Annotated in this window: 40 protein-coding genes and 1 pseudogene; 16 read left to right on the forward strand and 25 right to left on the reverse strand. The window is 70.4% G+C overall.

Annotated elements, in window-relative coordinates; translation table 11 throughout:
• Positions 1-196 precede the first annotated feature (196 nt).
• The 6 genes from VF542_RS06260 to VF542_RS06285 all read right to left on the reverse strand — a co-directional run bounded on the left by VF542_RS06260 (position 197) and on the right by VF542_RS06285 (position 9,864).
• Positions 197-1,093, reverse strand: a complete 897-nt coding sequence (locus tag VF542_RS06260; RefSeq protein WP_408650839.1) for an alpha/beta fold hydrolase — start codon at positions 1,091-1,093, stop codon at positions 197-199.
• 2 nt (positions 1,094-1,095) lie between these two features.
• Positions 1,096-1,878: a thioesterase II family protein gene (locus VF542_RS06265; RefSeq protein WP_408650840.1), complete on the reverse strand. Its 783-nt coding sequence runs from the start codon at positions 1,876-1,878 to the stop codon at positions 1,096-1,098.
• A gap of 47 nt (positions 1,879-1,925) precedes the next feature.
• The gene (locus tag VF542_RS06270; RefSeq protein ID WP_408650841.1) at positions 1,926-6,614 is read right to left on the reverse strand and encodes an aminotransferase class I/II-fold pyridoxal phosphate-dependent enzyme; all 4,689 of its coding nucleotides are present in this window, start codon (positions 6,612-6,614) and stop codon (positions 1,926-1,928) included.
• Positions 6,611-6,850, reverse strand: a complete 240-nt coding sequence (locus VF542_RS06275; protein ID WP_408650842.1) for an acyl carrier protein — start codon at positions 6,848-6,850, stop codon at positions 6,611-6,613. The genes VF542_RS06270 and VF542_RS06275 overlap by 4 nt, the downstream gene beginning before the upstream one ends.
• A gap of 171 nt (positions 6,851-7,021) precedes the next feature.
• Positions 7,022-8,173 (reverse strand): SMP-30/gluconolactonase/LRE family protein, encoded by a 1,152-nt coding sequence (locus tag VF542_RS06280; protein WP_408650843.1) that lies wholly within the window; start codon positions 8,171-8,173, stop codon positions 7,022-7,024.
• Complete coding sequence (locus tag VF542_RS06285; protein ID WP_408650844.1) at positions 8,173-9,864, reverse strand: fatty acyl-AMP ligase; 1,692 nt, start codon at positions 9,862-9,864, stop codon at positions 8,173-8,175. Before VF542_RS06285 ends, VF542_RS06280 begins: the two co-directional genes overlap by 1 nt.
• Before the next feature lie 502 nt (positions 9,865-10,366).
• Between VF542_RS06285 and VF542_RS06290 the strand changes: the two genes are divergently transcribed.
• From VF542_RS06290 to VF542_RS06305, 4 genes are all read left to right on the forward strand, one after another.
• Positions 10,367-11,398: a nitronate monooxygenase gene (locus tag VF542_RS06290; RefSeq protein ID WP_408650845.1), complete on the forward strand. Its 1,032-nt coding sequence runs from the start codon at positions 10,367-10,369 to the stop codon at positions 11,396-11,398.
• A 172-nt stretch (positions 11,399-11,570) separates the two neighbouring features.
• Positions 11,571-12,377: a transporter substrate-binding domain-containing protein gene (locus tag VF542_RS06295; protein ID WP_408650846.1), complete on the forward strand. Its 807-nt coding sequence runs from the start codon at positions 11,571-11,573 to the stop codon at positions 12,375-12,377.
• A 72-nt stretch (positions 12,378-12,449) separates the two neighbouring features.
• Positions 12,450-13,298, forward strand: coding sequence for an amino acid ABC transporter permease (locus tag VF542_RS06300; protein WP_408650847.1), 849 nt, complete (start codon positions 12,450-12,452; stop codon positions 13,296-13,298).
• Positions 13,295-14,131, forward strand: a complete 837-nt coding sequence (locus tag VF542_RS06305; protein WP_408650848.1) for an amino acid ABC transporter ATP-binding protein — start codon at positions 13,295-13,297, stop codon at positions 14,129-14,131. The genes VF542_RS06300 and VF542_RS06305 overlap by 4 nt, the downstream gene beginning before the upstream one ends.
• A gap of 82 nt (positions 14,132-14,213) precedes the next feature.
• On the opposite strand, the gene cysN is transcribed toward VF542_RS06305, so the two are convergent.
• Entirely contained in the window at positions 14,214-16,121 is a 1,908-nt protein-coding gene (gene cysN, locus VF542_RS06310; RefSeq protein ID WP_408650849.1) for a sulfate adenylyltransferase subunit CysN, read from the reverse strand.
• Positions 16,121-17,017: a sulfate adenylyltransferase subunit CysD gene (gene cysD / locus VF542_RS06315; RefSeq protein WP_408650850.1), complete on the reverse strand. Its 897-nt coding sequence runs from the start codon at positions 17,015-17,017 to the stop codon at positions 16,121-16,123. Before cysD ends, cysN begins: the two co-directional genes overlap by 1 nt.
• Positions 17,018-17,352: 335 nt before the next feature.
• Here cysD and VF542_RS06320 point away from each other — a divergent pair, with 335 nt between their 5' ends.
• Together VF542_RS06320 and VF542_RS06325 are read left to right on the forward strand one after the other, a co-directional pair.
• Positions 17,353-18,948 (forward strand): hypothetical protein, encoded by a 1,596-nt coding sequence (locus VF542_RS06320; protein ID WP_408650851.1) that lies wholly within the window; start codon positions 17,353-17,355, stop codon positions 18,946-18,948.
• A complete protein-coding gene (locus VF542_RS06325) occupies positions 18,905-19,858 on the forward strand; it encodes a hypothetical protein (RefSeq protein WP_408650852.1) in 954 nt (317 codons plus the stop codon). Before VF542_RS06320 ends, VF542_RS06325 begins: the two co-directional genes overlap by 44 nt.
• A gap of 96 nt (positions 19,859-19,954) precedes the next feature.
• On the opposite strand, the gene VF542_RS06330 is transcribed toward VF542_RS06325, so the two are convergent.
• Entirely contained in the window at positions 19,955-20,488 is a 534-nt protein-coding gene (locus tag VF542_RS06330; protein WP_408650853.1) for a PH domain-containing protein, read from the reverse strand.
• A gap of 56 nt (positions 20,489-20,544) precedes the next feature.
• Entirely contained in the window at positions 20,545-21,348 is an 804-nt protein-coding gene (locus tag VF542_RS06335; protein WP_408650854.1) for a biotin--[acetyl-CoA-carboxylase] ligase, read from the reverse strand.
• 113 nt (positions 21,349-21,461) lie between these two features.
• On the opposite strand from VF542_RS06335, the gene VF542_RS06340 reads away from it, so the two are divergent.
• Both VF542_RS06340 and VF542_RS06345 read left to right on the forward strand, forming a co-directional pair.
• A complete protein-coding gene (locus VF542_RS06340) occupies positions 21,462-23,192 on the forward strand; it encodes an acyl-CoA carboxylase subunit beta (RefSeq protein ID WP_408650855.1) in 1,731 nt (576 codons plus the stop codon).
• Complete coding sequence (locus VF542_RS06345; RefSeq protein ID WP_408650856.1) at positions 23,189-23,464, forward strand: acyl-CoA carboxylase subunit epsilon; 276 nt, start codon at positions 23,189-23,191, stop codon at positions 23,462-23,464. Before VF542_RS06340 ends, VF542_RS06345 begins: the two co-directional genes overlap by 4 nt.
• A gap of 15 nt (positions 23,465-23,479) precedes the next feature.
• Here the strand turns inward: VF542_RS06345 and VF542_RS06350 are convergent, their stop codons facing one another.
• Positions 23,480-24,295, reverse strand: a complete 816-nt coding sequence (locus VF542_RS06350; protein WP_408650857.1) for an S-methyl-5'-thioadenosine phosphorylase — start codon at positions 24,293-24,295, stop codon at positions 23,480-23,482.
• 124 nt (positions 24,296-24,419) lie between these two features.
• Between VF542_RS06350 and VF542_RS06355 the strand changes: the two genes are divergently transcribed.
• Entirely contained in the window at positions 24,420-25,568 is a 1,149-nt protein-coding gene (locus VF542_RS06355) for an acyl-CoA dehydrogenase family protein (RefSeq protein WP_408650876.1), read from the forward strand.
• Positions 25,569-25,625: 57 nt separating this feature from the next.
• Here the strand turns inward: VF542_RS06355 and VF542_RS06360 are convergent, their stop codons facing one another.
• A complete protein-coding gene (locus VF542_RS06360; protein ID WP_408650858.1) occupies positions 25,626-26,081 on the reverse strand; it encodes a hypothetical protein in 456 nt (151 codons plus the stop codon).
• 234 nt (positions 26,082-26,315) lie between these two features.
• Between VF542_RS06360 and VF542_RS06365 the strand changes: the two genes are divergently transcribed.
• The gene (locus VF542_RS06365; RefSeq protein WP_408650859.1) at positions 26,316-26,930 is read left to right on the forward strand and encodes a Maf family protein; all 615 of its coding nucleotides are present in this window, start codon (positions 26,316-26,318) and stop codon (positions 26,928-26,930) included.
• A gap of 120 nt (positions 26,931-27,050) precedes the next feature.
• On the opposite strand, the gene VF542_RS06370 is transcribed toward VF542_RS06365, so the two are convergent.
• Entirely contained in the window at positions 27,051-28,574 is a 1,524-nt protein-coding gene (locus VF542_RS06370; RefSeq protein WP_408650860.1) for an acyl-CoA carboxylase subunit beta, read from the reverse strand.
• 76 nt (positions 28,575-28,650) lie between these two features.
• On the reverse strand, positions 28,651-29,814 hold the full coding sequence (locus VF542_RS06375) for an acyl-CoA dehydrogenase family protein (RefSeq protein WP_408650861.1): 1,164 nt from the start codon (positions 29,812-29,814) through the stop codon (positions 28,651-28,653).
• A gap of 117 nt (positions 29,815-29,931) precedes the next feature.
• On the opposite strand from VF542_RS06375, the gene VF542_RS06380 reads away from it, so the two are divergent.
• Entirely contained in the window at positions 29,932-30,375 is a 444-nt protein-coding gene (locus VF542_RS06380) for a MerR family transcriptional regulator (protein WP_408650862.1), read from the forward strand.
• 12 nt (positions 30,376-30,387) lie between these two features.
• On the opposite strand, the gene VF542_RS06385 is transcribed toward VF542_RS06380, so the two are convergent.
• The gene (locus VF542_RS06385) at positions 30,388-31,935 is read right to left on the reverse strand and encodes an HNH endonuclease signature motif containing protein (RefSeq protein WP_408650863.1); all 1,548 of its coding nucleotides are present in this window, start codon (positions 31,933-31,935) and stop codon (positions 30,388-30,390) included.
• Between the two features lie 241 nt (positions 31,936-32,176).
• Between VF542_RS06385 and VF542_RS06390 the strand changes: the two genes are divergently transcribed.
• Complete coding sequence (locus VF542_RS06390) at positions 32,177-33,949, forward strand: acetyl/propionyl/methylcrotonyl-CoA carboxylase subunit alpha (protein WP_408650864.1); 1,773 nt, start codon at positions 32,177-32,179, stop codon at positions 33,947-33,949.
• Between the two features lie 58 nt (positions 33,950-34,007).
• Here the strand turns inward: VF542_RS06390 and VF542_RS06395 are convergent, their stop codons facing one another.
• Together VF542_RS06395 and VF542_RS06400 are read right to left on the reverse strand one after the other, a co-directional pair.
• Positions 34,008-34,568 carry a YceI family protein gene (locus VF542_RS06395; protein WP_408650865.1) on the reverse strand — a complete coding sequence of 187 codons (561 nt, stop codon included), beginning with the start codon at positions 34,566-34,568 and terminating at the stop codon, positions 34,008-34,010.
• A 299-nt stretch (positions 34,569-34,867) separates the two neighbouring features.
• On the reverse strand, positions 34,868-35,716 hold the full coding sequence (locus VF542_RS06400) for a thioesterase family protein (RefSeq protein ID WP_408650866.1): 849 nt from the start codon (positions 35,714-35,716) through the stop codon (positions 34,868-34,870).
• Between the two features lie 32 nt (positions 35,717-35,748).
• Here VF542_RS06400 and VF542_RS06405 point away from each other — a divergent pair, with 32 nt between their 5' ends.
• Positions 35,749-36,087, forward strand: coding sequence for a DUF5313 family protein (locus VF542_RS06405; RefSeq protein WP_408650877.1), 339 nt, complete (start codon positions 35,749-35,751; stop codon positions 36,085-36,087).
• A 59-nt stretch (positions 36,088-36,146) separates the two neighbouring features.
• Here VF542_RS06405 and VF542_RS06410 read toward each other — a convergent pair whose 3' ends face one another.
• Both VF542_RS06410 and VF542_RS06415 read right to left on the reverse strand, forming a co-directional pair.
• Positions 36,147-36,494 (reverse strand): hypothetical protein, encoded by a 348-nt coding sequence (locus VF542_RS06410; RefSeq protein ID WP_408650867.1) that lies wholly within the window; start codon positions 36,492-36,494, stop codon positions 36,147-36,149.
• A gap of 97 nt (positions 36,495-36,591) precedes the next feature.
• A complete protein-coding gene (locus VF542_RS06415) occupies positions 36,592-38,037 on the reverse strand; it encodes an NAD(P)H-quinone dehydrogenase (RefSeq protein ID WP_408650868.1) in 1,446 nt (481 codons plus the stop codon).
• A gap of 83 nt (positions 38,038-38,120) precedes the next feature.
• On the opposite strand from VF542_RS06415, the gene VF542_RS06420 reads away from it, so the two are divergent.
• Both VF542_RS06420 and VF542_RS06425 read left to right on the forward strand, forming a co-directional pair.
• A complete protein-coding gene (locus VF542_RS06420; protein WP_408650869.1) occupies positions 38,121-38,573 on the forward strand; it encodes a gamma-glutamylcyclotransferase in 453 nt (150 codons plus the stop codon).
• A gap of 150 nt (positions 38,574-38,723) precedes the next feature.
• Positions 38,724-39,065, forward strand: coding sequence for a DUF488 family protein (locus VF542_RS06425; RefSeq protein WP_408650878.1), 342 nt, complete (start codon positions 38,724-38,726; stop codon positions 39,063-39,065).
• Here VF542_RS06425 and VF542_RS06430 read toward each other — a convergent pair.
• From VF542_RS06430 to VF542_RS06455, 6 genes are all read right to left on the reverse strand, one after another.
• Complete coding sequence (locus VF542_RS06430) at positions 39,062-39,541, reverse strand: hypothetical protein (RefSeq protein WP_408650870.1); 480 nt, start codon at positions 39,539-39,541, stop codon at positions 39,062-39,064. The two genes, VF542_RS06425 and VF542_RS06430, sit on opposite strands and share 4 nt — an antisense overlap.
• Positions 39,542-39,962: 421 nt before the next feature.
• Positions 39,963-41,153 (reverse strand): amidohydrolase, encoded by a 1,191-nt coding sequence (locus VF542_RS06435; RefSeq protein ID WP_408650871.1) that lies wholly within the window; start codon positions 41,151-41,153, stop codon positions 39,963-39,965.
• A 9-nt stretch (positions 41,154-41,162) separates the two neighbouring features.
• Positions 41,163-41,966, reverse strand: a complete 804-nt coding sequence (locus VF542_RS06440) for a VOC family protein (protein WP_408650872.1) — start codon at positions 41,964-41,966, stop codon at positions 41,163-41,165.
• A 15-nt stretch (positions 41,967-41,981) separates the two neighbouring features.
• Positions 41,982-43,007 (reverse strand): methylmalonyl Co-A mutase-associated GTPase MeaB, encoded by a 1,026-nt coding sequence (gene meaB, locus VF542_RS06445; RefSeq protein WP_408650873.1) that lies wholly within the window; start codon positions 43,005-43,007, stop codon positions 41,982-41,984.
• 9 nt (positions 43,008-43,016) lie between these two features.
• A complete protein-coding gene (gene scpA / locus VF542_RS06450) occupies positions 43,017-45,212 on the reverse strand; it encodes a methylmalonyl-CoA mutase (protein ID WP_408650874.1) in 2,196 nt (731 codons plus the stop codon).
• Positions 45,209-47,086 carry a methylmalonyl-CoA mutase family protein gene (locus VF542_RS06455; RefSeq protein WP_408650875.1) on the reverse strand — a complete coding sequence of 626 codons (1,878 nt, stop codon included), beginning with the start codon at positions 47,084-47,086 and terminating at the stop codon, positions 45,209-45,211. The genes scpA and VF542_RS06455 overlap by 4 nt, the downstream gene beginning before the upstream one ends.
• Before the next feature lie 184 nt (positions 47,087-47,270).
• On the opposite strand from VF542_RS06455, the pseudogene VF542_RS06460 reads away from it, so the two are divergent.
• Positions 47,271-47,782: pseudogene (locus tag VF542_RS06460) on the forward strand (hypothetical protein); the annotation flags it as partial.

Here is a 47,782-nt window from a genome sequence, read left to right on the forward strand (position 1 = left end):
AGCTCCGGCGCCCGTTCGTGCTGGATTCGATGCCTGCGCAGCAGACGTTCGGGCTGCCGCCCACGCCCCTGGAAGCGTCCCTGCGCGCCGAGCTGGGCCTCGGGCCGGCATCGCCACCGCCACCCCTCTGACCCGGCAACCTCCAACGCGACCACAGGTTTGACGAGGACGTCACCCTGACGGCTCACGGTCGTGCTCAGGCCGTCGCGTGCAGCGGTCGCGCCGGCCGCCGGCGCGGCTGTGCCAGGAAGTCCTGGATGAGGGCGGTGACCTCCTCCGCGCGTTCCTCGTGCGGAAAGTGCCCGACCCGCGGCAGCACGTGCAGTTGCGCGGTGGCCACCGCCTCGAGCGTGCGGATGTGTGCCACCGGCAGGATCCGGTCGGCGTCGCCCCAGATCGCGAGCACCGGGGTGTCCCGGACGTGCGGTAACCGGCCGGTGGCGTCGATGCGCTGCCCGCGGAAGTCGATGACGCCGCGGACGGTGTTGAAGAATGCCGCGCAGCCGCCGGGCTCGGCCATGGCCGGGAGGAAGTCCTCGATCCGCCGCGGCCACACCGCGTCGCGGAGCCGGCGCGGTACGCGGCCACCAGCGGGCAGCGCCATGGCGGCGCGCAGCACGTAGCGCGTCAGCGGCTCGGCCACCTGCACGGCGGCCAGCCGCAGCAGCGGCGTCACCTCCGGCCCGAGACCGCCGCTGCTGATGAGCACCAGCCGGTTGACGCGTTCGGGGTACTGGTACAGCAGCTGCATCACGACCCCGCCGCCGTAGGAGTGACCGACGGCGCTGACATCGGCGATGCCGAGCGCGTCGAGGAAGTCGCGTACCACGCTGGCGTGCCCGGCCAGTGAGTAGTCACCGCGCGGCTTGGCCGAAAGGCCGTGGCCGAGCAGGTCCAGCGCGATCACCCGGTGGCCCTGTGCCAGCGGCTGCAGCAGCCGCTTCCAGGTGGCGCCGGACCCGGCGATGCCGTGCACGAGCAGTACCACGGGGCCGCTGCCGGCGCTGCGGTAATGCAGGCGGTGGCCGTTGACCAGCACGGTCGCCGACCGGACCTGTGGCGCGGCGGCGGTGAGTGGAGGCGTCGAGATCATCGTCAGGCTCCGAGGAAGACGTGAGCGTCGGGGAGGGCGTCGGTGGTGCTCAGCCACCCGTCGACCGTCTGTGCCAGGACCGCAGGAGCGGTTTGCGGCACGTAGTGGCCGGCTTGGATCACCACCGCGTCCGGGTTGGTCACCACCTCACGCCAGGCACCTGCCAGGCGTGGGTCGCACAGCGGATCGGCCGCACCGGTGATGACCAGGGTCCGATTGTCCAGCGGCGGTCTGTGCTGCCGCCGGGCGTCGGCGACATAGCTGCGTGCGGCGGTGAGGTCGGCCCGGATGCGGGGCAGGAACTGCGCCATCAGGGGGCTGCCGACCAGCTCCTGAGGGATGCCGCCCAGGCCGACGAGTTCGGCGGCCAGGGCGTCGTCGGCCAGCGCGGGCGAGGGCAGCGTGGTGGCCACCGCGGGCGCCCGCGCGCTGCAGAGGATGACCCGTACGTCGCGCCAGCGGCTGTCCAGCGCGCCGAGGCGGCGCACCGACTCGACGGCCAGGTAAGCCCCGAAGCTGTGGCCGAGCACCGCGACCGGCACCGGCCGGCGCACCAGCGCCGCGGTCGACAACTGCACCAGGCGATCCAGTGACGTCACCGGGAAACCGGGTGCGCCGCCGTGCCCGGGCAGGTCGAGCGCCGTTACCTGGTACCAGTCCGGCAGCGCCGCGGCGAAGGACCGGAATGACAGGGAATCCCCGCCCGCGCACGGGAAGCAGACGATGTTGCCGCCGTCCCCGTGCCAGGTCCGCAGGCCGAGCCGGCCGTCGCGGCCGTACGTCATCGGTCGCATGACGGGTCTTCCCGCGGGGCGGCTGCCGGCCGGCACCGTCAGGCCGCCTTGTCAGCGAGCCGGACGATCCGGTCGAACTCCTCGGCCACCACCGCGACCGTGTGCCTGATCTGCTCCTCGCTGTGCGCCGCCGTCAGGAAGAACCGCAGCCGCGCACCGCCTTCCTCGACCGCCGGGTACAGGATCGGATTGACGTGGATGCCCCGGTCCAGCAGCACATTGGCCAGCTTCAGGCACGGCAGCGACTCCCCCGCGATGATCGGGATGACAGCCGTGCCGTCGGCCAGGCCGGTGGGCAGGCCCGCCGCATCCGCCAGCCGCTTGAACAGCCGTGCGTTCGCGTGCAGCCGCCGCAGCCGCTCCGGCTCCGCCCGCATCACGCGGATCGCCGCCAGCGCCGCCGCGGTGCTCGCCGGTGGCAGGCCGCAGCTGTAGATGAATCCGGGCAGCGTGTACTTCAGGTACTGGATCAGCGCGGCCGAGCCGCCGATGTACCCGCCGCAGCTGGACAGCGACTTGGACAGCGTGCCCATCCAGATGTCGACGTCGGAGGCGGGGATGCCGAAGTGCTCGCGGATGCCGCCACCGCTCGCGCCGAGCACGCCGATGCTGTGCGCCTCGTCGACCATGAGCAGCGCCCCGTGCCGGTGTGCCACCTCGATGAAGCGCGGCAGTTCGGCGATGTCGCCGTCCATGCTGTAGACGCCTTCCAGGACGACGATCGCGCGCCGGTAGTTGCCGCGCGCCCTCGCGAGCATCCGGTCGAGCTCGGCCCAGTCGTTGTGCGCGAACGGGCGTCGAGCGGCCCCGGAGAGCTTGCAGCCCTGCAGGATGCTGTCGTGGGCGAGCGCGTCATGCAGGATCACGTCGCCGGGGCCGACCAGGTGGCCGAGAACGGTGACGTTGGTGGCGTGCCCGCTGACCAGCACGAGCGCGTCCTCGGTCTGCAGCAGGCCGCTGATCGCATCCTCGAGCTCCCGGTGCAACGGCTTGTCGCCGGCCAGCAGCCGGCTGGCTGACACCGACGTGCCGTACCGGTCGAGCGCCTCCTTGGCCGCCGCGGTGACTGCCGGGTCGCCGGACAGGCCGAGATAGTTGTAGTTGCTGTAGCTGATCACCTCCCGGCCCTCGATGCGGGTGGTGGCGCCGATGATGCCCTCGTGCACGGTGAAGTACGGGTTGCGCACCTGGAGGGCGTCGGCCATGCCGAGCCGGTCGCGCAGGTCCTGGTACTCGGGGAAGTCCTCGATGCGGTACTCGGCCTGCACGGCGGCCGGCGCGAGCGGGATCGCCGGCGCGGGTTGCGCAGCGGGGATCGGCTCCTGCGCCACGGTCACCGCAGCGCCGATCGCGACGGCCACCACGTCGGCGAGGTCGGCGACGGAGCTTTCGGCGGTCAGGCCGGCGGCCAGGGTCGTCTTGTCGACGGCCGGCCAGCGCTGGTTCAGTCTCGCCACCACGTCGGTGAACATCAGCGAGTCGAATCCGAGATCGGTGACGAGCCCCTGTTCCGGGCGCAGCGTGTCGCGCGGGAAGGCGCTGACGTCGGCGAGGACGCCGGTGACCACGGCCAGCACCTCGGCCGGTGCGACGGCAACCGATGGGGCGACCGGTGCGGTGACCGGTGCGGTGACCGGTGCGGTTGCAACCGGCGCGACTGTGATCGGTGCCGTGATCGGCGCGGCGGCGACGGCGTCACCAGCGGAGCTCGGCTGTGACGGCAGCGCAGGCACGGGCGAGCCGGCGGCGATGGCCTGTAGCACGGCCGCCTGCTCGCGGAAGAGCGCGACGATGTTCTCCATGGCGGTCTCCTGCGGATCCGGGGGAAAGGGGGCTGGGCGGGTAGCTGCCTGGCGATCGGCGGAACGTTCGAGGCCGAGGTCGGCGTCGAGGGCGGCGTCGATATCGAGGTCGAGGGCGGCGTCGATATCGAGGTCGAGGTCGGTGGCGATATCGGCGTCGGCGTGGCGGCTGCCGATGAGTGCGTAACGCTCGACCGGCACCGGGCTGGCAGGCAGCGGGAGGCCGGCGCGGGTGCCGGTGACGAGGGCGCGTGGTTGCACGTCGACGCCGAGCGCGAGCAGCTCGGCGGCGAGCAGCAGCAGGCCGCGGCCGTCATCGGGGTCCTCGGCGGCGCCGGTGAGCAACCGCTGGCCGCCGTCCGGTCCGAGTGTCGCCTTCGCCAGCTGCAGCAGCGCCCGGCCGGGACCGAGCTGCACGAAGATGTCGGCGCGCTGAGCAGCGGTCCGCACGGCGGCCTCGAAGCGCACCGGAGAGGTGGTGTGCTGCTGCCAGCTGCGGCGCAGCTCGCCGGCGTCCTCGTAGGGCATGCCGGTGACGCAGGAGATGAGCCGCTCGGTCGGGCCGGCCGGTTCGAGCGCGGCGAACACGGGTTCCAGCCGGGCGGCTGCCGGGGCCATCAGCGGTGAGTGGAACGCGTGGGACACCGGCAGTAACCGGCACCGCACGCCCGCGGCTGCCAGCCGCTGCCGCAGTTGCTCGATGCCGTCCGCGGCCCCGGTGGCGACGACCTGCCGCGGCTCGTTCTCGTTGGCGATCCACACATCGGCGAGCCCGGCCAGGTGGCGACGCAGTTCGGCGGCGGTGGTGCGCACCGCCAGCATCGCTCCCGCGCCGGCGGCACCGGCCTCTCCCATCACCGCACCGCGGCGCGTCACCAGCGCCGTCACCTCGGCTGCGGGCAGCAGGCCCACCGCGCCGGCGGCGGCGAACTCGCCGAGGCTGTGCCCGAGTGCGAGGTCCGGCACGACGCCGGCCTGCGCGAGCAGCGCCGCGTGCGCCAGGCTCAGCGCGGCCAGCGCCGGCTGGCATACCTCGGTGGCCGTCAGACGCTGCGCGGCCGAGGCGGGATCGGTGCCCGCCGCCGGGTACAGCACGTCGAGGAACCCGCCGCCGGCCGCACGCGCGGTGTCGTCGAGGTCCCGCAGCGTGGCACCAAAGACCGGGAACCGCTGGTAGAGGTCGCGCAGGGCGTCGACCCGCTGCGCCCCCTGACCGGGGCAGAGGAAGGCGATCCGCGGTCGCGCGCCTTTCGGCCGGGCGCCGGCGAAGCCGCTGTCCCCCACCCGAAGGAAGGCATCGCCGGTGCCGGTCAGCTGACCGGCAGCAGTCCTCAGCTGCAGGAGCAAATCGTCACGGGTGGTTGCGACGAGTGCGAGCACCTGCGCACCGGACGCGCGGGTGGCGAGTTCGGCGGCGACCGCCGCCACGCTTCGCGCCGGTTCGGCCGCGAGGGCGTCCGCCACCGTGCCGGCGTACTGCGCCAGCAGCTCACGGGTGGGCGCGCTGAGAACCACCAACTCCGGACGCTCCCGCGCCGGCTCCTGGATGCCCGGCAGGGGTGCGGCTTCCAGGACGGCGTGCACGTTCGTGCCGCCGAATCCGAAGGAGCTCACCGCGGCCAGCACCGGCACTTGCGAGCCGAGTGGGTGCGCTCGTACCGGCACGGCCAGTCCGCCCTGGTCCAGGCCGAGCTTCGGGTTCGCCTCGACGAAGCCCGCCTGCGGCGGCACGACACCGTTGCTCACCACCAGGGCGGTCTTGATCAAGCCGGCGATGCTGGCAGCGGACATCCCGTGTCCGATGTTGGCCTTGATGGAGGACACGTAGCAGACGCTGTCGCGGGCCTCGGTGTCGAGAACACTGCGCAGCGCGGCCATCTCGACGACATCGCCCACGGCGGTGCCGGTGCCGTGCGCCTCGACCGCGCGCACGGTGCCCGGGTCGACGCCGGCGTCGGCGTAGGCACGGCGCAGCGCGAGTTCCTGACCCTCCTGGCGGGGCGCCATCGGGCCGGCGCCCTTGCCGTCGTTGCTGGCGCCGACCCCACGGATCACCGCATACACCCGCTGGCCCGGCCGCACGTCGGCCAACGGCCGCAGGATCACCACGCCGACCCCCTCGCCCAGCACGAAGCCGTCGGCATCCCGGTCGAAGGGGCGGCAGCGGCCCGCACGGCTCACCGCGCCGATCCGGGAGAAGCCGACCAGGGACTCGGGCGAGAGGTTGAGGTGCACGCCGCCGACAACCGCGGCATCGCACTGCCCGGCGCGGATCGCCGTCACAGCCTGGTGCAACGCGGCCAGCGAGGACGCGCACGCCGAGTCGATCGCGATGCTGGGCCCGTTGAAGTCGAAGGTCTGGCTGATCGTCGCGGCCGTCATGTTGAGCAGCAGGCCCGGCATGGTGAACGGCCGCACGGCCGGCACGTCGCAGGCCAGCGCGCTCAGGTCGGCCGACGTGGCGCGCCCGTACGCGCCGGAGGCGAGCGCGCGGCTGCGCAGCTTGGCACCGACCCGGTCCTTGTAGTCCGAGGTCGACACCCCGACGTAGACGCCGACGTTCGGGCCGACCGGCGCGGCGTCGACGGCAGCGTCCTCCAGCGCCACCCGCACGGCCTCCAGCAGCAGCCGCTGCTGCGGGTCCATCACCTGCACGCGCCGGGGTGGCATGCCGAAATGCACGCCGGGAAAGTGCTCGATGTCCTGCAGGAAGGCTCCGATGTCGCTGTAGGCGCGGTCGGGATCCGTCGCCTCCGGGTCGTAGAAGTCGGCTACCCGCCACCGCTCTGGCGGCACCGGGGCGAAGGCGTCACGACCGTCGAGCAGCAGCTGCCACAGCTGCCCGAGGTCATCGGCACCCGGGAACCGGCATGCCATGCCGATGATGGCCACAGCGTGCCGGGAGTCGGTGGCGGCGCCGTTCATGTCGTGACCCGGGAGCTCGCCCGCCGCTCCGCCACGGCGAGCAGGCCGCCCACGGTGACCACGCCGGCGAGCTCCTCCAGCGGCAGCCGGGTGCCCAGCCGCTCCTCCAGGCACGCCACCAGCTCCAGCGTCTGGACGCTGTCCAGGCCGATCTCGGCGATCTCGGTGGTGAGGTGGATCGCCGGCACCTCGTGCACGCAGACCTCACTCACAGCATCGACGAGTACCGAAAGCATTTCCGCATCGTGCTCGAACGACATCTCTGGTCTCCCTCGAATGACGAATCGCCATGACGGGACGAATCGCGCGTCTTGAATCAGAATTCGAGGCGCATCGTCCATTGAATTGAAATGCACGTTGGCCGCTGGCGTCGGCGAGCAACAATGCACGGTTAGGAGAAGGGCGAGCTATCCGGGAAGGATCGGACGGTAGGCCGGCGCGGCGGTGTCCTGCACCGGAATTCGCACTACTGTTTGATGATCGGGATTGTTGCTGAAGAACGTCAGGTTGGTGACGAGCAGGTCGGTACCGCGGAAGGCCGCCATTGCCGGCCCGTCCAGCACCGCGTCCGCCGGCCCGCTGCGTATTCGCGTCAGCTCTTGCCCGTCCGGGCCGATGACGATCACTTCATTGGTGAGAAGTGTGCAGAGATAGATACGCCCGGACGCGCCCAGGGCGAAGCTGTCCGGTGCCTCACCGGGGGCCGTTGCGTACAGCAGTCGCGGAACGCCTGCCGTTCCGTCGGGCTCGATCGGGACGCGGTAGACGGCACCGCGTGCGGTCTGCGGTGCGGCTGCGTCGGTGAGGCCGGCGCCGGTGACGTCGACGATGAGCGAGGACGGTCCGTCCAGGGCGATGCCGCTGACGCCGAAGGGTGTCGACCACTGCGGTGCGACGCTCCACGGCGTCGCGGTGCCGCCGCCCGGTGGCACCGCGAAGATGGCGCTCTGCTGCAGGTCGGTGACGTACAGGGTGCCGTCCGGGCCGAAGGCGAGATCGACCGGCCACGGCTGTCCCCAGCTGCCGCATGCCGGTGAGCCGCACGGCAGGGTCGGGATGGTGGCGTAGGTCTGCTGGGCGCCGGTGGCCGGATCCAGGCGCAGGATGCGCGCGGGGGCGTAGTCGACGACGTAGAGCCGGCCCCGCCCGTCGAAGACCATGCCCATCAGCCCATGGTCGGCAGCGACCTGCCCGCTGATCTGGTAGCTGGCCTTGAGGTGCCCGTCGCCCCGGTAGCGGTAGATGCGGCTTGGAACTTGCTGCTGCAGCGGCGCGGCCACGCCGGCTGCGTCGGCCGGCCGGTTGGTGGAGACGTAGACGTCGCCGTCGGGTGCGGTGACGATGCCGTCGGGATACCCCGGTGCGCCGATCTTGGCGAACAGCGTGATCGGGTGGTTCTCGGCGGTGGTGGCCGCTGCCACCGGAGACATCGGGGCCGCTGCCACCGGGGACATCGGGGCCGCCGCGGTGAACAGCGACACCGCCACGGCCGCCGCCACGATCGCCGCCGCCCACGTGCGTCGAGCCGGCGCCCACGCGGGTCGAGCCGGCCTCTTCATCAGCGCGATCCCCCGACTGCCCGGCTCGCGACGACGACGTCGGCCAGCCCACCGTCGAGGTACAGCTGCCGGGTGCGCTGGCGCTGCAACTTGCCTGACGAGGTCTTCGGTAACTGACCGGGCTCCAGGCGCACGACGTCGGCGACGCTCAGCTGCAGGCCGGCTTGCACGCGTCGGCGGATGGCGCCGGCGACGGTCTCGTCCGGTTCGGCGCTCTCGTAGACGATGACCAGCTTCTCCGAGTCCTCGCCGGGCACCGAGAAGGCGGCGACGTTGCCGCGACGCACCCCGGGCACCTCGTCGATGGTCCACTCGATCCGCTGCGGATCGTGGTTGCGGCCGTTGATGACGATGATGTCCTTCTTGCGGCCGGTGATGAAGACCTCGCCGTCCACGAGGTAGCCGAGGTCTCCGGTGTGCAGCCAGCCATCGTCGAAGGTGGCGGCGGTCGCCTCCGGGTTGTCGAAGTAGCCCGCGGCGACCGATGGCCCGGCGAACACGATCTCGCCGATCTCGCGGTCGGGCAGCAGCTGTCCGGTGCCGGCCATGATCGCCAGCCGGTGCCCGGCCAGGGCGCGGCCGCAGCCGACGAAACGCACGGTGGCCGCCTCACCCGGCCCGGCTGCCAGGGCCCGGCCGCCGCGGTAGGCCTCGCGGTCGACGACATCGACGGTGTACTCGGCCGCCACGTCGAGGAAGGCCATCGCCAGGGTCGCCTCGGCCATGCCGTAGCACGGCAGCATCGCCGAGGGCTCGACACCGGAGGCGGCGAAGGAGTCGAGGAAGGCCCGCATGGTGTCGACGTTGATCGGTTCGGCTCCGCACCCGAAGGCGCGTACGGCGCTGAGGTCCCACCCGGCGCGTTGCTCGGGCGTCGTCTTCTTCACCAGCAGGGCGTAGGCGAAGTTCGGCGCGAAGGTCACCGTCGCCCGGGTGTCGTGCAGCGTCTGCAGCCAGACCGCGGGTTTCTTGAGGAAGGCGAGGGTGGGGATGAAGGTCACCGGCGACTGGGTGAAGATCGGCGACAGCACGAAGCCGATCAGCCCCATGTCGTGGTAGAGCGGCAGCCAACTGACACCGGACATGCCCTGGTCCACCCGCAGGCCGTCGACCATGATCGCGTGCGCGTTGGCCCGCAACGATCCATGGGTGACCACGACGCCTTTCGGGTCGGAGGTGCTGCCGCTGGTGAACTGGAGGAAGGCGGTGTCCTCAGGGCCGACCTCGGCGGCCGGCGCGCTCGGCAGGCCCTCGACCAGGACCGCCTCGTAGGCCACCGTCTTGACGCCGGACTCGTCGGCGACCGGCTCGACGACCTGGCGCAGCCAGTCCACGGTGAGCACCGCCTTGGGCAGTACCGCGCCGGTGACCTTGCGCAGCGTCTCCTGGTAGGCGGGGACCTTTCCCAGCGACAGCGGCGGGTACATCGGCACCGGAATGGCACCCAGCCACATCGCACCGAGGATCGCCGGCACGAAGTCGGCTGCCTCGGGAAGGACCAGGATCACCCGGTCGCCCGGTTCGACGCCCTGGGCGCGCAGGAAGGTGGCCCGTCGGACCGCTTCCTCCCGGACGCGGCCGAAGCTCCAGGTCGTCTCCTTCCCGTCGTAATCCTGGAAGGCGAACCCGCGGCGCTGTTCAGCGGCACAGGCATCGAGGGCGTGGAGGAGATTTGACGGAAACGCAGACACAACGCACTCCTGGGGGTTTGGCGAGCGAATGAAAGCGTGGTGAAGTAATAGGCAACAATGCTGATGGGTGCTATATGCACTGTCATGCGATGGAACGTCCGGCCCTGCGCCAGGTTACGAGGAAGGCAGCCGGCGTGATTCACACCACACACCTGCCACCGGGGGGCTCTCCTGCTGTCACCAGCGCCACCGGCAATGCCCAGCCATGCGAATCATGTGTTGCCGCCGTAGTGAAATGGTCGTCGAGCAAGCCGAGCCGGATCGATGCCGAGCGCTCGCATCAAGGCGAGGAGGTTGCACACACAAGCACTTCTAGATCGCGCTCATAACAGGAGACTTTCGCGCGATCCGCTATTGCTCGGTACATCACAACCTGTTTACGTCGGGCTCGCTCCGCACGCAGAATTAAGCCCTATCGAGCAGCCACCGCAATTGCTGGGATCGGGCAGCGCACGGGAAATCCGCCTCGCCATTTCCCCGTTGACTGAGGAAGGACACGCTGATGGCCGGTACCCCCAACCCATTGGGCAGCCCGCTGCCGCTGGCCGCCGCGCCGATGGCCGGTGGCCCCACCACCGTCAGGCTTGCCGCCGCGGTCAGCGAGGCCGGCGCCTTCGCCTTCCTTGCCGGCGGCTACCAGAGCGCGGACGCGCTGGCCGCCGACATCGCCGAGCTGCGCCGGAGTACCGAGGCCTTCGGCGTGAACCTGTTCGCTCCCAACGTCGCCAGGATCAGCGAGGCCGACTACCGCCGCTACGCCGAGGAACTGCGTGCCGACGCCGAGCGCTACGGGCTCGATCTCTCCCAGGCGCCGCTGGTCCAGGACGAGGACCGCTGGCAGGACAAGCTGGATCTGCTGGTGGCCGACCCGGTGCCGGTGGTGTCGCTGACCTTCGGCCTTGCCCGCCCGGCCGAGATCAGCGCGCTGCGCCTGGCCGGCAGCCGAGTGCTGATCACCGTCACCACCGTCGACGAGGCCCGCGCGGCCGCCGCCGGCGGCGCCGACGCGCTGTTCGCGCAGGGCAGCGACGCGGGCGGCCACAACGGCACCCACGACCCGCTGCGGCAGATCACCCCGACCCGTACCGACGACCTGACCCGGGCGTTGATCGCTGCCACCGGGCTGCCGGTCGTCGCCGCCGGTGGCGTCGACGGCCCCGAGACCGTCGCGGCGCTGCTGGACGCCGGTGCCGGCGCCGTCGCCGTCGGCACCCTGCTGCTGCGCACCGACGAGAGCGGCGCCTCCCGGACCTACCAGGACGCGCTGGCCGATCCTGCCTTCACTGAGACGGTGCTCACCCGTGCCTTCACCGGACGCTATGCCCGCGCGCTGCGCAACCGGTTCGTCGACGAGCACGACGCCGCCGCCCCGACCGGCTACCCCGCGGTCCATTACCTGACCCGTGGCCTGCGGCGGGCCGCCGCCGCGGCCGGTGACCCGCATCGGGTGCATCTGTGGGCGGGTACCGGCTACCGCAACGCCGCCACCGGGCCGGCCCGGGCCGTCGTCGACAGGCTCGCCGGCGGCCTCTGATCCCAGGCGAGAGCGGTGGCAGGACCGGAGCTGGCATGCCGGGCACTCCGCAGAGTGCCCGGACCGCGTCAGCCGCTGGGCCTCGACCTGCCACACCTCCGCCCACACCTCCGCGAAAAACGCCCCCGCTGGTGCGAGGATGGCACTTTCCTACGCGACCCCGGGAGCACCCATGCACCGCACCTTCACGGCGCGCGCGGCCCTCGTCGCCGGCGCCGTCGTCCTGCTTGCCGGCTGCGGAAGCAGTGACAAGAAGTCCACCGACACCGCCAAGGCCGGCGGCATCAAGCTGGTCAAGGCCGGCCAGCTCACCACCTGCACCCACCTGCCCTACCCGCCGTTCCAGTCGATCGAGGGCGGCAAGGTGGTCGGCTTCGACGTCGACCTGATGGACCTGGTCGCCAAGGATCTCGGCGTTACCCAGAAGATCGTCGACACCCCGTTCGAGAACATCAAGACCGGTGCCGCCCTCAACGCCGGTCAGTGCGACGTCGCGGCGGCCGGCATGACGATCACCGACGAGCGCAAGAAGAACATCGACTTCTCGGTGCCCTACTTCGACGCCACCCAAGCCCTGCTGGCCAAGAAGGGTTCGGGCATCACCTCGATGGACACGGCCAAGGACAAGAAGGTCGGTTCGCAGGCCTCCACCACCGGCGAGGACTACGTCAAGGCGCACGGTGCCGACCCGGTGTCCTTCGAGACCTCCGATGCCGAACTCAACGGCCTGCGCAGCGGCCAGGTGGACGTGATCGTCCAGGACCTGCCGGTGGTCAACGGCTGGCTCAAGGACGCGGCGAACTCCGGCTTCGAGATCGTGGCCAACCTCGACACCGGCGAGCAGTACGGCTTCGCCGTGAAGAAGGACAGCAACGACGAGCTGCTCGCCAAGATCGATGCCGCCATCACCAAGGCCAAGGGTGACGGCACCTACGAGTCGCTCTACACCAAGTGGATCGGTGAGAAGCCGGGCAGCTGACGCTGAGCGACTACAGCCTTCAAGGCCCGGCGGGCACACCGCTCGCCGGGGTCCTGCCGCGAACGGATACCCATGGCCACCAACACCACCAGCACGCCCGGTAGCTCCACCGGCGTGCCGCGATCGCGGTTGACCCGCCGGCAGCGCCGCCGGCTCAGCTTGGGCGTGCAGTACGCGGCGTTCGTGGCGGTGCTGGTGCTGCTGGCGTTGCTGGCTGACTGGCAGACGCTGCGGACGAACTTCGCCCGCGGCGAGATCGCCCGGGAGATGTTCCCCGACGTGCTCACGATCGCCTTGCGCAACACCGCCATCTACACCCTGTCCGGCTTCGCGGCCGGGCTGGTGCTCGGCGTGCTGCTGGCCCTGATGCGGCTGTCCTCGGTTCCGCCGTACCGCTGGCTCGCCACCGCCTACGTCGAGATCTTCCGGGGACTGCCGGCCCTGCTGATCTTCATCTTCGTCGGCGTCGGGGTGCCGCTGGCCTTCCCCGGCACCACGATCCCCGGCGGCACCGTCGGCAAGGTGGCGCTGGCGCTCGCGCTGGTGTCGGCCGCCTACATGGCCGAGACGGTGCGGGCCGGAATCCAGGCCGTCCCTCGCGGCCAGCGCGAGGCGGCCAGGTCACTCGGCATGTCGAGCAGCCGGGCGATGGTGAGCATCGTCATCCCGCAGGCCTTCCGCATCATCGTGCCGCCGCTGACCAACGAGCTGGTGCTGCTGTTCAAGGACAGCAGCCTGGTGCTGTTCCTCGGCGTGCAACTGGAGGACCGGGAACTCACCAAGTTCGGCCGCGACCTGGCCAGCACCAAGGCCAACATCACCCCGATCCTGGTCGCCGGGCTGTGCTACCTCGTGATCACCGTCCCGCTCAGTTACCTGGCCCGGCGGCTGGAGACCCGCAATGCGAGGGCAAGCGCATGAGTTCCGATGCGGCCACGGCAGCCGGCAGCGGCGAGGACGAGCGCGGGGACGGCGCGCGCGATGACCGCGGGGACGCCGCGATCGACGTCCGGGCGCTGCACAAGTCCTTCGGCACCAACCACGTCCTGCGCGGCATCGACTTCTCCGTCGCCCGGGGCGAGGTGGTGTGTGTCATCGGCCCGTCGGGCTCGGGCAAGTCGACCTTGCTGCGCTGCATCAACCTGCTCGAAGAGCCGCAGTCGGGCAAGGTCTACGTCGGTGGCGTGGAGATCACCGATCCGGACGTCGACATCGATGCGGTCCGGCGCCGGATCGGCATGGTCTTCCAGTCCTTCAACCTGTTTCCGCACCTCACGGTGCTCGAGAACCTCACCATCGCCCAGCGCCGGGTGCTGCGCCGGTCGAAGTCCGAGGCGGAGCAGCTGGCGCGGGCCAACCTCGCCAAGGTGGGGCTCTCGGAGAAGGCCGCCGCCTACCCGGCGCAGCTGTCCGGCGGTCAGCAGCAGCGCGCGGCGATCGCCCGCTCGCTGTCGATGGGCCCGGACGTGATGCTGTTCGACGAGCCCACCTCAGCGCTGGACCCGGAGCTGGTCGGCGACGTGCTGGCGGTCATGCGTGACCTCGCCGCCGACGGCATGACCATGATGGTGGTGACGCACGAGATGAGCTTCGCCCGCGAGGTGGCGAACCGGGTGGTGTTCATGGACGGCGGCGTCGTGGTCGAGGAAGGCACCCCGGAGCAGGTCATCGCCGCCCCGCGCCAGGAGCGCACCCGGTCCTTCCTGGCCCGGGTCCTCGATCCGGCCGCGGCCCCCGGCCCGATCGAGCACTGAGACCGCCCGGTGGCTGCATAACGCCATCCGACCCGCGCGCAACGCACCTGCTGCCCCGACTTCCGACCCGCGCGCAACCGCCTCAGTCGATCACGCCCATCCGGCGCAGGGCGGCGATCACCTGCTCGGCTGCCTCCTCCGGCGAGGACGTGGTGGTGTCGATGTGCACCTCGGGATCCTGCGGAGCCTCGTAGGGCGAGTCGATGCCGGTGAAGTTGGGCAGCTTCCCGCTCCGCGCCTTTCCGTACAGGCCCTTGCGGTCCCGGTCCTCGGCGACGCTGAGCGGGGTGTCGACGAATACCTCGCAGAACTCGTTCGGCCCCACCCGGTTGCGGGCCATCGCCCGGTCGGCGGCGTAGGGCGAGATGAAGGATGCCAGCACGATCAGGCCCGCATCCACCATCAGCTTCGAGACCTCGGCCACCCGCCGGATGTTCTCGATGCGGTCGATCTCGTTGAAGCCGAGATCGCGGTTGAGACCGTGCCGGACATTGTCACCGTCGAGCAGGTAGGTGTGCCGGCCATCGGCGTGCAGCCGCTTCTCGACGAGGTTGGCGATGGTGGACTTGCCCGCACCGGACAGCCCGGTGAACCACACGACACACGGTTGATGCCCCTTGAGGGCGACGTGGGCCTGCTTGTCGACCTCGATGGCCTGCCAGCTGATGTTCGAGCTCCGGCGCAGCGCGAAGTTCAGCAGCCCGGCGGCCACCGTGTCGTTGGTGAGCCGGTCGATGAGGATGAAGCCGCCCATGTCCCGGTTGTCGCCGTAGGGATCGAAGGCGATCGGCTCGTCGAGGCTGAGGTTGCACACCCCGATCTCGTTCAGGCTCAACGAGGTGGCGGCAGCCCTTTCCAGGGTGTTGACATTGATCTTGTACTTCGGCTGGCTCATCGTCGCCATCGTCCGGCGGGTGCCCTGCTTGAACAGGTAGGACCGCAGCGGCAGCATCCGCTGCTCCGACATCCACACGACGTGCGCCTCGAACTGATCGCCCACCTGGGCCGCGTCGCGCACCGAGGACAGCACGTTGCCGCGGCTGACGTCGATCTCGTCGGTGAGCGTCAGGGTGACCGACTGCCCGACGATCGCCTGCTCCAGGTCACCGTCAGCCGTGACCACCCGCGCGACGGTGCTCTCGTTACCGCCGGGCAGCACCTGGACCCGATCGCCCGGCCTGACCGATCCCCGGACGACCATGCCCGAGGCGCCCCGGAAGTGCTGGTCGGGGCGGTTGATCCACTGCACCGGCATCCGGAACGGCTCGGTCGTGTCGGCGACGGCGGTCTGCACCTGCTCCAGGTAGCCGAGCAGCGTCGGCCCGTCGTACCAGGGCATCCGGGTGCTCGGACTGGTCACGTTGTCCCCGGTCAGCGCCGACATCGGTATCGCGACGACGTCCTGGATGCCGAGTTGCTCGGCGAAGCGCCGGTAATCGGCCTCGATCTCGGCCGCCACCGACTGGGAGAAGTCGACGAGGTCGAGCTTGTTGATGGCCAGCACGATGTTGCGGATGCCCAGCAACGAGACCAGGAAGCTGTGCCGGCGGGTCTGGGTCAGGACACCCTTGCGGGCGTCGACCAGGATCACCGCGAGGTCGGCGGTCGAGGCTCCGGTGACCATGTTGCGGGTGTACTGCTCGTGCCCCGGGGTGTCGGCCACCACGAACTTGCGGTTGGCGGTGGTGAAGAACCGGTAGGCGACATCGATGGTGATGCCCTGCTCCCGCTCGGCGGCCAGGCCGTCCACCAGCAGGGCCAGGTCCAGCTCGTCGCCCTGGGTGCCGAATCGCTTGGAATCGGCTTCCAGCGCGCTCAGCTGATCGTCGAGGATCAGCTTGGACTCGTACAGCAGTCGGCCGATCAGGGTGCTCTTGCCGTCGTCGACGCTGCCGCAGGTGATGAAGCGCAGCATCGACTTGCGCTCGTGCGCGCCGAGGTACTCCTCGATCTCCGACGCCGTCGTTCCCAGCCCGCCAGGCACCGTCATCAGAAGTACCCTTCCTGCTTCTTCTTCTCCATCGACGCCGCCGAGTCGTGATCGATCACGCGGCCCTGCCGTTCAGAACTGGTGGCCACCAGCATCTCCCCGATCACCTCGGTGATCGTGCTGGCGTCGCTGGGCACCGCGCCGGTCAGCGGATAGCAACCTAACGTCCGGAAGCGGACGCTGCGCAGCTGGGGCACCTCGTTCTCGCCCAGTGGCATCCGGTCATCGTCGACCATGATCAGCGTGCCGTCGCGCTCCACGACCGGCCGGGGCTTGGCCAGGTAGAGCGGGACGACAGGTATCTCCTGCAGCCGGATGTACTGCCAGACATCGAGCTCTGTCCAGTTGGACAGCGGAAAGACCCGGACGCTCTCCCCGGGGTTGACCCGTGCGTTGTACAGCCGCCACAGCTCCGGCCGCTGCTGCTTGGGGTTCCAGCGATGCGCGGCGGACCGGATCGAGAAGATCCGTTCCTTGGCCCTCGACTTCTCCTCGTCCCGGCGGGCGCCACCGAAGGCGAGGTCGAAGCGGTGCAGGTCCAGCGCCTGCTTGAGGCCCTCGGTCTTCCACACGTCGGTGTGGACGGCCGAGCCGTGGGTGAACGGGTTGATGCCGGCGGCCAGGGCGTCCGGATTCTGGTGCACCAGCAGTTGCATGCCCGCCTCGGCCACCGCCTTGTCGCGGAACTCATACATCTCGCGGAACTTCCAGGTGGTGTCCACATGCAGGAGCGGAAAGGGTGGTCGCGACGGGCTGAAGGCCTTCTGTGCCAGCCGCATCATGACCGAGCTGTCCTTGCCGACCGAGTAGAGCATCACCGGCCGCTCACTCTCGGCGACCGCTTCCCGAAGGATGTGGATGCTCTCGGCTTCAAGCTGCTCAAGATGTGTCAGCACTGCGCCTCCCTGCCTGTTCCAACGATCTGCGCGCCTGCTGGCACGCTACCTGCCTGAAGGGCTGCTGAGGAGCCCGCTTTGGGTGGCTTTCGTAACTACCCGACAGCGTGGGCGTGCGGGCGTCCCACATCCGGCCCTTTCCCGGACGCTCCTCGGTGGTGCAGCGGTCCCTGCCTGGGAGAATCAGCACCGCCGCCCTGCGCGGGCCCCTCTGGTGACGCTGTGATGCGACCATGCTGACTCACCGTAGATAAACCCCATAGGGCGCGGATTAGATGCGGCGACATCACGCTGCGAACGGTGTAAGTACGGCAATCTTCTGCGACGATCTCGACATGCGGGACGACTCGGCACCGGGCGGTACCGGCGTCCAGGCAACCCGGCCCGCAAGCCTGCTGCCGGCACCCGGCGACCTCGAGGCACCCGGTCCGGGCCCGGTGGCCGCCGCGGACGGCCTGGCCGCTGCCGAGCGCCAGCAGGGAGCCGCTCGGGCGCTCCTGGCCGAGGCCCACGACGAGGCGCAGTCGCTGGTCCGCGACGCTGCCGATCAGGCGATGCTGGTCGCCGCGGCCGCCGAGCAGGCCGCCGAATCGGTGCTGGCCGAGGCCCGGGCCGAAGCCGAGCAGGAACGCGCGCAGGCCCAGCTGACCGCCACGGCGTTTCGGGCCCAGGCGGAGCAGATCCTGCTCGGGGCCCAGCGTGAAGCCGATCAGCGGCACGCCGACCTGGCAGCCGACCTGACCCGGTCCTGGAACGAGCACGAGCGCGAGCTGCGGGAGTTGTTCGCGGTCGCCCAGGCCGAAGCCCTCGAGGTCCGGACCGCGGCCGATCAGCATGCCGCCACCATGCTGGAGGAGACGCAGCGCCAGGCGGCCCTGCTGCTCAGCATTGCCCAGGATCGTCTCGACCAGGCCGAACGCGACTCGGCCGCTTCCCGTCTTGCGGCCGCCGAGCAGGCGGCCGCCCTGCGCGAGCAGGCTCGGCAGGAGGCGGCCCGCGAGCTGGCCGCCGCGGCCGAGCAGACCGCGTGGGCGCAGCAGGTTGTCACCGGACTGGTCGACACCGCAACCCTCGAGGCCGGCCGGATTCGCGGCCGGGCACATGCCGAGGCCACCGCCACGGTCCGGCAGGCCCGGTTGCGGGTCAGCGCTGTGCTGGCCTCGGCCACGCAGAAGCTCCGCCAGCGGCGCGGCGAGCTGGAGCACGAACTGCTCGCGGCCGCCCAGGGCCGCGAGCGTCAACTGGCCGAGGCAGCGGCCGAGTCGGCGGCCGTCCTGGCCAGGGCCCGGCAGCAGGCCGAGACCATCCTCGCCCGGGCCGAGGAGGCGGTCGCCGGCCACCACGACCGCGCCGAGCGGCGGCTGGCCGAGGCCGAGGCCGGCGCCCGCGCGGTTCGCGAGCAGGTGGCCGAGCAGGTCGGCCAGTCGCACCGGGAGATGTATGAGTCGCGGCGCGCCGCCAAGGCCGAGGCCGGCGCGCTGGTCGGCGACGCTCGCGCCGAGGCCGAGGACCTGCGGGCCCAGGCCCACCAGCAGCTGGCCGAGGTTCGCGCCGAGGTCGCGCTGCTCACCGACCGGCGCGACGCCATCGCCGCCGAGCTCGGCCAGCTGTCCGGGGTGATCGAGGCGCTGTCGGATCCCGACGGTGCCCGGGCAATGGGCGGGCCGGCCTCCGCGTTCCGGCCGCTCGCAACCGAGGTCGACCACAGCGTGGTGATCGACAGCCCACCGGTCCAGACCTGGCTGATCACCCACGACCTCGGGCCGCAGCCGGTCGGGCCAAGGACCGATCCCCACGATCTCGAGGACGTCGACGGCACCTTCCTGCTCGATCAGATGATGAGGGCGGCGGATGATCCAGAACAGCAACGAAGCGTTCCGGACGGTAATGCGTGGCTACGAACCCGCCGAGGTCGATCGACGGCTGGCTGAGCTGACCGCGACCGCCGACGCCGCCGAGCGGCTGGCTGCCGAGCTGGCACGCCGGGTCGAGGAGCTCACCGCCTCCGAAGCCGCGGCCCGGCGCGCCGCCGAGGCCAACGCCCACCCCAGCGAGCCGAGCTTCGGTGACCTCGGCGCTCGGATCGCGCAGATGCTGACCCTGGCGAGCGAGGAGGCCGACGAGCTCCGGGCCGCGGCGGCGGCCGAGGTGAGCCGGAGGCTCCTGGAACTGGACGCCGCCAGCGCCCGGACCATGGCCGACGCCGACCGCTACGCCGACCAGACCCGGGCAGCAGCGGATCGGGACGCGACCCGGATCCTCGACGAGGCCAGGCGCGCCGCCGACCAGATCGTCGAGGCGGCCAATCGGCACGCCACCGCCCGCCGGGCCGAGGCCGAGGCACTGTACGAGGGCCAGCGCTCCCAGGCTGCGCAGGCGGAGAGCGACTTCGAACAGGCACTCGCGCAACGCCGGAACAAGGTCGAGCACGATCTTCAGCAGCGCACGGCGATCGCCGAGCGGCAGCTGAGCATGACTCGCGAGCATGCCGACCAGTTGCGGGCCGAGACCGAACACGCCGCTGCCGAGACCGCCCGCGCGGCTGCCGCCCTGATCGCCGACGCCGAGCGCAGGGCCGAGCAGCTGGTCGCCGACGCGGTCTCGCGGGCGGACCGGATCCGCTCCGAGTCCGGGCGGGAGCTGGCCGCCGCCACCCAGCGACGGGACAGCATCAACCTCCAGCTGGCCAACGTCCGGCAGATGCTGGCAACGCTGACGGGCACCGGAACCGGCGGGCTCGCCGAACCGGCCGCGGAACTGGAGTTGGCTGCCCAACCGGCTGGAAGCCGCTACCCGGCCCTACCGGCGGGGCCGGAGTTGCCGACGCAGAGCTGGCCGTGACACTGCTGGCCGTGACCCGCTGGCGGTGACCTGCTGGCGGTGGCCCGCTGGCCGTGACCCGGCTGGCCGTGACCCGCTGGCTGTCGCGACTGCTCGTCAGCCCGGGCCTGGCCGCGGGTACTCCCGCCGGCTCGAATCGGCCTCGATCAGCCGGTTGAGGGTCTGCTGGACGTCATCGGCCCGGGGAATGTTGACCAGCGTCTCCTGGCCGTTCTCACCTGCAGATTCGATGTGCAGGGTGCCGGACCGGAAGATCCGGTCCCACAGGGTCTGCTCGTAGGCGACGTCGCTGATCCGGCCGAGTGTGATGTCGCGTCCCACATGGCTGAACACCCCGCGCCGGATGAGTACCCGCCGGTTGGTGATGACGTAATGGGTGGAGCGCCAGCGGATCACCGGAGCCAGGGTCAACCAGATCAGCAGCCCGAGCGCGACTGCCAGGATCACCAGCAGCAGAGCCTGATGGGCACCGGGGTTGTTCTGCTCGTCCGGCAGGAAGGCAAGCCCGGCCCCGGACAGGCCGCAGATCACCAGGAAGGCCAGCACCGCTGGAACCAGCGTCAGCCAGTGCGGATGCAGGTGCTCGGCGATCTCTTCATCCTCGTTGAGCAACTTCTCCGGATAAGGCATCGGACTACCCTTCTGACAACCCCTCAACGATCACGCGGAACTCACGTGGTCAAACGTTAGCGCTTAGTTCCGCGCAGATGGGTCACATCTCCGGCAGCCACCGGCAGCACCGCGCCGCCGCCGGTGGGTCGCACCAGCAACCTGCCGCCGTCATCGAGATCCAGCGCGCGGCCGAGCAGCGTGTGGGTGCCCAGCTCGACCGACACCTCACCGCCCAGGGTGGCGCACACGTCGCGGTAGCCAGCGGCCAGCCCGCTGGATGCGGCGTCCCCGCCGTGTGCCTGCCAGGCGGTGTACAGGCCGTCGAACCTGCCCAGGAACGCCACCAGCAACTCGGCCCGGTCCAACTCCCGATGGCCCTCGAGCAGCAAGGAGGTCGCCGTCTCGACCGGCAGCTCGGGCTGGCGGGCCGAGACGTTCAGCCCGACCCCGACGACCACCGCTTCCTCGCCTGACTGCACCAGGATGCCGGCCACCTTGCCCCCGCGCGGGCCGTACAGCACGTCGTTCGGCCACTTCAGCCGGGCCTGGGAGCCGAGCGTGCGGACCAGTGCCAGGCCGGTCAGCAACGGCAGCCAGCCCCACGTCGAGGTCGGCGGCACCGGCCGCAACAGCACCGAGAACGTCAGGCCCGCACCGGGCGGAGACTCCCAGCTCCGGCCCAGCCGACCCCGGCCGCCGGACTGCGACTCGGCGACCAGCACGGTGCCTGCCGCCGCACCGGCCGCCGCCGCGGCGAGCAGGTCGGCGTTGGTGGAGCCGGTCTCGGTCACCGCCTCGACCAACCACCGGCCGGCCAGCCGGGCGGTGACCGCATCGGCGTCCACCGGCTGCCGGGACTGCTCCGTCGATCGGGTCATGACCTCATTGTTGCCGCGGCGGCCGGCCGGCGGGGCAGGAATCCCGCGACGCGGCCGCGAGGTCGGTCACTCCCAAGGGTGATGCGAACACGGTCGGTCTAGGCTCAGCGCTCATGAGTGCTGAGGTGCAACCGGTCACGGCAGTGCCGGCGACCCAGCCCGGTGTCGGGCACAGCACCTCCGACCCGCACAGCACCCCCGACCCGGACAGCACGTCGGACCCGGACAGCACGTCGGACCCGCACAGCACGTCGGACCCGCACACCACCCCCGACCCGCACACCACCGCCGGCAAGCTCGCCGAGCTGGAAGCCCGTTACGACGAGGCCGTGCACGCCGGCTCGGCCCGGGCCGTGGCCAAGCAGCACGGCAAGGGCAAGAAGACCGCGCGCGAGCGCGTCGGGATGCTGCTGGACGAGGGCTCGTTCGTCGAGTTCGACGAGCTGGCCAGGCACCGCTCGATCATGTTCGGCCTGGAGGAGAACCGCCCGTACGGCGACGGGGTGGTCACCGGCCACGGAACCGTGGACGGCCGGCCGGTGTGCGTGTTCAGCCAGGACGTCACCGTCTTCGGCGGCGCGCTCGGCGAGGTGTACGGCGAGAAGATCGTCAAGGTGCAGGATTTCGCCCTCAGGACCGGCTGCCCGCTGATCGGCATCAACGAGGGCGGCGGCGCGCGCATCCAGGAAGGCGTGGTCTCCCTCGGCCTCTACGGCGACATCTTCTACCGCAACGTGCAGGCCTCCGGCGTCATCCCGCAGATCTCGCTGATCATGGGCGCGGCAGCGGGCGGGCACGTCTACTCCCCCGCGCTGACCGACTTCGTGGTGATGGTGGACAACACCTCGCAGATGTTCATCACCGGCCCGGACGTCATCAAGACGGTCACCGGCGAGGACGTCAGCATGGAGGATCTGGGCGGCGCCCGGGTGCACAACACCACGTCGGGCAATGCCCATTACCTCGGCACCGACGAGCAGGACGCGATCGACTACGTCAAGGCGCTGCTGTCCTACCTGCCCAGCAACAACATGGACCTGGCGCCGTCCTTCGCGGCGGACACCGCGGACACCGAAGAGGATGACCCGTTCCTGGACACCTTCATCCCGGACTCGGCGAACCAGCCCTATGACATGCACACCGTCATCGAGCATCTGGTCGACGACGGCGAATTCCTCGAGGTGCACGCGCTGTTCGCGCCGAACATCATCTGCGGTTTCGCCCGGATCGACGGCCAGCCGGTCGGCGTGGTGGGCAACCAGCCGATGCGCTTCGCCGGCTGCCTGGACATCGACGCCTCGGAGAAGGCGGCCCGCTTCGTGCGTACCTGCGACGCCTTCAACGTGCCGGTGCTGACCCTGGTCGACGTTCCCGGCTTCCTGCCCGGCACCGACCAGGAGTGGCAGGGCATCATCCGGCGCGGCGCGAAGCTGATCTACGCCTACGGCGAGGCCACCGTCCCCAAGATCACCGTGATCACCCGCAAGGCCTTCGGCGGCGCGTACGACGTGATGGGTTCCAAGCACCTGGGGGCCGACGTCAACCTCGCCTGGCCGACCGCGCAGATCGCGGTGATGGGCGCCCAGGGAGCGGCCAACATCCTGTACCGCAAGGAGCTCGCCGAACTCGCCGACGACCTGCCCAGGCAGGAGGCGCGGCGAGCGGAACTGGTGGCCGAGTACGAGGACACCCTGGTCAACCCCTACGTCGCGGCCGAGCGTGGCTACCTCGACTCGGTGATCCCGCCGTCGCAGACCCGGGCGCTGATCGTGAAGTCGCTGCGGATCCTCAGGACCAAGCGCCAGACGCTGCCGCCGAAGAAGCACGGGAACATGCCGTTATGAGCGCCACCGATGTGAGCGCCACCGAGCTGGGCGCCACCGATGTGAGCGCCACCGGGCTGAGCGCCACCGGGCCGGTCATCCAGGTCACCTCCGGAACCCCGACGGCCGACGAGCTTGCCGCGGTGACCGTGGTGTTGCTCGGGATCGCCGGGTCGCAGGCGTCCGGCGCGCAACCGGTACGGCAGGTGGGCGGCTGGGCCGACCCGGCACTGCGGCTACGCCGCCCGCTGCCGCCTGGCCCCGGCGCCTGGCGCGCGTCGGCCTGGTCCTGACGCGGCAGCGGCGGGTCAGGGCAGCTCGTAGGGCAGGGTGGGGTCGCCGGACACCTGGGCGCAGCCACAGTCGCCCTGTTCGGCGGGCAACTCGGCCAGCGTGGCCACCAGCAGCTTGCGCATGTTCGGCAGGTTCGCCGCGAACGTCGCCAGCACCTCGGCGTGGGTGACGCCCGAGCCGGCCTCCACCCCGGCGTCGTGGTCGGTCACCAGGCACAGCGAGGTGAAGCAGAGTGCCAGCTCACGCGCCAGCGCGGCCTCGGGCATCGCGGTCATCCCGATGATGGTCCCGCCGCTGCGGCGGTAGTCCAGTGACTCGGCCCGGGTGGAGAACCGCGGGCCGTTGATCACCACCAGGGTTGCCGAACCGGTCAGCGGCAGGCCGGCCGCCTGGGCCGCCCGCTGCGCCGCCGCCCGGCCGAGCGGGCAGTACGGGTCGGAGAACGACAGGTGTGCCACGCCGTGCTCGCCGTCGCTGTAGGTGTACGGGCGTCCCCAGGTGCGGTCCAGGATCTGGTCGGGCAGCACCAGCGCGCCGGGGCCGAGTTCGGGCTGCAGCGAGCCCACCGCGGAGCCGGTCACGACCTGGCGGACCCCCAGTGACCGCAGTGCCCACAGATTCGCCCGGTACGGCACCCGGTGCGGCGGGAACCGGTGGTCGGCCCCGTGCCGGGGCAGGAATGCCACCCGCCGGCCGGCCAGCGAGCCGATGGTCACCTCGCTGCTGGGCTCGCCGTACGGGGTGTCCACCCGCACCGCCTCGGCGTCCTCCAGCAAGGAGTAGAAGCCGGAGCCGCCGATGACGCCGATCTCTGCCCGGGAGGTAGCCACCAGCACACGGTAGCGACCGGGGCCGGGTGTGACATGCGCCCCGCCGGGTTTGGCTATGTACCCGCCGCGAGAGATAGTAGGACGTCAGAACATCGAGTTGTGCAACCAGTCCCGGGAGCCGGAGATGCAGCGCAGGCACTACGACGAGGACCATCTCGCCTTCGGCGACGCGGTACGCACCTTCATCGCCAAGGAGATGCAGCCGGAGTACCTGGCGTGGGAGGCGGCCGGGCTCGCCCCGCGCGAGCTGTTCCGGGCCGCCGGCGCCAACGGCTTCCTGGGCCTGCAGGTGCCCGAGCAGTACGGCGGCGGCGGGACCGAGGACTTCCGGTTCAACCAGATCCTCGGCGAGGAGCTGATGCTGGCCGGCGTCGGTGGCGCGGGGCTCGGCATCACTCTGCACAACGACATCTGCCTGCCGTACTTCCTGCGCTACTGCACCGAGGAGCAGAAGCAGCGCTGGCTGCCCGGCATCGCCTCGGGCGAGCTGATCACCGCGGTGGCGATGACCGAACCGGGCGCGGGCTCGGACCTGGCAGGCATCCGCACCTCGGCGGTGGCCGACGGGGACGACCTGATCGTCAACGGCGCCAAGACCTTCATCACCAACGGCATCAACGCCGACCTGGTGATCACCGCGGTGCGCACGGGGCCGGACCGGTACAAGGGGCTCAGCCTGGTGATCCTCGAGCGCGGCATGCCCGGTTTCGAGCGCGGGCGCAACCTGGAGAAGCTCGGCCTGCATTCCCAGGACACCGCCGAGCTGTCCTTCACCGACGTCCGGGTACCGAAGTCGCACGTCCTGGGTGAGGTCGGGGCCGGCTTCCTGGGGCTGGTGTCCAACCTGCCGCAGGAACGGATGTCGATCGCGATCTCCGGGGTGGCCGGCGCCCGGGCCGCGCTGAACTGGACCATCAGCTACGTCCGCGAGCGCAAGGCGTTCGGCCAGTCGATCGGCTCGCTGCAGAACACCCGGTTCGTGCTGGCCGAGATCGCGACCGAGGTGGACGTCGCGCAGGCCTACATCGACCAGTGCGTCGATGCGCTGCTGGTGGGCGACCTCAGCGTCGAGGACGCCGCCAAGGCGAAGTGGTGGGCCACCGAGCTGCAGGGCCGGGCGGTGGACAAGTGCCTGCAACTGCACGGCGGCTACGGCTACATGCAGGAGTACCCGATCGCCCGCGCTTACGCCGACGCCCGGGTGACCCGGATCTACGGCGGCGCGACCGAGATCATGAAGGAGATCATCGGCAAGTCGCTCAAACTCGGGTAGCGCTTCGCCCTGGGCAGCTTTTGGCTTCCACTGTCGGCTGGTGCTCGGTGGGCTGCCTCAGGGCTGGTTGTATCCCGCAGGGATCCGGACCGTGCGGCTGCCCTCCGCCAGCGTGGTGCCGTCCGAACGTGTGACGAAGGCGATGACCGAAGCGGGGCCCGGGTGCAGGCCGTTGCCGAGGAAGCCCATGAGCGTTTCGGTCACCCTGCCCCCGGTGCAATTCAACTCACCGACGCCCAGGGCCCGGGACTCCAATTCGTAGCTGACGCCATCCTGGATGAAGTCCATGTGGAGGTAGTAGAAGCCGGTGGGGCAGTTTCGAAGCTGGACGTACACCGTCACAGCGTCGTACAGCGGACCGGTGCCCTCGATGCTGGGGTCGGTCTGCCAGATCGCGCTGGTGGTGCGCTCGATCTGGAGCCGGGTTACCGGCGCGGCGCTGGCGGAGGTGATCGGGGCCAGCAACAGCATCGCCGCGCAGGCGGCGAGGGTGCTGGACAGGAATGCGCGCATGATGATCCGTCCTGGGCGTAGGCATGGAAAGCCGAGCGCGAGCGAGGACCCCCCGTGGATCGACTGATGGCGACGGTACTCATTTCTGCTAACTGCCACAATGCCCCAGATATCGATGTTGCTGCGATTGTCACCATGCATTCCACCGGCATGGCGCTGCCCGGTCGGCCCCCTGCTCGGACTCGGCTGAGCTAGCCTCTGCGCTGGGCGCACCGCGGCAGGTGCCAGGGCCAGATGCGGAGCGACACGATGCGGTTCCTGCTCGCCTCGGCCTCGCCGGGCCGGTTGCGGACGCTGCGCCAGGCCGGCGTCGAGCCCGAGGTCGAGGTGTCCGGCGTGGACGAGGACGCGATCACCGCGCCCACTCCGGCCGATCTGGTGCGCGAACTGGCACGGGCCAAGGCGGTCACGGTCGCCGGCCGGCAGCACGGTGACCTGCTGGTGCTCGGGTGCGACTCGATGCTCGAACTCGACGGCACCGCGCTGGGCAAGCCGTCCTCGGCCGCCGAGGCGGTGCGGCGCTGGCAGCTGATGCGCGGCCGGACGGCGGTGCTGCACACCGGCCACACCCTGATCGAGGTCGCCGACTCGGCGGCAATGCGGATCTCTGACCGGGTGGCCAGCACCCAGGTGCGCTTCGCCGATCCGTCCGACGCCGAGATCGAGGCCTACGTCGGCACCGGCGAGCCGTTGCGGGTGGCCGGCGCCTTCACCATCGACGGCTTCGGTGGCTGGTTCGTCGAGGCGGTGGCAGGCGATCACCACAACGTGGTGGGCCTGTCGCTGCCGCTGCTGCGCCGGATGCTGCTGGACTTCGGCTACGCCGTGTCGGACCTGCCCGGCCGCTGACCCGGCGACCGGGGACCACTGAAGCCACCACTGAGGCACCGACCGCTCAGCGGCACCGACGGCTCAGAAGCACCGACGGCTCAGAAGCACCGACGGCTCAGCGACGCCCCAGGCGGCCGTTCAGACCGGTGGCACCCCGTGCCGCTTGTCGGCCAGCGGCCGGGCCTTGCCGGCCAGGGCCGCGAACCGCTGGACCAGCTCGGCCCGCAGCTCGGACGGGTTGATGATCACGTCGATCACCAGGTCGGCGGCCAGCCGCAGCAGGTCGACGTCCTCCTCGTACTCCTCCCGCTTGGCCTTGACGAACGCGGCTTGCTCCTCCGGATCGGCGATCTCGGCGATCTTGTTGGCATAGACCGCGTTCACCGCCGCTTCCGGCCCCATCACCGCGACCCGGGCGGTCGGCAGCGCGATGCAGGCGTCCGGCATGAAGCCCGGCCCGTCCATCGCATAGAGGCCGGCGCCGTAGGCCTTGCGGACCAGCACCGACAGCTGTGGCACGTTGGCCTCGGAGACGGCGGTGATCATCTTGGCGCCGTGCCGGATGATGCCTTGGCGCTCCACCTCGGAGCCGATCATGAACCCGGGCACGTCGGCGAGGTAGAGCAGGCCGACGTTGAAGGCATCGCAGAGCCAGATGAACCGGGCGGCCTTGTCCGCCGAGTCACCGAACAGCACCCCACCCTTTACTGCGGAGTTATTGGCCACCACGCCCACCGGGCGGCCGTCGATCCGGGCCAGCCCGGTGATCAGCTCGGCGGCGAACTCGGGCTTGACCTCGAAGAACGAGTCGGCGTCGATCAGGCCGTCGATCACCTCGTGCATGTCGAAAGGCATCGACTCGGCGACCGGCACCACGTCGTCGGCCAGCTCCACCACGGGCGGCTCGGCGGCGTAGTGCGGCGCGGGCAGCCGCCAGTTCAGCGGCAGGTAGGAGAAGAACAGCTTGGCCTGCTCGATGGCATCGGCGTCGTCGGTGGCCAGGTTGTCACCGCAGCCGGAGACGGTGGCATGCATCCGCGCACCGCCCATCTCCTGCAGGCTGACCTTCTCCCCGACCACCATCTCCGCCATCCGGGGCGAGCCGAGGTACATCGAGGCGTTGGCCTCGACCATGATCACGATGTCGCAGAACGCCGGGATGTAGGCGCCGCCGGCAGCGGACGGGCCGAACAGGCAGCAGATCTGGGGCACCTTGCCCGACAGCGCCACCTGGTTGTGAAAGATCCGCCCCGCCCCGCGGCGGCCGGGGAACAGCGCCACCTGATCGGTGATCCGGGCTCCGGCCGAGTCGATCAGCCAGAAGATCGGCAGCTCCTCGACCAGGGCCCGCTCGGTGATCCGGATGATCTTCTCCACCGTCCGGGCGCCCCACGAGCCGGCCTTGACGGTCGGGTCGTTGGCCCCCACCAGCGCCGGCCGGCCCTCGATGAGCCCCTGGCCGGTGACCACCCCGTCCGCCGGCAGCCCGGGGGCGGTGGCGTTGGCCAGCTGCGCGTCCTCGACGAAGGAGCCCTCGTCGAACAGCAGCGCGATCCGGTCCCGGACGTAGAGCTTGTGCGCCTCGGCGAGCTTTGCCGCGGCCTTGGCGTGCGGGGCCAGGGTTGCCTGGCGGGCCGCGGCGACCTTGTCGGCATCACTCATTCGGATTGCTCCTCGCGCGAGCGCTCATCGCTCATTCGGTCCGCTCCTCGCTCGCTGCGCTCGCTGCGATGCTCCCTCATTCGACGGGCAGGCCGAGCGCCCGGGCGATGACCATCCGCTGCACCTCGGAGGTGCCCTCACCGATCTCCAGGATCTTGGCGTCGCGGTAGAACCGGGCCACCGGGTACTCCTCCATGAAGCCGTAGCCGCCGAACACCTGGGTCGCGACCCGGGTGGCCGTGACCGCGGCCTCGCTGGAGAACAGCTTGGCGATCGCGGCCGCCTGCTTGACCTCCTTGGCCGAGCGGCCGGCGTCCTTGAGCCAGGCGGCCTTGTAGGTCAGGGTCCGGGCCGCCTCGACGGCGACCGCCAGATCACTGATCGCGAAGGCGACGGCCTGCCGCGCGCCGATCGGCTTGCCGAAGGTGTGGCGCTGCTGGGCGTAGCGCAGCGACTCGTCCAGGCAGGCCTGGGCGAGCCCGACCGCCAACGCGGAGATGGCGATCCGCCCGTCGTCGAGGATGGCCAGGAACTGCTTGAAGCCGGTTCCGCGCCGCCCGATCAGGTTGGCCTCGGGCACCCGGCAGTCGTCGAAGACCAGCCCGTGGGTGTCGGAGATCCGCCAGCCGAGCTTGTCGTAGGCCGGCTGCACCTCGAAGCCCGGCGTGCCGCTGGGAATCAGGATCGCCGAGATCTCCGGCTTGCCGTCGACGGTGCCGGTGCGGGCGGTCACAGTGACCAGCGAGGTGATCGAGGTACCGGAGTTGGTGATGAACGCCTTGGCGCCGTTGACCACCCAATTGCCGTCCACCAGTTCCGCCCGGGTGCGGGTGGCGCCGGCGTCCGAGCCTGCCTCCGGTTCGGTCAGGCCGAAGCCGGCCAGGGCGCGCCCGGCCACCAGGTCGGGCAGCCAGCGCTGCTTCTGCTCGTCGTTGCCGAAGCTCAGGATCGGGTTGATGCCCAGGCCCACGCCGGCTGAGAGCGTGATCCCGATGGACTGGTCCACCCGGCCCAGTTCCTCGATGGCCACGCACAGCGACGTGAAGTCAGCGCCCGCGCCGCCGTACTCCTCGGGTACCACCAGGCCGAACAGCCCCAGCTCACCCATCTTCGGGATCAGCTCGACCGGGAAGTAGTGCTCGCGGTCCCACTTCGCCACGTGCGGGGCGACCTCGGACTCGGCGAAGTCGCGCACGACCTTGCGGAACACTTCGTGGTCTGCTGACAACTCGAAGGACATGGCCACTCCCGGTGCTGGACGAGCCGTCCCGGCTGCTGGTGGCACCGGTCGAACGGCTCGAGACTGAGTCGACATCGACATGTTGACGTTTACGTCAACGTTAAGCACTATAACGCCATGACCCCGACAGCGGAAGCCACAGCGCAGGGCGGGACGACCCCGGCAGCACCGGCCGGCCCGGCCGAGCGGAGCTGGACCGTCGGCGAGCTCGCCGACGAGCTCGGCATCACCACCCGGACGCTGCGCTTCTACGAGGCCGAAGGCCTGATCGCCCCGGCGAGGGCGGGATCGGCGCGGGTCTATGACCACCGCGACCGGACCAGGCTGCGGCTGATCCTGCGCGGCAAGCGCTTCGGGATGTCGCTGTCGGAGATCCGCGAGATCGTCGACATGTACGACGGGGCGGCCAGCTCCGAACGCCGCCAGCTGGAGACCCTGCTTGCCCGGCTGGATGAGATCACCACTGATCTGACGGCCCGGCAGCGCGACCTCGAACGGATCATGGCCGAGGTCGGCGAGGTCGCCCAGCAGTGCCGGGACCGGCTCGCTCAGCTGTCCTGACGCGGACGCCGGTCAGAACGGTGGCCGGCTCGGATCCGCCCGGTGATCGAGCTGCCGACCACGCTGCTGGTTCGCTGCCGAGATCGCCTTGACCGCAGTGCTGATCCGCGACGGATCGCCGGCGGCCCGCGCACGGCTCAGCTCCCGGTCCCAGTGGGCGCGCAACCCGGCGAAGGCTCGGTCCTCACGGGCGTGGACCTCGTGCAGGGTGGGCCGTGGCGGTGGTGCGCAGGGTTCTGCCCGACCCCACCGTTTCGGTGGGTGACCGCGGTAGCTGTGCCCGGTGTCGTCGGTCCAGGTGAAGGACCCGTCGTGGTGGTATCGGTAGGCCCAACCGGTGTCGATCTTGCACAGGTTGTGCCGCTTGCAGGCCAGCGCCCCGTTGCACCGGCAGGTCTGGCCACCCCGGCCGTACGGCGTGATGTGCTCGTACTCGCAGCGGTAAGCCGGCTGGGAGCAGGTCGGAAAGCCGCACACGCTGTCCCGCGCGGCCACGAAGTCCCGCAATCGCTGGGACGGCCGGTAGCTGTTCTGGGAGATGTCGAGTAGCTGCCCGGTATCCGGCTCGGTGAGCAGCCTGCGCCAGGTGCCGGAGGCATCGGCGGCCAGCCGGCGCGCGGTCTCGGCGGTGATCGGTCCGTAGCCGGCCAGGTCGCCCGGCTCGTCGTCCAGACCGAGCAGGGTGTCTGCCGAGACGACTACCTGGATGGCGGGACGCCGTCCCTGCAGCTCGGGCAGCGCGTCCTGCGGCAGCCCGCTCAGCACCGCGTCGACCAGCAGGTCCGCGCGCTTCTGATCCATCGTGCGGACGTCCTGCGGCGGCAGCAATCTGGCCGCGGCGGTGAGCCGGGTGAAGATCAGCTGTCCCTGCGGCGCACCCACCAGCACCGGCAGCTGCACCATCCCGTCATCGGCCGGCTGGAAGCCGACCTTGCGGTCGGCCAACGCGCGTTGGTGCCGTTGCTCGCCCGTTGCCGGATCCAGCGCCAGCGCTGCCCGCCTCACCGCCTGCCGCAATTGAGGGACCGTCTGCTCCGCGGCGCGCCCGGTCACCGCGTCCTCCAAAGCGCCCACCATGCTCGGGTCGAGTCTCCAGGCGGCCTCGGTGATCACCTCGGCATGCCGGCCCGAGATCGCGCCGGTGCCCAGCAGCCGCAACGTCTTCGGCAATTCCCGCACCAGCGTCCGGCCGGTCTGCAGTTTCGCCTGGGCGGCCGGCACCGGCACCCGCAGTGCCAGCGACACCGCTTCGTGGGACAGCTGCAGGCTGGTCGAGTCGGCGGCGGCGATCTCGGCCAGCACCCGGGCCTGGACCGCCTCGATCCAGTTCTTCTGTTCCTGCAGGGCCGCCAACAGGTCGATCCGAGAGCCCGCCGGCAACGACCGGGCGTCCATCCGGGCCAGCTCACCCGTCGGCCGCGCGGACGGAGCCAGCTCCAGCAACTCGGCCAACCGCTCGACGGCAGGAACCATCGCCGAGTACACCGGGTGCTCGCTCCAGTCCGGCTCCGGCACGTCCGCCAGCCAGGTCGCGAACTCGGCGGACATGGTGTCGAACATACTATCGACTATAGCGTGTCAGGTGCTTGGTATCAATCGAGATAGGCCTTTGTGGATAAGTAAAAACTCGAACGGAACGCAGTCGCGGCGACAGCTGGCCGACGAGGCTGGAACGGCTTCGGCGACCATTTCGGACGGCGGCCGCACGGAGGGTAGGTAGCCTTCGCAGCACACCCGCCGGAATCGCGCGCCCCCGAGATGGCACGCCAGCGATGCCCGGCCGCAGTCAGGAGGCATACGCATGCGCAAGGTGCTCATCGCCAACCGCGGCGAGATCGCCGTCCGGGTCATCCGGGCCGCCAAGGACGCGGGCCTGAGCTCGGTGGCGGTCTACGCCGACCCGGATCGCGACGCCTTGCACGCCCGGATGGCCGACGAGGCGTTCGCGCTGGGCGGCAGCACCCCGGCCGAGTCCTACCTGGTGATCGACAAGGTGATCGACGCGGCCCTGAAGTCCGGCGCGGACGCCGTGCACCCGGGTTATGGCTTCCTCAGCGAGAACGCCGACTTCGCCCAGGCGGTGCTCGATGCCGGCCTGACCTGGATCGGGCCGTCGCCGCAGGCGATCCGTGACCTCGGCGACAAGGTCACCGCCCGGCACATCGCGCTGCGGGCCGGCGCGCCGCTGGTGCCCGGCACCAAGGATCCGGTGAGCGGCCCCGAGGAGGTGGTGGCCTTCGCCTCCGAGCACGGGCTGCCGGTGGCCATCAAGGCCGCCTTCGGCGGCGGCGGCCGGGGGCTCAAGATCGCCCGCACGCTGGAGGAGATCCCGGAGCTGTATGCCAGCGCGGTGCGCGAGGCGGTGAGCGCGTTCGGCCGCGGCGAGTGCTTCGTCGAGCGTTACCTGGAGCGGTCCCGGCATGTCGAGGCGCAGGTGCTGGCCGACACCCACGGCAACGTGATCGTGGTCGGCACCCGCGACTGCTCGCTGCAACGGCGCAACCAGAAGCTGGTCGAGGAGGCCCCGGCGCCGTTCCTGTCCGGCGAGCAGCGCGAGCGCATCCACGCCTCGGCCAAGGCGATCTGCCGGGAGGCGAACTACACCGGCGCCGGAACCGTGGAGTACCTGGTCGGCAACGACGGCGTGATCAGCTTCCTGGAGGTCAACACCCGGCTGCAGGTCGAGCACCCGGTCTCTGAGGAGACCACCGGTCTGGACCTGGTCCGCGAGCAGTTCCGGATCGCCGACGGCGAGCCGCTGCGCTGGACCGAGGACCCGGTGCCGCACGGGCACGCCATCGAGTTCCGGATCAACGGCGAGGACCCCGGGCGGGGGTTCCTGCCGGCACCGGGCATGGTGACCACCTACCGGGAGCCCGCCGGTCCCGGCGTCCGGGTCGACTCCGGCATCGAGGGCAACTCGGTGATCGGTGGCGCCTTCGACTCGCTGCTGGCCAAGCTCATCGTCTGGGGCGAGACCCGGGACGAGGCGCTGGCCAGGTCACGCAGAGCGCTGGAGGAGTACGTGGTGAACGGCATGGCCACCGCGCTGCCGTTCCACCGTGCGGTGGTGCGCGATCCGGCCTTCGCCCCGGCCGACGGCGCGCAGTTCACCGTCTTCACCCGGTGGATCGAGACCGAGTTCGACAACCAGATCCCGGCCTTCGCCGCCGCGGCCCCCGCTGAGCCGGAGGCCGGCGAGCGGGACCGGGTGGTGGTGGAGGTCAACGGCAAGCGGTTGGAGGTCACGCTGCCGGCGGGCTTCGGCGCGGCGGCCGGCGGTACCAGCGGCGGGACCGGCGCGGTGAAGAAGGCGCCCAAGCGCTCGGCGGCCAAGCGGGCCGGTGCCGCGGCGTCCGGTGATGCCCTGACCGCACCCATGCAGGGCACCATCGTCAAGGTCGCGGTCGGCGATGGTGACACGGTGGCCGCCGGTGATCTGGTGGTGGTGCTCGAAGCCATGAAGATGGAGCAGCCGATCAACGCCCACAAGGCCGGCACCGTCACGGGGCTCGCTGCCCAGGCGGGCGCGGTGGTCAGCTCCGGTGCGGTGATCTGCGAGATCAAGGACTAGAACACGCGGCGAGCCGGTCCCCCCGTGCACCGGCTCACCGTGTGTGTTCAGGCGCTGCTCAGGCAGCGTCGAGCACGGCCTCGATCTCCAGGGCGATGCTGATCTTGTCGCCGATGACCACGCCGCCACCGTCCATCGGCATGTCGATGTCGACGCCGAACTCCTTGCGGCTGATCTCGGTGCTGGCCGAGAAGCCGGCGCGGGTGCCACCGTAGGCGTCCGGGCCGATGCCGTTGAGTTCGAGCTTGAGGGTGACGCTCTTGGTGATGCCCTTCAGGTTGAGGTCACCGGTCACCAGGTAGTCCTCGCCATCGGAGTCGACCGAGGTGGAGCGGAAGGTCATGGTCGGGTACTTCTCGACCTCGAAGAAGTCGGCGGAGCGGATGTGGTTGTCCCGCTGGGCGTTGTTGGTGTCGATCGAGTTCAGGTCGATCTCCGCGGTCACCGAGGACTGGGCGGGGGTGGCGCCGGTGACGATGGTGCCCGAGAACGAGCCGAAGCGGCCCTTCACCTTGCTGACCATCATGTGCCGGACCGAGAACGAGATGTCGGAGTGGGTGGGATCGATCGACCAGGTGCCGGCCAGGTAACCGGGGATCGTCGTGGTGGCGAGTGTCATCAGGACTCCAAGTGTTTGAGATTTCAACTATTGCTGTCACAACTAGTCTCCCCAGTGCGCCATTCCCCGGGGTGGTGTGCGCTGGGTCACCCCTGACCGCTGACAGCTGGTCGTACTACTGATCGTTGGCCGCACTACTGACCGCTGGCCGCGACCTACTGGTCGTTGGCCGTACTACTGACCGCTGGCCGACCTACTGATCGCTGGCCGCGACCTACTGGTCGTTGGCCGCACCGCAGAGTGAGGTACGGCGGGTCGCCCGGCTCGGCGGCCAATGATCGGGCTGAACCCAGGCAGCGCTAGTCGCGGCGACTGCGGATCAGCAGCGTCTGCAAGCCCCCGCCGAGCAGTCCGGCCCGGTCGGACAGGGAGGAGCGGGCCAGCCCCAACCCGGCTCCGACCTGGCTGGTGGCCTCCATCAACACCCAGTCGTCCTGGCTCTGGCGCATCAGGTGCACGTCGAGGTCGACGTTGGCGAACGACCAGTCGTCCCAGTCCAGCACCGAGGAGACACCGCTGGCCGAATCGGCCATCAGCGCCAGCCGCTGCAGGGTCGACGGCCGCTCACCGGCCACCAGCGGCACCCGGGCCCGAGCCCAGACGGACGCCGGACCCGGCCGGCGCGCCTTGCCGGAGACCGTCCGCCACTCCAGGTGCTCGGCGTAGGGAAAGCCGTCCATGCCGAAGTCCGGGAGCGCGGACGGATCCTCAGCGAGGACCGTCCCGGGCTCGTCCGACGGGCCGCCTTGGGGGCTGGGCCGCGGCACCGGCGGAGCGCTGCTCTCGGCCATCAACCAGACCCGCGCCTGCAGGCAGGCCCGGCCTTCGGTGGTCAGCTCGGCGGAGATCAGCACGGCGGTGCGGGCCAGCCGCAACACCCGGGCCGACAGCTCGAGCGGGGCAACCGGAACCGGTGCCAGGAACTCGGCCGCGACCCGGGCCGTCATCAGGTCGGTGCGCCCGGCGGCAGCGGCGGCAAGTTGCTCGGCCACCCCGACCAGCAGCGCGCTCGGTGGCCCGCCGTGCTGCAGCTCGGGTGACCACGGGCCACCGCAGGCCACCGCGCTGTCCACCGTGCCGCTCAGCTCGGTGCGTGCTCCGGCGCCGCCGACCTCGGTCCTCAGCTCGGTGAAGAAGGCGGTATCCACCTCGGGAACGATAGCGGCAGACTGGAACGGTGATGACGCCCGCTGAGCAGCCCGGCGGGCACCCCGGCGCGCTGCGGTGGCTCGGTTACGCCCTCGGCGGCCGGTTGCCCGAGCGTTACCACGACTGGGTGTTCGCCGACCTGACCGGTCCGGACTGGCGGCTGCGGGAGGCCGGCCGGATCATGCTGTTCGCGGTCGTCCCGGTCACCGTGCTGCTGTTGCTGCCCGGCCGGCTGGAGATCCGGATCTACGCCGCGCTGTTCGTGGTGATCGGGCCGCTGTTCGTGGGCTTCGCCTACGGCGAGGAGTTGCGCGACCGGCGGCTGCGCCAGCACGGGATGCTGCCACCTTCCGGCCCGGACCCGGACTGACACACGGGGATTCAGGCCCACTGGGACTCAGGCGCGCTGGGACTCAGGCGCGCTGGGACTCAGGCGCGCCGGCGGGCGTTGATCCGCGAAATCATCTCGATCCGCTTCTCGGCCAGCGCGATCATCTCGGTGGTGCGCGAGCCGACGTGGGCGTCGTCGGCGCCCTCGGAGAACACCATCGCCCAGCCGTTCTCCCCTTCCAACGCCGGCACCCGCTCGACCAGCTCGGTGCGTGCCACGTGATGCACACCGTTGAACAGGTAGTCCTCGGTGACCACGGCGACCACCACGTGGTCCTCGGGCAACTCCGCCACGTGCGCCACGATCACCTCGGAGTTCTCGGCGAACACCGCGGCGGCCCGGATCGTCCGGCGGGATTTCTCGATCTGTTCCGGTGAGATGTCCATCTGCAGCCTTCCGGTTCCTCGTTCTCTCCGGTTGTCGTCAGTCAGGTCGTCGTCAGTCAGGTTCTCGTCAGTCAGGTCGTCGTCAGTCAGGTCGTCGTCAGTCCAGGTCGTCGTGGTGCATCAGCTGGCGAGCCGCCTCGGTGACCGAGCCCGAGATCGACGGGTAGATCGTGAAGGTGGCTGCCAGCTCGTTGACGGTCAGCCCCAGCTGGACGGCTACCGCGATCGAATGGATCAGCTCCGACGCCTGTGACGCCACCACCGAGCCACCGATCACCACACCGGACGCCGGCCGGCAGTAGATCTTGACGAAGCCTTCGGTGACGCCCTGCATCTTGGCGCGGGCATTGCCGCTCAGCGGCAGCGTGATGGTGCGCGCCGGCACCGCTCCGGAGGTGACCGCCGCATGGCCGATGCCGACCGTGGCGATCTCGGGATGGGTGAACACGTTCGCGGCCACGGTCTTGAGCCGCAACGGCTGGACCGCCTCACCGAGGGCGTGCCACATCGCCACCCGGCCCTGCATGGCGGCGACCGAGGCCAGCAGCAGCACCCCGGTGCAGTCACCGGCGGCATAGATCCCCGGCACCTGGGTGCGCGAGACCCGGTCGACCTCGATGAAACCGGAGTCGTCGGTGGCCACCCCGACGTGCTCCAGGCCCAGACCCGCGGTGTTGGGCACCGAGCCGACGCACATCAAGGCGTGCGATCCGGTGACGGTGCGCCCGTCCACCAGCCGGACCTCGACGCCGTCGCCGAGCCGGGAGACCGAGGCGGCCCGGGCCTGCTTGATCAGGGTGCCGCCGCGCTGCGTGAACACCTTCTCGATGACGTCGGCGGCCTCCGGGTCCTCCCCCGGCAGCACCTTCTCGCGGCTGGAGACCAGGGTGACCGGAACGCCCATCTCGCTGTACCCGGAGGCGAATTCGGCGCCGGTGACGCCGGAACCGACCACGATCAGGTGGGCCGGCAGCTCGGTCAGGTCATACAGCTGGCGCCAGGACAGGATGCGCTCACCGTCGGGCTCGGCACCGGGCAGCACCCGGGGCGTGCCACCGGTGGCCAGCAGCACCACGTCGGCCTCGATCCGCTGGCTGGGTTGGCCGGCCTTCTCCCCGCCAGCCTCCTGGTCGTCGACCTCCTCGCCCGCGCCGCTGACGTCCACCGCGAACGTCCGGCCCGGCTGGTCCGGGGCGAAGCACGCCCGGCCGGCAAGGACCTTCACGCCATGGCGGCTCAACCGGTGCGCGATGTCGGCGGACTGGTTGGCGGCCAGCCGGCGCACCCGCTCGTTCACCACCGCCAGCTGCACGCTGACCTCGCTGGTGGCCGAGGAGGATAGCCCGACCGCGGGGGCGTCGCGGAAGGCGGTGACCTTCTCCGACGTCGCGATCAGGGTCTTCGACGGTACGCAGTCATAGAGCACGCACGCGCCACCGACACCGTCGGACTCGATCAGAGTGACCTCGGCTCCGAGTTCGGCCGCGACCTGGGCGGCCTCATAACCGGCCGGGCCGCCACCGATGATCGCGATACGTCTCACGAGCGTCATTGTCCCGGATCAGGCCCGGGTCCACCCGCCCGGGGCTGATGAGCCCGGTGTCCGGGTCGGTAGGCTCCCTGATCGTGCCCCTCTACGCCGCCTACGGATCCAACATGGACCCGTCCCAGATGCATAGCAGGTGCCCGCACTCACCGTTCGCCGGCACCGGCTGGCTGCCCAACTGGCGGTTGACCTTCGGCGGTGAGGATCTGGGTTGGGAAGGCGCGCTGGCCACCCTGGTGGAAGAGCCCGGCGCGGCGGTGTTCGTCGCCTTGTACGACATCACGTCCCAGGACCGGGTCGCGCTGGACAAGTGGGAGAGCGCCGACTCCGGCCTCTACCGGACGTCGCGGTTGCGGGTCTCCACCCTGGACGGCGACGTGCTCGCCTGGACCTACGTGCTCAACGGCTACGAGGGCGGCCTGCCCTCGGCCCGCTACCTCGGGCTGATCGCCGAAGCCGCGGAGTCCGCCGGCGCGCCCGGTGACTACGTCGACGAGCTGCGGCAACGTCCCTGCCGCTCCATCGGCGGCTGACCTCTCGCGTTGGCGGGGTAAAAGAGCCACTTGCCGTGGCATCATAGGCATGTGCCCAAATCCCTCCTGGTGAGCCTGGGTTATGAGGGCCGCTCTGTAGAAGAGCTGATAGCCGGGCTGGTGGGACGATCGGTCACCGTACTGGTCGATGTGAGACTGACTCCGCTTTCGCGAAAGCCCGGGCTTTCGAAACGAAAGTTGACTCAAACCTTGGAAGGTGTCGGCATCCGGTACCTGCATCTGCGAGCGCTAGGTAACCCCAAGGACAACCGTGACAAGTTCCGAGCAGGAGATCCACGCAGTCATGCCACATTTAAGCAACTAATGGCGGGCAGCGAGGGGGCAGCGGCCTTACGCCATGTAGGTGCGCTACTAGACGATGAAGTTGTCGCACTGCTCTGCTTCGAACGCGACCACCACACGTGCCATCGCCACCTGGTCGCCGCTGAGCTTCAGCGAACCCAACCGACACTAGGCTTGATAGAAATCTAGAACAGCAGGCCAGACTGTTCGATGTCCGACCTACGTGGATAGTAAAGGCCTAGCACAGTGAAAGATGCGCGACGCTGAACATTCTCTTGGTTGCCAACAAATATCAGGGGTTGCCGCTCACCGGAGAACGGAAGGTCGATAAAGTTACGGGTAATTGCTGATTTTAATTCAGCGGTAGATTTATGGCGATACCTCAGCTGCAGTGCGGTCAATTCCCAGTCGATGATCCGTTGTATGTGACCGGCACAGTCCCGTTCATTGCATTGATATTCGAGCTGCACGAGAAGTGGTGGTGGGTCGAGCAGCGTTGGAGGGGTTTCCCGAAACAAGTCTCCCTGATCTCGATACGCGTTGAAGCGAGCCAGCTGTTCATCCGACCAGCCAGGATGGTCGCTGAATCGCAGCTGTGGCGTGGCAGCCGGCCGTATCGCACCCAAGGAGGCTGCATTGAGGTCAATCTTGGTGTTGTCGATCAACCCGCACATTGACGGACCAGTCAGCGGTTCCACCCAAGCGGTTCGTCGCGCCCAACCGTCGAGATGGGGTCCAATTTTGATACTGTCCGCGTCGATCTTGCGACTCTCTGGACGCTTGTCGGCACCGGCATCTCGAGTCCGGACAGTAATGATGTCGTACTTCTTAAACTGTCGATCGCCTGCCAGATATCGAAAAGGTACCGGGTACAGTCGGATCCACGAGGGTGGCTGCGTATCCAGGTTAACTCCAGCTACGCACACTGTATCGCCATACTGCCGAGAGGGCTGCGGTGCCGCTTTGACAAGGACCAATACGCGAGTAGTTCCGGCTAAAGACACGTTCCTCTTTCACGTTCAGACGAGAGACGAAAGGCCATTGTCGCACCGTCTGCTGACAGACTTGGCGAGTCTCCAGGACATCTCAGGTGGGGTCGACCGCGTCGGCCCAGAACTCGTCGAGCAGCGCGGTGGTGAACCGGACGCCGATCGCGAGCGCGTCCTCGTCGATGTCGAAGTTCGATTGGTGCAGGTCATAGACCGGCGCCCCGGGCCCCCGCACCCCGAGCCGCGCCAGCGCGCCGGGGATGGTCTGCAGGTACCAGGCGAAGTCCTCGCCGCCCATCGACTGGGGCGTCTCCGAGACGGCCTGCGGACCGAACGCCGCGAGCGCCGCCCGGGTCTGGATACCGACCAGTGAGCCGTCATTGGCCACGGCCGGCACGCCCGCGTCGTAGTTGATCTCGACCTGCACCCCCGTCGGCGCCACGATCTGCCGGACCAGGTCGGTGATCACCGACTCCAGGCTGTTCCACAGCCGGTCATCCAACATCCGGACGGTGCCGCGCAACGTCCCGGTGGTCGGTATGGCGTTGGCCGCCGAACCGGCGGTGACCGCACCCCAGACGAGCGACACGGCGGCGCGCGGATCGATCCGGCGCGAGAGCAGCCCGGGTAGCTCGGTGATCAGCTTGCCCAGCGCGTACACCAGGTCGACCGTCAGTTGCGGCCGCGCGGTGTGACCACCCGGGCCGGTCAGCTTGATGTCGAGCTGGTTGCACGAGGCGGTGATCGGACCGATCCGCAGGCCGATCTGGCCGACATCCAGCTTCGGGTCGCAGTGCAGCGCGAAGATCTCGCCCACACCCTTCAGCCCGCCCTCCTTCACCACCGCTTCGGCGCCGCCGGGCAGCCGCTCCTCGGCCGGCTGGAAGATCAGCCTGACCGACCCGCCGAGCGTGTCCGCCCGGGCGAGGCAGCCCGCGACCGCCAGCAGGATCGCGGTGTGCACATCGTGGCCGCAGGCATGGCAGACGCCGGCGTTCTGCGAGGCGTAACTCACCGTCTTGTAGTCCGGCAGCGGAAGCGCGTCGATGTCGGCACGCAGCGCCACGTAATCCGGGCCGGGGCCGATGTCGCAGATCACTCCGGTGCCGAAGGACAACCGGATCGGATCCAGCCCGAAACCGCTGAGCACCGAGACGATGAGGTCGGTGGTGCGGTGCTCGGCGTAGCCCACCTCGGGATGGCTGTGCAGCTGGCGCCGCCAGCCGATCAGCTCACCCTGATGGCCGCCCAGCCAGTCGAGGGACTGGGCGTGAAGGCTGCTGGGCACAAGGGCACCTTATCCGGACGCCGACCCGTCATTACCGGCAGTCGGGGTGAAGACGCAGAACTCGTTGCCGGCCGGGTCTGCCAGCACGTGCCAGCGAATGTCACCGCCGCGCGGGCGCAGCAGGCTCGCCCCCGCATCGACCAGCAGTTGCGGGTCGGCGATCTCGATGTCCCAGTGCACCCGGTTCTTCACCGCCTTCGGCTCGGGCACCCGCCCGAACACCAGGTACTCGAACGGGACGCCCGGCATGCCCTTCACACCCCACTCGTCGCCGTCGTCCTCCAGTTCGCCACCGAGCACCGAGGCCCACCAGCGCGCCAGCGGTTCCGGTTCGGCGCAGTCGACGATGACCTCGTAGAGCCGGTAGTCGGGAACCTCCTCGCGGACGAAGGCGCAGAACTCCTGGCCGTCGGGGTCGGTGAGCACCGTCCAGGCCTGCTCGGCGGTGGCGGGCTGGATCACCCGAGCGCCACGGGCCTGCAGCTCGTCCAGGGTGGCGGCGTGGACGTCCAGGTGCACCCGGTTCTTGACCGTCTTGGCCTCGGGAACCTGATTGATCCACACGGCATGGGCATCCGAGGGCCCGGTCAGCCAGACCTCGCCGCCCTTGCGGCGGAGGTCCAGGCCCAGGGTGGGCGACCAGAACCGGGCCGCCGCCTCGGCGTCGACGGCGTCGATGCACATGCCCAGGAACCTGGCTCGCAGCCGCGCATTCGCATCGCCGGTCACGAATTCACCGCCGGTCACGAATTCATTGCCGGTCGCCTCACTGCCCGTCACGAATTCATTGCCGGTCACCTCAATGTCGGTCATGGCCTCATTGTCGCCTCATGAACCCTCCTTCGCCGGGAGCGCCGCCAGGCCCGCCAGGATCTGCCCGGCCGCCTGGTCGGCGGTCAGCTCGCCCACCAGCACCGCCCGCTCGGCGTCGGCGATCAGCCCGCGCGCTGCCGGTGTCTCCAGCTGCTCCAGCAGCCGATCCCGCACCATCGACCTCGTCCACTCCACCAGCTGGCGACGCCGCTTGGCCTCGAACTCGCCGTCAGCCAGCAGCGTCTCCCGGTGGCGCTGCACGTGCTTCCAGACCTGGTCCAGGCCGGTGTTGTGCAGTGCGCTGCAGGTCAGCACCGGCGCCTGCCAGTCCTCGGCGGCGCCGCGCAGCAACCGCAGCGCCCCGGACAGCTCGCGGGCCGCGCGCCGCGAGGCCTCGAGATGATCACCGTCGGCCTTGTTGACGGCGATGACGTCGGCGAGCTCCAGGATGCCGCGCTTCATCCCCTGCAACTGGTCACCGGTACGGGCCAGCGTCAGCAGCACGAAGGTGTCGACCATGTCGGCCACCGCGAACTCCGACTGGCCGACCCCGACGGTCTCCACCAGCACCACGTCGAAGCCGGCAGCCTCCATCACCAGCAGGGTCTCCCGGGTCGCCTTGGCCACCCCGCCGAGCGTCCCGGAGCTGGGTGAGGGCCGGACGAAGGCAGCCGGGTCGCTCGCCAGCCGGGTCATCCGGGTCTTGTCCCCGAGGATGCTGCCGCCGCTGCGCGCCGAGGACGGGTCCACCGCCAGCACCGCGACCCGGTGGCCGGCCGCGGTCAGGTTGCTGCCGAGGGTGTCGATGAAGGTGGACTTGCCCGCCCCCGGCACCCCGGTGATTCCCACCCGCTGCGCCGAGCCGGTATGCGGCAGCAGCCGGGCCAACAGCAGCTGGGCCTGTTCCCGGTGATCCACCCGGCGGGACTCGACCAGGGTGATCGCCCGGGCGATCGCGGTCCGGTCGCCGGCCAGCACGCCGTCAGCCAGCGCCTGCACGGCCGAGTCGGCCGGGCCTGCCGCGGCCGGTGAACCGGTCACCACCGTGGCTCAGCCGGCGCTGGGTTGCTGGGCGGTGAGCACCTCGAGCAACTGCAGCGCAGCTGTGGTGATCACGGTGCCGGGCGGGAAGATGGCTGCCGCGCCCGCGGCCCGCAGCTCCTGGAAGTCCTGCTCCGGGATCACCCCGCCCACCACGATCAGGATGTCGGAACGGCCATGGGCGGCCAGCTCGTCGCGCAGGGCCGGCACCAGCGTGAGGTGCCCGGCGGCCAGCGAATTCACGCCCACCACGTGCACGTCGGCTTCGACGGCCTGGCGAGCCACCTCGGCCGGGGTCTGGAACAGCGGCCCGACATCCACGTCGAACCCCAGGTCGGCGAACGCCGTCGCGATCACCTTCTGGCCCCGGTCGTGCCCGTCCTGGCCCATCTTCGCGACCAGGATCCGCGGCCGGCGGCCGTGCTCGGCCTCGAACCGGTCGGTGGCCGCGCGAGCCTGCTCGATCAGACCCACCCTGCCCTCCTGTTCGGCCTCCGCGCGGTACACCCCGGAGATCGTCCTGACCTGCCCGGCGTGCCGGCCGAAGACCACCTCCAGCGCGTCGGAGATCTCACCGACCGTGGCCTTGGCCCGCGCGGCGTCGATCGCCAGCGCCAGCAGATTCTGCTCCAGCCCGGCCGGTCGGCTGCCCTCGGCTATCGCGGCCGCCGCCCGGGTCAGCGCGGCCAGCGCCTCGCGGCAGGCGGCCGGATCGCGTTCTGCCTTCAGCCGCAGCAACTTCTCCCGCTGCGAGGCCCGCACGCCGGCGTTGTCGATTCGCCGGACGTCGATCTTCTCCGCGGTGTTCTGGTCGGTCTCCACCCGGTACTTGTTCACCCCGATGACCGGCTGGCGACCGGAGTCGATCCGGGCCTGGGTGCGGGCGGCAGCCTCCTCGATCCGCAGCTTCGGCAGCCCCTGGTCGATCGCGGCAGCCATCCCGCCTGCCTTCTCGACCTCCTCCAGGTGCTCCCAGGCCCGCCGGGCCAGGTCGTAGGTCAGCTTCTCGACGTAGGCGCTGCCACCCCACGGGTCGATCACCCTGGTGGTGCCGGACTCCTGCTGCAGCATCAGCTGGGTGTTGCGGGCGATCCGGGCCGAGAAGTCGGTCGGCAGCGCCAGCGCCTCGTCCAGGGCGTTGGTGTGCAGGGACTGGGTGTGGCCCTGGGTGGCGGCCATCGCCTCGATGCAGGTACGCACCGCGTTGTTGAAGACGTCCTGGGCGGTCAGCGACCAGCCCGAGGTCTGGCAGTGCGCCCGCATCGCCAGCGACTTCTGGCTCGCCGGCTTGAACTCACCGACCAGCTTGGCCCACAGCAGCCGGGCCGCGCGCAGCTTGGCCACCTCCATGAAGAAGTTCATGCCGATGCCCCAGAAGAACGACAGCCGGGGGGCGAAGGCGTCGATGTCCAGGCCCACGGCCAGCCCCGCGCGCAGGTACTCCACGCCGTCGGCCAGGGTGTAGGCAAGCTCCAGGTCAGCTGTGGCACCGGCCTCCTGGATGTGGTAGCCGGAGATCGAGATGGAGTTGAAGCGCGGCATCCGTGCCGAGGTGAAGGCGAAGATGTCGCTGATGATGGTCATCGACGGAACCGGTGGGTAGATGTAGGTGTTGCGCACCATGAACTCTTTGAGGATGTCGTTCTGGATGGTGCCGGTCAGCTGCTCCGGGGCGACTCCCTGCTCCTCGGCGGCCACCACGAACAGCGCCAGCACCGGCAGCACCGCGCCGTTCATGGTCATCGACACGCTCATCCGCTCCAGCGGGATGCCGCTGAGCAGCTCGCGCATGTCATAGATCGAGTCGATGGCCACCCCCGCCATCCCGACGTCGCCGATCACCCGGGGGTTGTCGCTGTCATAGCCGCGGTGGGTGGGCAGGTCGAAGGCGACCGACAGGCCCTTCTGGCCGGCGGCCAGGTTGCGCCGGTAGAAGGCGTTGGAGTCCGCGGCCGTGGAGAACCCGGCGTACTGCCGGACCGTCCAGGGCTGGGTGACGTACATCGTCGGGTAGGGCCCGCGCAGGTACGGCGCGATGCCCGGGTAGCTGCCGAGGAAGTCCAGCTCGGTGAGGTCGGCGGCGGTGTAGAGCGGAGCCACCTCGATGCCCTCGGGGGTGCTCCAGCTGCCCGCTGCCGGGGCCGGCCGGCCGGCAGGTCCGGACGCGGGCCGGCCCAGCGACAGCTTTCCGAAGTCCGGAATCACGACCGCACCCCCACGACCTCGTACGGAACCCCCACGACCTGATACATCGAGTCCAGGGCGGCGACCGCGTCGCAGCCGGTGAAGATCGCGGCGTCGACGCCGCCCCGCGCGAGGTCCGGCGGGCCCGCGATCCAGACCTGCGCGGCGCCGGCGGCCTTCAGATCGGCGGCCAGCGGCCCGGCCTGCTCGGCGTACCCGGCGTCGGAGGAGCACAGCAGTGCCAGGCCGGTCCCGGCTGCCCGGAACGCCGCCACCAGCTCGGCCGGCTCGCCGGTGCCGGCCACGGACTCGATACCGCCGGCGGCGAGCAGGTTGCGGGCGAAGGCCAGCCGCCCGGTGTGCGCGGGTACCGGCCCGAACGCGGCCAGGAACACCCGCGGCCGGGCACCGGTGGCAGCCAGCTGGGCGTCCGAACGGTCCCGCAGCGCCTCGAACGGCTCGGCATAGCGCACTCGCGGCAGCCCGCCGGCCGGCTGTGCCGGTTGCGGCCGGCTGAGCGGGGTCTCGGTGGGCATCGCGAACTCGCTGACGCCGGTGATCGGGTCACGGCGGCGGGCGATGTTGTCCCGGCGCGGTTGCCAGCTGGCGGCCAGCATCCCGGCCAGCGCACCGGATTGCAGCGCGGCGACCGCGCCGCCGGCCCGCTCGATCGCGGTGAACTTGTCCCAGGCGACCTCGGCCAGCTGCTCGGTCAGCGACTCCAGGTACCACGAGCCGCCACCCGGGTCCAGCACCCGGGCCAGGCCGGACTCGTCATGCAGGATCGACTGGGTGTTGCGCGCGATCCGGCGTCCGAAGTCATCGGGCAGGCCCACCGCCGAGTCGAACGGCGCCACGGTGATCACCTCGGCACCGGCGACGGCAGCCGCGAAGCAGCCGACGGTCGCCCGCAGCAGGTTCACCCACGGATCGCGCCGGGTCAGCGTCGCCGCCGCCGTGACCGCGTGCTGGCGCTGGCCGCGGCTGCCCGCCGGGGCGCCGCACAACTCGGCCACCCGGCCCCAGAGCCGGCGGCCGGCCCGCAGCTTGGCCATCGAGGACCACTGGTCGGCGCTCACCGCGTACCGGAATTCCAGCTGCGCCAGGGCCGCTTCGATGCTCAGGCCCGCCTCGATCAGGGCCCGCAGGTACGCCACCCCGACCGCGACACCGATTGCCAGCTCGTCGGAGTCGCTGCCACCGGCCTCGGCGTAGACGCTGGCATCGATCGTGGCCGGCAGCAGCCGCGGGTACTCGGCGGCCGCGGCGGCCAGCCGGCTGAGCAGGCCCAGTTCCGGCGCGGTCCCGGTACGCGCGGCCTGCCCGATCGGGTCCGCTCCCAGCGTGCCGGCCAGCTCGCCCGGGGCCAGGCCGCGATCGCCGGCCAGCCGCAGCAGCGCCTCGGCGGCGGCCTCGGTCTCGGCCCCCGCCTCCAGCGCCACCGGCGCCAGTTCCAGGTACACCCCGTCCAGGACGGCGGCCAGCGACTCGACCGGCGCGCCGACCCCCGACGAGCCCAGCCGCAGCCAGATCGAGGACGCGCCACCGGCAAGCTCGGCGAGCACCGCCGCGTTGGCGGCGGCCGGTTGCGGGTCGCTCACCCGCTGCCGGACGTCCCAGGCCGGGCGCTCGGCGGCGGCCCCGCGCACGAACGGCGGCTCGCCCGGCAGCCCGGCGGCCTCGAGGCCCACCCCGTCCGGCAGGTCGTCGGCGGTGTACAGCGGGGCGATCAGCAACCCGTCGTAGTTGCGGTAGGAGAGCGCGTCCTCGGGGGTGCCGTCGGAGAACCGCACCCCGGACTTGGTGAGCACCGAGGCGACCAGCGACCGCCATTGCTCCCGGCTCGCCGGCGGGAAGTTCCCGGCCAGGTTGAGGTGAGCTCCAGGCGCCGTCATAGCGCGATGTTAGAGCGAACCGGAGGGCAGGGGCGCGAGGGCGTGGCCTATCTCTCGCACCACCAGCCGCCGCCGCGCTGCCTCTGCTGAGAGCCTGCCCGTGCCGAGAGCCTGCCCGGTGCCGAGAGCCTGCCCGGTCATGCCCGGATCGATCCGGCGGCCGGCGCCGCTAGGCTCTTCTTCCGTGACCGCTCCCGGACATTCCTCCCACCAACCCCAGGACGACGGGCAGCCGGCCGATCCGCGGCAGCTGGCCCGCGAGGCGGCCCAGGCGCTGGCCGAGCGGACCGGTGCCGAGCGCCACGATGTGGCCCTGGTGCTCGGCTCCGGCTGGCTGCCCGCGGTCGACGCGCTGAGCGAACGCGCCAGCGCCGACCTGGAGTTCGCCAGCACCGACCTGCCCGGCTTCCTGCCGCCGGTGGTCGCCGGGCACGCCGGCACCATCCGGTCGCTGGCCTTGGAAGGCACCGACGGCAACCGCGGCAAGCGGATCCTGGTCTTCTCCGGGCGTACCCACTTCTATGAGGGTCGCGGGGTGGCCGCGGTGGTGCACGGGGTGCGGGTTGCCGCCGCCGCCGGCTGCACCGTCACGGTGCTCACCAACGGCTCCGGCGGGCTGCGTACGGACATGCGGCCCGGTGATCCGGTGCTGATCTCCGACCATCTGAACCTGACCGCCACCTCGCCGCTGGTCGG

Origin of the sequence: Jatrophihabitans sp. (genome assembly GCF_036389215.1) — a bacterium.
Lineage (GTDB): Bacteria > Actinomycetota > Actinomycetes > Mycobacteriales > Jatrophihabitantaceae > Jatrophihabitans_A.

Bases quoted from the DNA above. Each gene is read 5' to 3' on its own strand.
- VF542_RS06260 (WP_408650839.1), bottom strand. From the start codon at position 1,093: ATGATCTCGACGCCTCCACTCACCGCCGCCGCGCCACAGGTCCGGTCG.
- VF542_RS06265 (WP_408650840.1), bottom strand. From the start codon at position 1,878: ATGACGTACGGCCGCGACGGCCGGCTCGGCCTGCGGACCTGGCACGGG.
- VF542_RS06270 (WP_408650841.1), bottom strand. From the start codon at position 6,614: ATGAACGGCGCCGCCACCGACTCCCGGCACGCTGTGGCCATCATCGGC.
- VF542_RS06275 (WP_408650842.1), bottom strand. From the start codon at position 6,850: ATGCTTTCGGTACTCGTCGATGCTGTGAGTGAGGTCTGCGTGCACGAG.
- VF542_RS06280 (WP_408650843.1), bottom strand. From the start codon at position 8,173: ATGAAGAGGCCGGCTCGACCCGCGTGGGCGCCGGCTCGACGCACGTGG.
- VF542_RS06290 (WP_408650845.1), top strand. From the start codon at position 10,367: ATGGCCGGTACCCCCAACCCATTGGGCAGCCCGCTGCCGCTGGCCGCC.
- VF542_RS06295 (WP_408650846.1), top strand. From the start codon at position 11,571: ATGCACCGCACCTTCACGGCGCGCGCGGCCCTCGTCGCCGGCGCCGTC.
- VF542_RS06300 (WP_408650847.1), top strand. From the start codon at position 12,450: ATGGCCACCAACACCACCAGCACGCCCGGTAGCTCCACCGGCGTGCCG.
- VF542_RS06305 (WP_408650848.1), top strand. From the start codon at position 13,295: ATGAGTTCCGATGCGGCCACGGCAGCCGGCAGCGGCGAGGACGAGCGC.
- cysN (WP_408650849.1), bottom strand. From the start codon at position 16,121: ATGACGGTGCCTGGCGGGCTGGGAACGACGGCGTCGGAGATCGAGGAG.
- VF542_RS06320 (WP_408650851.1), top strand. From the start codon at position 17,353: ATGCGGGACGACTCGGCACCGGGCGGTACCGGCGTCCAGGCAACCCGG.
- VF542_RS06325 (WP_408650852.1), top strand. From the start codon at position 18,905: ATGCGTGGCTACGAACCCGCCGAGGTCGATCGACGGCTGGCTGAGCTG.
- VF542_RS06330 (WP_408650853.1), bottom strand. From the start codon at position 20,488: ATGCCTTATCCGGAGAAGTTGCTCAACGAGGATGAAGAGATCGCCGAG.
- VF542_RS06335 (WP_408650854.1), bottom strand. From the start codon at position 21,348: ATGACCCGATCGACGGAGCAGTCCCGGCAGCCGGTGGACGCCGATGCG.
- VF542_RS06340 (WP_408650855.1), top strand. From the start codon at position 21,462: ATGAGTGCTGAGGTGCAACCGGTCACGGCAGTGCCGGCGACCCAGCCC.
- VF542_RS06345 (WP_408650856.1), top strand. From the start codon at position 23,189: ATGAGCGCCACCGATGTGAGCGCCACCGAGCTGGGCGCCACCGATGTG.
- VF542_RS06355 (WP_408650876.1), top strand. From the start codon at position 24,420: ATGCAGCGCAGGCACTACGACGAGGACCATCTCGCCTTCGGCGACGCG.
- VF542_RS06360 (WP_408650858.1), bottom strand. From the start codon at position 26,081: ATGCGCGCATTCCTGTCCAGCACCCTCGCCGCCTGCGCGGCGATGCTG.
- VF542_RS06365 (WP_408650859.1), top strand. From the start codon at position 26,316: ATGCGGAGCGACACGATGCGGTTCCTGCTCGCCTCGGCCTCGCCGGGC.
- VF542_RS06370 (WP_408650860.1), bottom strand. From the start codon at position 28,574: ATGAGTGATGCCGACAAGGTCGCCGCGGCCCGCCAGGCAACCCTGGCC.
- VF542_RS06375 (WP_408650861.1), bottom strand. From the start codon at position 29,814: ATGTCCTTCGAGTTGTCAGCAGACCACGAAGTGTTCCGCAAGGTCGTG.
- VF542_RS06380 (WP_408650862.1), top strand. From the start codon at position 29,932: ATGACCCCGACAGCGGAAGCCACAGCGCAGGGCGGGACGACCCCGGCA.
- VF542_RS06385 (WP_408650863.1), bottom strand. From the start codon at position 31,935: ATGTTCGACACCATGTCCGCCGAGTTCGCGACCTGGCTGGCGGACGTG.
- VF542_RS06390 (WP_408650864.1), top strand. From the start codon at position 32,177: ATGCGCAAGGTGCTCATCGCCAACCGCGGCGAGATCGCCGTCCGGGTC.
- VF542_RS06395 (WP_408650865.1), bottom strand. From the start codon at position 34,568: ATGACACTCGCCACCACGACGATCCCCGGTTACCTGGCCGGCACCTGG.
- VF542_RS06405 (WP_408650877.1), top strand. From the start codon at position 35,749: ATGACGCCCGCTGAGCAGCCCGGCGGGCACCCCGGCGCGCTGCGGTGG.
- VF542_RS06410 (WP_408650867.1), bottom strand. From the start codon at position 36,494: ATGGACATCTCACCGGAACAGATCGAGAAATCCCGCCGGACGATCCGG.
- VF542_RS06440 (WP_408650872.1), bottom strand. From the start codon at position 41,966: ATGACCGACATTGAGGTGACCGGCAATGAATTCGTGACGGGCAGTGAG.
- VF542_RS06455 (WP_408650875.1), bottom strand. From the start codon at position 47,086: ATGACGGCGCCTGGAGCTCACCTCAACCTGGCCGGGAACTTCCCGCCG.